The organism is Streptomyces sp. NPDC026515, assembly GCF_055567595.1.
This window is the reverse complement of record NZ_JBVHQD010000009.1, coordinates 279436-335799: the sequence shown is the minus strand read 5'-3', so window position 1 is coordinate 335799 and position 56364 is coordinate 279436. Positions and strand designations below refer to the sequence as shown.

Annotated in this window: 51 protein-coding genes and 3 tRNA genes (2 of these 54 cut by a window edge); 26 read left to right on the top strand and 28 right to left on the bottom strand. The window is 72.3% G+C overall.

What is annotated here, in order from left to right:
- Nucleotides 1-574 carry the 5' portion of an Lrp/AsnC family transcriptional regulator gene (locus tag ACZ4O3_RS21415; protein ID WP_467723599.1) on the bottom strand. The gene continues 476 nt to the left of window position 1, outside the view, so only the first 574 of its 1050 coding nucleotides appear in the window; the start codon lies at nt 572-574; the stop codon falls past the left edge of the window.
- Nucleotides 575-686: 112 nt separating this feature from the next.
- Between ACZ4O3_RS21415 and ACZ4O3_RS21410 the strand changes: the two genes are divergently transcribed.
- The 3 genes from ACZ4O3_RS21410 to ACZ4O3_RS21400 all read left to right on the top strand — a co-directional run bounded on the left by ACZ4O3_RS21410 (nt 687) and on the right by ACZ4O3_RS21400 (nt 3328).
- A complete protein-coding gene (locus tag ACZ4O3_RS21410; protein WP_362723843.1) occupies nt 687-1850 on the top strand; it encodes an alpha-hydroxy-acid oxidizing protein in 1164 nt (387 codons plus the stop codon).
- A gap of 254 nt (nt 1851-2104) precedes the next feature.
- A complete protein-coding gene (locus ACZ4O3_RS21405; protein WP_362723846.1) occupies nt 2105-2695 on the top strand; it encodes a TetR/AcrR family transcriptional regulator in 591 nt (196 codons plus the stop codon).
- Nucleotides 2696-2728: 33 nt separating this feature from the next.
- Entirely contained in the window at nt 2729-3328 is a 600-nt protein-coding gene (locus ACZ4O3_RS21400; RefSeq protein WP_467723597.1) for a YciI family protein, read from the top strand.
- A 24-nt stretch (nt 3329-3352) separates the two neighbouring features.
- Here ACZ4O3_RS21400 and ACZ4O3_RS21395 read toward each other — a convergent pair whose 3' ends face one another.
- Complete coding sequence (locus tag ACZ4O3_RS21395; protein WP_467723595.1) at nt 3353-4282, bottom strand: aminoglycoside phosphotransferase family protein; 930 nt, start codon at nt 4280-4282, stop codon at nt 3353-3355.
- Nucleotides 4283-4415: 133 nt separating this feature from the next.
- On the opposite strand from ACZ4O3_RS21395, the gene ACZ4O3_RS21390 reads away from it, so the two are divergent.
- Complete coding sequence (locus tag ACZ4O3_RS21390; protein ID WP_467723593.1) at nt 4416-5351, top strand: oxidoreductase; 936 nt, start codon at nt 4416-4418, stop codon at nt 5349-5351.
- An 80-nt stretch (nt 5352-5431) separates the two neighbouring features.
- On the opposite strand, the gene ACZ4O3_RS21385 is transcribed toward ACZ4O3_RS21390, so the two are convergent.
- The 7 genes from ACZ4O3_RS21385 to ACZ4O3_RS21355 form a co-directional block, all read right to left on the bottom strand.
- On the bottom strand, nt 5432-5707 hold the full coding sequence (locus ACZ4O3_RS21385) for a hypothetical protein (protein ID WP_467723591.1): 276 nt from the start codon (nt 5705-5707) through the stop codon (nt 5432-5434).
- A 33-nt stretch (nt 5708-5740) separates the two neighbouring features.
- Nucleotides 5741-6115, bottom strand: coding sequence for a nitrite reductase small subunit NirD (gene nirD / locus ACZ4O3_RS21380; RefSeq protein WP_467723589.1), 375 nt, complete (start codon nt 6113-6115; stop codon nt 5741-5743).
- Nucleotides 6112-8721 carry a nitrite reductase large subunit NirB gene (nirB, locus tag ACZ4O3_RS21375; protein ID WP_362728985.1) on the bottom strand — a complete coding sequence of 870 codons (2610 nt, stop codon included), beginning with the start codon at nt 8719-8721 and terminating at the stop codon, nt 6112-6114. The genes nirD and nirB overlap by 4 nt, the downstream gene beginning before the upstream one ends.
- Nucleotides 8722-8920: 199 nt before the next feature.
- Nucleotides 8921-9544 (bottom strand): class F sortase, encoded by a 624-nt coding sequence (locus ACZ4O3_RS21370; RefSeq protein WP_467723587.1) that lies wholly within the window; start codon nt 9542-9544, stop codon nt 8921-8923.
- Between the two features lie 154 nt (nt 9545-9698).
- Nucleotides 9699-10223, bottom strand: a complete 525-nt coding sequence (locus ACZ4O3_RS21365) for a hypothetical protein (RefSeq protein WP_467723585.1) — start codon at nt 10221-10223, stop codon at nt 9699-9701.
- A 424-nt stretch (nt 10224-10647) separates the two neighbouring features.
- Nucleotides 10648-11307: a YceI family protein gene (locus tag ACZ4O3_RS21360; RefSeq protein ID WP_467723583.1), complete on the bottom strand. Its 660-nt coding sequence runs from the start codon at nt 11305-11307 to the stop codon at nt 10648-10650.
- Between the two features lie 249 nt (nt 11308-11556).
- Nucleotides 11557-13200, bottom strand: coding sequence for a M4 family metallopeptidase (locus ACZ4O3_RS21355; protein ID WP_467723581.1), 1644 nt, complete (start codon nt 13198-13200; stop codon nt 11557-11559).
- Between the two features lie 138 nt (nt 13201-13338).
- Here ACZ4O3_RS21355 and ACZ4O3_RS21350 point away from each other — a divergent pair, with 138 nt between their 5' ends.
- Nucleotides 13339-13791, top strand: coding sequence for a gamma-glutamylcyclotransferase family protein (locus ACZ4O3_RS21350; RefSeq protein WP_362714915.1), 453 nt, complete (start codon nt 13339-13341; stop codon nt 13789-13791).
- Nucleotides 13792-14103: 312 nt separating this feature from the next.
- Here the strand turns inward: ACZ4O3_RS21350 and ACZ4O3_RS21345 are convergent, their stop codons facing one another.
- The gene (locus ACZ4O3_RS21345) at nt 14104-14793 is read right to left on the bottom strand and encodes a SanA/YdcF family protein (RefSeq protein ID WP_362714918.1); all 690 of its coding nucleotides are present in this window, start codon (nt 14791-14793) and stop codon (nt 14104-14106) included.
- Nucleotides 14794-14977: 184 nt separating this feature from the next.
- On the opposite strand from ACZ4O3_RS21345, the gene ACZ4O3_RS21340 reads away from it, so the two are divergent.
- From ACZ4O3_RS21340 to ACZ4O3_RS21320, 5 genes are all read left to right on the top strand, one after another.
- Nucleotides 14978-15712: a sirohydrochlorin chelatase gene (locus tag ACZ4O3_RS21340; RefSeq protein ID WP_467723579.1), complete on the top strand. Its 735-nt coding sequence runs from the start codon at nt 14978-14980 to the stop codon at nt 15710-15712.
- Between the two features lie 142 nt (nt 15713-15854).
- Nucleotides 15855-17135 (top strand): deoxyguanosinetriphosphate triphosphohydrolase, encoded by a 1281-nt coding sequence (locus tag ACZ4O3_RS21335; protein ID WP_362714924.1) that lies wholly within the window; start codon nt 15855-15857, stop codon nt 17133-17135.
- Nucleotides 17136-17293: 158 nt separating this feature from the next.
- On the top strand, nt 17294-18559 hold the full coding sequence (locus ACZ4O3_RS21330) for an NAD(P)/FAD-dependent oxidoreductase (RefSeq protein WP_467723578.1): 1266 nt from the start codon (nt 17294-17296) through the stop codon (nt 18557-18559).
- 129 nt (nt 18560-18688) lie between these two features.
- Nucleotides 18689-20596 carry a DNA primase gene (gene dnaG / locus ACZ4O3_RS21325; RefSeq protein WP_362714930.1) on the top strand — a complete coding sequence of 636 codons (1908 nt, stop codon included), beginning with the start codon at nt 18689-18691 and terminating at the stop codon, nt 20594-20596.
- A gap of 103 nt (nt 20597-20699) precedes the next feature.
- Nucleotides 20700-22001 (top strand): RNA polymerase sigma factor, encoded by a 1302-nt coding sequence (locus ACZ4O3_RS21320; RefSeq protein WP_362714933.1) that lies wholly within the window; start codon nt 20700-20702, stop codon nt 21999-22001.
- Nucleotides 22002-22186: 185 nt separating this feature from the next.
- Here ACZ4O3_RS21320 and ACZ4O3_RS21315 read toward each other — a convergent pair whose 3' ends face one another.
- The 4 genes from ACZ4O3_RS21315 to ACZ4O3_RS21300 form a co-directional block, all read right to left on the bottom strand.
- Nucleotides 22187-24115 (bottom strand): ABC transporter ATP-binding protein, encoded by a 1929-nt coding sequence (locus ACZ4O3_RS21315; protein WP_467723577.1) that lies wholly within the window; start codon nt 24113-24115, stop codon nt 22187-22189.
- Nucleotides 24115-25848, bottom strand: a complete 1734-nt coding sequence (locus tag ACZ4O3_RS21310; protein WP_467723576.1) for an ABC transporter ATP-binding protein — start codon at nt 25846-25848, stop codon at nt 24115-24117. The genes ACZ4O3_RS21315 and ACZ4O3_RS21310 overlap by 1 nt, the downstream gene beginning before the upstream one ends.
- A gap of 141 nt (nt 25849-25989) precedes the next feature.
- Nucleotides 25990-27444 (bottom strand): xylulokinase, encoded by a 1455-nt coding sequence (locus ACZ4O3_RS21305; protein ID WP_467723575.1) that lies wholly within the window; start codon nt 27442-27444, stop codon nt 25990-25992.
- 136 nt (nt 27445-27580) lie between these two features.
- Nucleotides 27581-27886 carry a YtxH domain-containing protein gene (locus tag ACZ4O3_RS21300; RefSeq protein WP_362716729.1) on the bottom strand — a complete coding sequence of 102 codons (306 nt, stop codon included), beginning with the start codon at nt 27884-27886 and terminating at the stop codon, nt 27581-27583.
- A 144-nt stretch (nt 27887-28030) separates the two neighbouring features.
- On the opposite strand from ACZ4O3_RS21300, the gene ACZ4O3_RS21295 reads away from it, so the two are divergent.
- The 6 genes from ACZ4O3_RS21295 to ACZ4O3_RS21270 all read left to right on the top strand — a co-directional run bounded on the left by ACZ4O3_RS21295 (nt 28031) and on the right by ACZ4O3_RS21270 (nt 32321).
- Nucleotides 28031-28103, top strand: a tRNA-Asn gene (locus tag ACZ4O3_RS21295).
- A 5-nt stretch (nt 28104-28108) separates the two neighbouring features.
- Nucleotides 28109-28181: transfer RNA gene (locus tag ACZ4O3_RS21290), tRNA-Asn, on the top strand.
- A gap of 188 nt (nt 28182-28369) precedes the next feature.
- Nucleotides 28370-28446: transfer RNA gene (locus ACZ4O3_RS21285), tRNA-Ile, on the top strand.
- Between the two features lie 1147 nt (nt 28447-29593).
- Complete coding sequence (locus ACZ4O3_RS21280; RefSeq protein WP_362716726.1) at nt 29594-30835, top strand: PP2C family protein-serine/threonine phosphatase; 1242 nt, start codon at nt 29594-29596, stop codon at nt 30833-30835.
- A 235-nt stretch (nt 30836-31070) separates the two neighbouring features.
- Entirely contained in the window at nt 31071-31319 is a 249-nt protein-coding gene (locus ACZ4O3_RS21275; RefSeq protein WP_362716723.1) for a hypothetical protein, read from the top strand.
- A 762-nt stretch (nt 31320-32081) separates the two neighbouring features.
- Nucleotides 32082-32321 carry a hypothetical protein gene (locus ACZ4O3_RS21270; protein ID WP_362716720.1) on the top strand — a complete coding sequence of 80 codons (240 nt, stop codon included), beginning with the start codon at nt 32082-32084 and terminating at the stop codon, nt 32319-32321.
- Here ACZ4O3_RS21270 and ACZ4O3_RS21265 read toward each other — a convergent pair.
- A complete protein-coding gene (locus tag ACZ4O3_RS21265; RefSeq protein ID WP_384987762.1) occupies nt 32293-32769 on the bottom strand; it encodes a DUF5994 family protein in 477 nt (158 codons plus the stop codon). The two genes, ACZ4O3_RS21270 and ACZ4O3_RS21265, sit on opposite strands and share 29 nt — an antisense overlap.
- A gap of 284 nt (nt 32770-33053) precedes the next feature.
- Here ACZ4O3_RS21265 and ACZ4O3_RS21260 point away from each other — a divergent pair, with 284 nt between their 5' ends.
- The 3 genes from ACZ4O3_RS21260 (at nt 33054) to ACZ4O3_RS21250 (ending at nt 35949) form a co-directional block, all read left to right on the top strand.
- Complete coding sequence (locus tag ACZ4O3_RS21260; protein WP_467723572.1) at nt 33054-33629, top strand: DUF5994 family protein; 576 nt, start codon at nt 33054-33056, stop codon at nt 33627-33629.
- 155 nt (nt 33630-33784) lie between these two features.
- Nucleotides 33785-34051: a hypothetical protein gene (locus tag ACZ4O3_RS21255; protein ID WP_362716713.1), complete on the top strand. Its 267-nt coding sequence runs from the start codon at nt 33785-33787 to the stop codon at nt 34049-34051.
- 794 nt (nt 34052-34845) lie between these two features.
- Complete coding sequence (locus ACZ4O3_RS21250; RefSeq protein ID WP_467723570.1) at nt 34846-35949, top strand: helix-turn-helix domain-containing protein; 1104 nt, start codon at nt 34846-34848, stop codon at nt 35947-35949.
- Nucleotides 35950-36010: 61 nt separating this feature from the next.
- Here ACZ4O3_RS21250 and ACZ4O3_RS21245 read toward each other — a convergent pair whose 3' ends face one another.
- From ACZ4O3_RS21245 to ACZ4O3_RS21230, 4 genes are read right to left on the bottom strand one after another with little or no spacing between them, the layout of a single operon-like run.
- Nucleotides 36011-36760 (bottom strand): D-Ala-D-Ala carboxypeptidase family metallohydrolase, encoded by a 750-nt coding sequence (locus ACZ4O3_RS21245; RefSeq protein ID WP_384987751.1) that lies wholly within the window; start codon nt 36758-36760, stop codon nt 36011-36013.
- A gap of 36 nt (nt 36761-36796) precedes the next feature.
- Nucleotides 36797-37213, bottom strand: a complete 417-nt coding sequence (locus tag ACZ4O3_RS21240) for a hypothetical protein (RefSeq protein ID WP_362716704.1) — start codon at nt 37211-37213, stop codon at nt 36797-36799.
- Between the two features lie 37 nt (nt 37214-37250).
- A complete protein-coding gene (locus ACZ4O3_RS21235; RefSeq protein WP_362716701.1) occupies nt 37251-37655 on the bottom strand; it encodes a hypothetical protein in 405 nt (134 codons plus the stop codon).
- A gap of 26 nt (nt 37656-37681) precedes the next feature.
- Nucleotides 37682-39040, bottom strand: coding sequence for a GH25 family lysozyme (locus ACZ4O3_RS21230; protein WP_467723568.1), 1359 nt, complete (start codon nt 39038-39040; stop codon nt 37682-37684).
- Between the two features lie 274 nt (nt 39041-39314).
- On the opposite strand from ACZ4O3_RS21230, the gene ACZ4O3_RS21225 reads away from it, so the two are divergent.
- The 4 genes from ACZ4O3_RS21225 to ACZ4O3_RS21210 all read left to right on the top strand — a co-directional run bounded on the left by ACZ4O3_RS21225 (nt 39315) and on the right by ACZ4O3_RS21210 (nt 42999).
- Nucleotides 39315-40106, top strand: coding sequence for a hypothetical protein (locus tag ACZ4O3_RS21225; RefSeq protein WP_362716695.1), 792 nt, complete (start codon nt 39315-39317; stop codon nt 40104-40106).
- A gap of 221 nt (nt 40107-40327) precedes the next feature.
- Nucleotides 40328-41644, top strand: coding sequence for an alpha/beta hydrolase (locus ACZ4O3_RS21220; protein ID WP_467723566.1), 1317 nt, complete (start codon nt 40328-40330; stop codon nt 41642-41644).
- A gap of 645 nt (nt 41645-42289) precedes the next feature.
- The gene (locus ACZ4O3_RS21215) at nt 42290-42562 is read left to right on the top strand and encodes a hypothetical protein (RefSeq protein ID WP_362731855.1); all 273 of its coding nucleotides are present in this window, start codon (nt 42290-42292) and stop codon (nt 42560-42562) included.
- A 14-nt stretch (nt 42563-42576) separates the two neighbouring features.
- The gene (locus ACZ4O3_RS21210; RefSeq protein WP_362731853.1) at nt 42577-42999 is read left to right on the top strand and encodes a Clp protease N-terminal domain-containing protein; all 423 of its coding nucleotides are present in this window, start codon (nt 42577-42579) and stop codon (nt 42997-42999) included.
- 21 nt (nt 43000-43020) lie between these two features.
- Here the strand turns inward: ACZ4O3_RS21210 and ACZ4O3_RS21205 are convergent, their stop codons facing one another.
- The 6 genes from ACZ4O3_RS21205 to ACZ4O3_RS21180 all read right to left on the bottom strand — a co-directional run bounded on the left by ACZ4O3_RS21205 (nt 43021) and on the right by ACZ4O3_RS21180 (nt 51112).
- Nucleotides 43021-45144, bottom strand: a complete 2124-nt coding sequence (locus ACZ4O3_RS21205; protein ID WP_467723564.1) for a S9 family peptidase — start codon at nt 45142-45144, stop codon at nt 43021-43023.
- Between the two features lie 69 nt (nt 45145-45213).
- The gene (locus ACZ4O3_RS21200) at nt 45214-46251 is read right to left on the bottom strand and encodes a rod shape-determining protein (RefSeq protein ID WP_362723509.1); all 1038 of its coding nucleotides are present in this window, start codon (nt 46249-46251) and stop codon (nt 45214-45216) included.
- Between the two features lie 217 nt (nt 46252-46468).
- The gene (locus ACZ4O3_RS21195) at nt 46469-47833 is read right to left on the bottom strand and encodes a carboxyl transferase domain-containing protein (RefSeq protein ID WP_467723562.1); all 1365 of its coding nucleotides are present in this window, start codon (nt 47831-47833) and stop codon (nt 46469-46471) included.
- Nucleotides 47826-49277, bottom strand: coding sequence for an acyl-CoA synthetase (locus ACZ4O3_RS21190; protein ID WP_467723560.1), 1452 nt, complete (start codon nt 49275-49277; stop codon nt 47826-47828). The genes ACZ4O3_RS21195 and ACZ4O3_RS21190 overlap by 8 nt, the downstream gene beginning before the upstream one ends.
- Nucleotides 49278-49375: 98 nt before the next feature.
- The gene (locus tag ACZ4O3_RS21185) at nt 49376-49987 is read right to left on the bottom strand and encodes an O-methyltransferase (RefSeq protein WP_467723558.1); all 612 of its coding nucleotides are present in this window, start codon (nt 49985-49987) and stop codon (nt 49376-49378) included.
- 39 nt (nt 49988-50026) lie between these two features.
- A complete protein-coding gene (locus ACZ4O3_RS21180) occupies nt 50027-51112 on the bottom strand; it encodes a MerR family transcriptional regulator (protein ID WP_362718136.1) in 1086 nt (361 codons plus the stop codon).
- Nucleotides 51113-51269: 157 nt separating this feature from the next.
- On the opposite strand from ACZ4O3_RS21180, the gene ACZ4O3_RS21175 reads away from it, so the two are divergent.
- A complete protein-coding gene (locus tag ACZ4O3_RS21175) occupies nt 51270-52142 on the top strand; it encodes an ATP-grasp domain-containing protein (RefSeq protein WP_362718139.1) in 873 nt (290 codons plus the stop codon).
- Here the strand turns inward: ACZ4O3_RS21175 and ACZ4O3_RS21170 are convergent.
- Nucleotides 52123-52677, bottom strand: a complete 555-nt coding sequence (locus ACZ4O3_RS21170) for a hypothetical protein (RefSeq protein WP_467723556.1) — start codon at nt 52675-52677, stop codon at nt 52123-52125. The genes ACZ4O3_RS21175 and ACZ4O3_RS21170 overlap by 20 nt on opposite strands.
- A 165-nt stretch (nt 52678-52842) precedes the next feature.
- On the opposite strand from ACZ4O3_RS21170, the gene ACZ4O3_RS21165 reads away from it, so the two are divergent.
- Entirely contained in the window at nt 52843-53616 is a 774-nt protein-coding gene (locus ACZ4O3_RS21165; protein ID WP_362718143.1) for an IclR family transcriptional regulator, read from the top strand.
- Nucleotides 53613-54473 carry an SMP-30/gluconolactonase/LRE family protein gene (locus ACZ4O3_RS21160; protein ID WP_362718146.1) on the top strand — a complete coding sequence of 287 codons (861 nt, stop codon included), beginning with the start codon at nt 53613-53615 and terminating at the stop codon, nt 54471-54473. The genes ACZ4O3_RS21165 and ACZ4O3_RS21160 overlap by 4 nt, the downstream gene beginning before the upstream one ends.
- 64 nt (nt 54474-54537) lie before the next feature.
- On the opposite strand, the gene ACZ4O3_RS21155 is transcribed toward ACZ4O3_RS21160, so the two are convergent.
- Nucleotides 54538-55932, bottom strand: coding sequence for an FAD-dependent oxidoreductase (locus ACZ4O3_RS21155; protein ID WP_467723554.1), 1395 nt, complete (start codon nt 55930-55932; stop codon nt 54538-54540).
- Nucleotides 55925-56364, bottom strand: partial view of an MAB_1171c family putative transporter gene (locus ACZ4O3_RS21150; RefSeq protein ID WP_362718152.1) — the 3' end only. 796 nt of this gene lie beyond the right edge of the window; the window shows 440 of its 1236 coding nt (coding positions 797-1236); the start codon falls outside the window, past its right edge — the gene reads right to left on this strand; the stop codon is at nt 55925-55927. Before ACZ4O3_RS21150 ends, ACZ4O3_RS21155 begins: the two co-directional genes overlap by 8 nt.

Here is a 56364-nt window from a genome sequence, read left to right as displayed (position 1 = left end):
GGTCACGGTCGACGGGAGTGGTCGCCGCCGCGGCGGCGGCGGTGGCGGTGGCGTGGGCCGGGGGCGGTGGCGGGGGTGCCAGCCGGGCCCGCTGGGCGGGGGCGAGCGCCGCGATACGCCAGTGGCCGCCCTCGGTGAACATGTGGGTGACGACCCGGGACCGTACGGCTGTGATCCCGGGCAGGTGCGGGAGCCGGTCGAGGGTGTAGCGGGACAGGGCCGACAGGTCCTGGGTGGCGACCGTGGTAAGGAGGTCGTGACCGGTGGCGGTGCGTTCGATGGTGACCATGTGGGGGTGGGCGCCGAGGGCCTCGGCGACCCGGGCCGTCGCTCCGGGCGCGCAGTCGATCACCACGTACGCCACACAGATCTGTTCGAGCAGACGCGGGCCGGGGGAGAAGCCGACCCAGGCGGTGCCCTGCTCGGCGAGGCGGTGGTAGCGGCGGGCCACGGTGACCGGGTCGACGTCCAGGACGCGCCCGAGTTCGGTCCAGGAGGCGCGCGGGCGCAGCTGCAGGGCGTTGATCAGCGCCAGCTCCTCCTCGCTCAGCAGGGCGGGGACAGCATCCTGCACCGACGGGCCCATGAGGCGAGAATCCTGCGTTTCGGGGCGTTGCCGCGTCACTCTCTCATTGTGGACCCGAGGGCCCGCAACCGGCGGGCGCGGGCGCAAGGAGGTCTGGATCATGGCTTTCGCCGACTACCAGAACGAGATCTACCTCGACGGTCTGCGCGGGGTGACGCCGCCGTTCCCGATGACGTTCGACGATCTGGAGCCGTTGGCGCAGGCCGCGCTGCCCGCCTCGGTGCGGTCCTACGTCGCGGGCGGTGCGGGCGACGAGCGCACCCAGCGGGCCAACGTCAGCGCGTTCGAGGGCTGGGGGCTGGTGCCGCGCATGCTGGTGGGCGCCCGTGAACGGGATCTGTCCGTCGACCTGTTCGGGATGCGGCTGGCCACGCCGTTGTTCATGGCGCCGGTCGGGGTGATCGGACTGTGCGCGCAGGACGGCCACGGTGATCTCGCGGCCGCGCGTGCCGCCGCGCGTACCGGCGTGCCGATGGTCGCCTCCACGCTGACCGTCGATCCGCTGGAGCAGGTCGCCGCCGAGTTCGGCGACACCCCGGGCTTCTTCCAGCTGTACACCCCCACCGACCGGGGCCTGGCCGAGAGCCTGGTGCACCGCGCCGAGCGGGCCGGTTTCAAGGGGATCGTGGTCACCCTGGACACCTGGGTCACCGGCTGGCGGCCCCGGGACCTGACCACCAGCAACTTCCCGCAGCTGCGCGGCAACTGCCTGGCCAACTACACCAGTGACCCGGTCTTCCGCTCCCTGCTGGGCGGCCGGAGTCCCGAGGAGGACCCGCAGGCCGTGGTCGCCCTGTGGGCGGGGATCTTCGGCAACCCGCTCACCTGGGACGACCTGCCCTGGCTGCGGTCGATCACCGATCTGCCGTTGATCCTCAAGGGGATCTGCCACCCCGAGGACGTCCGCCGGGCCAAGGACGCCGGTGTGGACGGCATCTACTGCTCCAACCACGGCGGCCGGCAGGCCAACGGCGGCCTGCCCGCCCTCGACGCGCTGCCCGGCGTGGTCGAGGCGGCCGACGGCCTGCCCGTCCTGTTCGACTCCGGGGTGCGCACGGGAGCCGACATCGTCAAGGCCGTGGCGCTGGGCGCGACCGCCGTGGGCGTCGGCCGCCCCTGTGCGTACGGTCTCGCCTACGGCGGTGAAGCCGGACTGGTCCATGTACTGCGCGCGCTGCTGGCCGAGGCCGACCTGATCATGGCAGTCGACGGCTATCCGACGCTCGCCGATCTCACGCCGGAGACCCTGCGACGCGTCGGGTGACCCGTCGGCCCGGGGGGTGCGCGGGCGGGCGCGCGGCACGGCTGTCTCCGGGCGCCGGAAGGGGGTGACGAGAACGCCGGGCGTGGCGCTCTCCAGGGGGAGGATGACGGCACGGCGCGCGATGACATGGCGTGACGGCGGACGGCGTCGTACGCTGCTATCCGGAACTGGTTCCGGTTGACGTCTCGAAGGTAAACGGAACTTGTTCCGTTTGCAAGTGGTGCAGGTGAAGGTGCGGGCGAAAGGGGCTGACGGTGGCCGGAACCGACGGAGGCGGGGCGACGCCCCGCCGGCCGTTGCGCGCGGATGCGCGGCGCAACGAGGACCGGCTGCTGGAGGCGGCGGCCGAGGCCTTCACCCGGGAGGGATCGGGCGCCTCGGTCAAGGACATCGCCCGGCAGGCCGGCGTCGGCGTCGGCACGCTCTATCGCCGGTTCCCCTCCAAGGAACTGCTGATCGAGGCGGTGTACCGGCACGAGGTGCAGCGACTGTGCGAGGCGGCGGAGGAGCTGGCGGCGACGCTGCCGGCAGTGGACGCGCTGCGGACCTGGATGGAGCGGTTCATCGACTTCATGGCGGCGAAGCAGGGGATGGCCGACGCGCTCCGGGTGATCCTGACCGACGACAGCGAGAAGCTGCACACCCGGACGCTGCTGGTCGACGCCATCGCCTGGCTGCTCGACTCCGCGGAGGGGGCGCCACCGGTGGCGCGGCCCGGGGTCGACGCCCGCGACGTGCTGATGGCGCTCGGGGGGATCAGCCTGATGGCGGCGAACGAGGAACAGCGTGAACTGGCCGGCCGGCTCATCGACCTGCTGCTGCGCGGGGTCGTGGAATCCAGTTGAGACGCCGTCCGGGGTGCGGGAGGGTCCTCGGCCATGGAGTTCTTCTGTTACCACCGTGACCGGGCCGGTTCGCTGGCGCTGCGTGAGGAGCTGGGGGAGGAGCACTGGTCCTACATGGACCGGTACGAGGCGGAGCTGATCGCCCGCGGGCCGGCCTTCGGCGCCGACGGCGAGACGGTCGCCGGCAGTGTGCACATCGTCGGTCTGCCGGATCCGGCGGCCGCCCGCGCGTTCGCCTTCGACGAGCCCAACCACCAGGCCGGCGTCTACCGGGACGTCCTGCTGCGCCGGTGGCGCAACCTGCTGGGCCGCACCATGTGGGAGTTCCCGGGCGGCCGGGCCGGCGGCCGGCGCTACCTGGTGCTCGGCCTGGGCCCGCACCCGACCGCCGCAGACGCCGCCACCACAACCACAACCGCAACCGCCACCGCTTCCGGTCCCCGTCTGCCCTCCGGCGTCGATCACGACGAGCTGATCGCCTTCGGTCCGCTGCTGTCCGACGACGCGACCGCCTGGCTGGGTACGGCGGCCCTGGTCCGCGCACCGGACCCGGAGACGGCCCGTGCCGTCCTGGCTCCGCACCGGTACGCGGAGACAGAGGTGTACGAGTGGGAGTTCGGCGGCCGCCGGTGACCGGCCACGGCGGGCCGTCGGCCGCTAGACGGCCAGCAACTCCGCCAGTGCGTCGGCGAATCGCGTGACGCGGTCCAGCCGGGGACCGCCGCGGGCGACACGGAAACCGTGTCGCCTGCCCCAGAAGGCGGCCTGCACGGCGTGGAACTGCGCCCAGCGCACGACGCGTTCGCGGTCGAGTTGTGCCGCCTCGGCGAAGGCGTCCACGAGGCGGTGGACCGTCTTGGTGAGGTCGTCGGCCCGCATGAGGGACTCGGCGCGGGACTTGAGCAGCGTGCCGCCGTCGTAGGCCGGGTCGCCCGCGCAGCCCTTCGGATCGACCGCCAACCACGGTTCCCGGTCCGCCCGCAGGATGTTCCCCGCGTGCAGGTCGCCGTGGACGAGGGTGTCGGGCTGGTCGGAGCCCAGGCAGCGGGCGGTGGCGACGGCCGCGTCCACCACACGGGGCGGCAGCGCGTGCCCGAGTTCCGCCGCGTCCCCGCGCAGCTCCGCCTCCCAGGCGCCGGCGCGGTCCCTCAGCCGGGGCAGGCCTGCCGGCGCCGGAACGGCCAGGCGGTGGTTCAGCCGGCCGGCGACGGTCACCACCGTCTCGTCGTCGGAGCGCAGGGCCGCCAGCGTGGACATCCGGGCCCGCTCCAGCAGGAGGGCGAACCGGGCGTCGTCGCGCCGGTGCAGGAAGACCGCTCCCCGGCCCTGCCACGCCTCGAAAGCGTCCGGCTCGTGCACGTTCCCGGGGTGCGGGAAGGACACCTTCAGGACGTACCGCCCGCCGGACCGCTCCCGTACCGGGACGATCAACCCCACACCCCCGTGGGTCACCTCGCCGTCGGGAACGCACGCCCAACGCTCCAGCAGGTCCTCCACGATCGCGGGGAGCCCGGCGATCCAGGCCGCCCCGCGCTCGCCCTCGCGGTCGATCGTGCCCCGCGCCAGCCCCTCCGGAATGCCGATCATCCCGGCACCCTACGCCGCGCCGGGCGGTTCGTCCGGCACGGGGCGACCGGCGTACGGCCGCGTCCGCGGGCTCCCCCCGGCCCCTGCTCGTAGGCTGGCCGCGACACGGACCCCACCGGTGGAGGAAGCTCTCATGCGCAGCGGCTGGAGCAGCGGTGACATCCCGGACCTCACCGGCCGTGTCGCCGTCGTCACCGGGGCCAACAGCGGGCTCGGGTACGTCACGGCGCGCGAGCTGGCCCGCAAGGGGGCCCGGGTCGTGCTCGCCTGCCGGAGCGAGGCGCGCGGGCAGGAGGCCGGGGACCGGATGGCCGCCGAAGTTCCGGACGCGCACCTCGAGTTCGGGCGGCTGGACCTCGGGGACCTGGCCTCGGTGCGGGACTTCGCCCACTCGTTCCCGTACGGCCGCCTGGATCTCCTGGTCAACAACGCCGGGGTGATGGCGCCGCCGTACGGGACCACCGCGGACGGGTTCGAGACGCAGTTCGGGGTCAACCACCTCGGGCACTTCGCCCTCACGGGGCTGCTCATGCCCGTACTGCTCCAGACCCCCGCCGCCCGGGTCGTCACGGTCTCCAGCATGATGCACGTCATCGCCAACATCGACCTCGACGACCTCGACAGCGCCCGCCGCTACCGACGGTGGGTCGCCTACGGCCGGTCCAAGTCCGCCAACCTGCTCTTCGTCCACGAGCTGGCCCGGCGCGTCGACGCCCACGGGGGCGACCTCGTCGCGGCCGCCGCCCATCCCGGATACGCGGCCACCAACCTGCAGACCGCCGGGCCGCGTGCCGAAGGGCGGCGCGGGGCGGAGCGGGCGATGACGGCCGCGAACGCCCTCTTCGCACAGTCCGCCGAGGCGGGCGCGCTGCCCACGCTGTACGCGGCCACCGCCCCCGGCGTCCGGCCCGACTCCTTCACCGGGCCCTCGATCGCGATGTGGCGCGGCGCCCCCGCCCCCTCCTGGCGGGCGCCCTGGACCCGTGACGACACCATGGCGCGACGCCTCTGGGAGGCGTCGGAGCGGCTTACCGGGGTCTCCTGCGAGGCGGTACTGAAAGAGATCTGAGAAGCCCGGCGGAGTGCTGAGAAGCCCGGAGGATTCCCGGGCGACACGGCGGCCGCCACCACCAGGCGGCGCGGTGGCCGTCATGGCGGCGCACCGGAGACGGCGCCGTCGGAGAGCAGTCTGTCGGGGCGTCCGCTCTCCCGGGTCGAGGCCCGTCGGCAGGCGCGGGCGCGCAAGCCGAGTCCGGCCGTCACCGCGAGCCGGGCCTCCGGGCACCGACGTCCCGGCGCGCGGACGGCCGGCAGGGCCGGACCCGGCCGGGACAGGTCCCGCAGGAGGGCCGGGTCGTGCTTGCCGCCGTGGGCCGCGCAGGGGCCGGCCCGCCCGGCGCCCGGGTGTCCGGCCGGGCCGGCCACGGACGTGGCCTCGTGGTCGTGCCGCCGAAACGGTCAGTCCCGTGCCGGCGGTTGCGGTACGGCGGCCCGTACCGCGTAGGCGGTCACCCGTACCGTCTCGTCGTCCAGGCACTGGCCGGTGGCCAGGTCGAAGCGCTGCTTCAGCAGGGGCGAGGCGACGAACGGGCGGCCCCGGTGGGTGCCGGTCAGGCCGCGGGAGAGGACCGCCGCGCCGCCGAAGGGGTCGCGGTTGTCGATCGCGAACAGACGGTCCGCGCGGTCCCGGAAGACGGCGGCCTGGCGGCCGTCCGGCAGCAGCGCGGCCACCCCCCGCCCCGGGGTCAGCCGGCTCAGGTCGCAGACCGTGAACCAGCCCTCGTCCAGCTGGAGTTGAACCATCAGGTCGGTGGTCTCGGGTGCCAGGGTCATCGCTGGGCGCTTCCTTCCAGAACATCCTCGGCGGGGCGCATGCCGATCGACAGCAGGGGCAGGTCGGGCTTCATCTGGTCGCGCTCGGGCACGAAACCGACGACCGGGTCGGGTGTGTCGGGGGCGTTGACGAAGGAGACGAAGCGGGCGAGCTTGTCGGGGTCGGCGACGGTCGACGCCCACTCGTCGGCGTAGTGGGCCACGTGCGCCGCCATCAGGGACTCCAGCTCCTCGCAGATGCCGAGGGAGTCCTCCACCACCACGTCGCGCACGTGGTCCAGGCCGCCCGGGATGCGCTCCAGCCAGGTGGACGTGCGCTCCAGGCGGTCCGCCGTACGGATGTAGAACATCAGGAAGCGGTCGATCAGCCGGACCAGTCCGGCGTCGGTCAGGTCCTGGGCGAGCAGATCCGCGTGGCGCGGAGTGGCACCGCCGTTGCCCCCGACGTACAGGTTCCAGCCGCCCGCCGTGGCGATGACACCGAAGTCCTTCGACTGGGCCTCGGCGCACTCGCGGGCGCAGCCGGAGACCGCCGACTTGAGCTTGTGCGGCGACCGCAGACCCCGGTAGCGCAGCTCCAGGTCGATCGCCATCCGGACCGAGTCCTGGACGCCGTAACGGCACCAGGTCCGTCCCACGCACGACTTCACCGTGCGCAGCGACTTGCCGTAGGCGTGGCCCGACTCGAAACCGGCGTCCACCAACCGTGTCCAGATCAGCGGGAGCTGTTCCACGCGGGCGCCGAACATGTCGATCCGCTGGCCGCCGGTGATCTTCGTGTAGAGGCCGAAGTCGCGGGCTATCTCACCGATCACGATCAGCCCCTCGGGGGTGATCTCACCGCCGGGGATGCGCGGGACGACCGAGTAGGAGCCGTTCTTCTGGAGGTTGGCGAGGAAGTGGTCGTTGCTGTCCTGGAGCGCCGCCTGCTCGCCGTCCAGGACGTAGCCGCTCACGCCGATGGCCGGGGCGAGGGAGGCGATGACCGACGCCACCGCCGGCTTGCAGACCTCGCAGCCGTCGCCGCCCCGGGCGCCGTCCCGGCCGTAACGGTCGAGCAGCTCCCGGTAGGTGCGGATGCGCAACGCGAGGACGATCTCGTACAGCTCCTCGCGGGTCTGCGCGAAGCAGCCGCACATGCCCTTGTCGACCTCGACGCCGGACGCCTCCAGCTCGGCCGTGACCAGCTGGCCGAGGACCTTGACGCAACTGCCGCAGCCGGTACCGGCCCGGGTGCACTTCTTCACCTCCGGCACGGTGGTGCAGGAGTGCTCGCCCACCGCGCCCCGGACCGTGCCCTTGGTGACGTTGTGGCAGGAGCAGACGACCGCCTCGTCGGGGAGCGCGGACGGCCCGAGCCGGGCGCCGCCGCCCGCGTCGGCCGGCAGCACCAGCGACTCGGGGGCGACCGGCGGCACCGAACCGGTGAAGGCCCGCAGCGTCCCGTAGGCGTCCGCGTCGCCGACCAGGATGCCGCCGAGCAGCGTGCCGTCCCGGCCGATGACCAGCTTCTTGTACAGGCCCGAGCGGGCATCGGAGTAGACGACGTCCAGGCAGCCCTCGGCCGTCCCGTGCGCGTCGCCGAAGGAGGCCACGTCGACGCCGAGCAGCTTGAGCTTGGTGGACAGGTCCGCGCCGGTGAAGGCGGATTCGGCTCGCGCGATGGCGGCCGCGGCCGTCGCCGCCTGCTCGTACCCCGGCGCCACCAGTCCGTACACCCGGCCGTCCGCCGCCAGCGCGCACTCGCCGATGGCGAACACGCGGGGGTCGTCCACCGTACGGCACTGCTCGTCGACGGCGACGCCGCCGCGCTCGCCGACGGACAGGCCGCAGTCCCGGGCGAGTTGGTCCCGCGGCCGGACCCCGGCGCTGAACACCACCATGTCGGTGGCGAGTTCGGAGCCGTCGGACAGCCGCATGCCGACGACGGCGCCCGCGTCGTCGGTCACGATCTCCTGGGTGCCCACGCCCGTGTGCACGCTCAGACCCATCTCCTCGACGGTGCGCAGCAGGGCCGCACCACCGCCCGCGTCCACCTGCACCGGCATCAGGCGGGGCGCGAACTCCACGATGTGCGCGGTGAGTCCGAGTCCCTTCAAGGCACCCGCGGCCTCCAGCCCGAGCAGGCCGCCGCCGACCACGGCACCCACCGCCGCCCCCGACTTCGCGTACGCCTCGATCGCCAGCAGGTCCTCGATCGTGCGGTAGACGAAACAGCCCTCGGCGTCCTTGCCCGGGACCGGTGGCACGAACGGGTAGGAGCCGGTGGCCAGGACGAGCGTGTCGTAGGCGAAGACCCGTCCGGACCTGGCCGTCACCTTCCGCGCCGCCCGGTCGACGGTCTGCGCCGGGTCGCCGACGTACAGCTCGATGCCGTGGGCGTCGATGAACCCCATGTCGGTCATGGAGAGGTCGTCGGCGGACGTGCCCGTGAAGTACGAGGTGAGGGCGACGCGGTCGTAGGCGGGGCGCGGCTCCTCGCACAGCACGACCACGCGGTGCGTCGCGGTCAGGCCGCGCTCGGCCAGCGCTTCGAGGAAGCGCTGGCCGACCATGCCGTGACCGACGAGCACGATGGTGGGGGCGGACCCCGGGGTGGCGGTCATCAGGAGCCTCCGTCGTCGGCGGACGCGCCCGGCACGGCGCCGCGGCCGGGGCGTGTTCCCACGCCGGCGCCGGTCGCCACCACACGCGTGTTCAAGGTCATGCCGAGGAGCGTGCGGCGCCGACGTTACCCGGCCGCATCCCCCCTGTTTCCCGCGCGGAACGCTGCCCTCATCGGGGGCGGGGCCGGGATGTGAGGGGTCAGCGGCTCGCCGTCAGATGGGCGAAGACGACGACGTTGCCCTGGTAGCCGGTGGTCCGGGAGTAGCCGCCGCCGCAGGTGATGACTCTGAGCTCCGGGCGGCGCGCGGCTCCGTAGACCTTCTCGTCGGGGAAGGCGCTGGCCCGGTACACCTCGACCGCGTCGACGGTGAAGACGGCGACGGTCCTGTCCTGCCGGTCCACCTCGATCGTCGCGCCGCGCTTGAGGGCGCCGAGGTCGTAGAAGACGGCGGGGCCCTCGGTGTTGTCCACGTGTCCGGCGACGATCGCGGTGCCCCTCTCGCCGGGTGCGGTGCCCGACTCGTACCAGCCGGCGAGGTTCTTGTCCGCGGCCGGCGGGACGTCGAGGCTGCCCGCGGAGGTGAGGGCGAGGCCCATGAGGGGGGCGTTCACCCGGATCGAGGGGATGCGGATGCGGGTGGACGGGGACGGGGGCAGCGCGGGGGCTTCGAGGCGTTCCTCGCCGGGGTCGGGGCGGCCCTCGGCGGCGGACGGCTGGGGTGGCGCGGTACGGGGGCCGAAGCCGGGGCCGAGCAGCCAGACGCCCGAGCCGAGCGCCACGACGGTCACGGCGGCTATCGCGGTGTCCCCGATCTTGCGCATGCGATCCCCTAGGTCGGCTGTCGGAGCTTCTGACGCGGGGGAAAGGGGCTCGCGGGAGCTGCCTGACCCCCTACCCCCTCCGGGCCGCGAGGGGCGTCGGACCCGGAGGGGGTGGGATGTGCGGTACCGGCGGACGGACAGCGGAGGGTGTCCGTCAGATCCCGTCGCCTCTCGCCCGGCGATGCAGGAGCCAGGTACCGCCCGCGGCGGCGACGGCCAGAGCCGTCACACCCGCCGCGGTCTGCACGGGGTCGGTGCCCAGGGCACCACCGACCCCCGTCTTCACGCTGCCGTGGGGCTGTACCTGCCCGCCGGCAGCCGGCATCAGTGCCACCACCAGGTCCCCGGTCACCTGCTGGTTCCCGTCGGCGCACTTCGCGACGATCTCGTACGTCCCCGGCTGCGCGCCGTCCGGCACCTGGAACCGGCCGATCGCCTCGCCCTCATGGGTGCTGGGCGCGAGCGTGAACGTCCCGGCGCCGACCGAAGTGGCGTCGCCGAGCGCCGAGGACTTCTCCCCGCAGACAGCCGTGTTCACGGAGACCTGGGCGCCGGGGGTCGTGGTCGAGGGGTAGACGGCCAGGCTGCCGGCACTGCCGCCGTACGCCGGGGCGGCGGCGAGACCGGCCGCGGCCACGGCGAGCGCGGCCCCGGTCAGTGGACGGACAGTGCGTCGCATGGTGCTCCCTCGTCGAACTCTTCCCACTTCCTTGCTCTTCCGAGGTAAAAGCAGGCGGGCCGGGCCCGCTCCCTGAGATTCCGTCAGGTGTGGGATGAATGGGTGTCACAGGACGGTGCCCGGGAAACGGCTGTGAGGGAGTTCCGGCAGGTCAAGGGCGCTGCAGAGGGTCCAGTATGAAAAGCACACGAACGGCGGCCCCCGCGGGGAGTGAACGGGTGACCGCCCGGGACCGTCCCCGGCACGTCACCCGCCCCGGCGGCGGTGCGGCGAGCGCGACCCCGGGCCGGCCCGGTCACCGCCGGAAAGGGGAGGACGTGGCCGGATTTCCGGCCTCGGAATACCGGGGAATCAGGCCAGGTGTTGATTCCGGTCCGGACTCCGCACGGCATCGTGTGCGGTGTTCGGGGGCGGCGGGCGGGATTCAGCCTCCTTCCGGTGTCATCCGGATCGCCGCTATGTCGAACTGCAGCCGTACCGTCTCGCTCACCATCGCGCCGCCCTCCGCCAGGCGGGAGTTGTAGGACAGGCCCCAGTCCATGCGGTTGATGGTGGTGGTGCCGTCGAAGCCGACGCGCTCGTAACCGAAGGGGTCCGTGACGTTGCCTATGTAGGTGAGTTCCAGGTCCACCGGGCGGGTGGTGCTCCTGATGGTCAGGTCGCCGGTCATGACGTACACGTCGGGGGACTTGAGGCGGACCGCCGTGCTCTGGAAGCGCATGCGCGGGTGGGTCGCGGCGTCCAGGAAGTCGCGACCGGTCAGGTGGGCGTCCCGCTGTTCCACGCCCGTGTCGACACTGGCCGTGGAGAGGGTGATCTCCGCCCGGGAGCGGGACGGGTCGCGGCCGTCGAAGTAGAGGCGGCTGCGGTACTCGGCGAAGGACCCGCGGACCGTCGTCACCATCGCGTGCCGGACCGAGAAACCGATTCTGCTGTGTGCCGGGTCGATGATCCACTCGCCGGTGAGGGCGGCGAGGGCGGGGTCGAGCAGGACGGGTGCCGAGGCGGGGGAGGCCGGCGCCGCCGGGCGTGGGGGGACCGTGGGGGTGCGGCGAGGCGTGTGGGGGCGGCTGAACAGGTTCATGGTCAATCTAGTTAGTGCACGCGGGGAATTGCCGCAAGTGGCCGTCGGGGCGGCGGCGTTCGGGAATTGCGCGGGGCGTCACCAAAACTGCACATCACTGCACGGCATCGCCATGGAATCCACTCGGGAAACGCCCGGAATTCCCCGGCCCCGTGTTTTTTGAATTGCGCCGTCCCCCCTTTTCCGGGGTGTGTGTGACGGCCGTCCCGGTGCACCGGGACGGCCGTCCTCGGTTCCGCGTGCCGCCGCTCAGTTCACGTTGACCGCGCTCCAGGCCGCCGCCACCGCGTTGTACTCCGCGCTGCCCGCGCCGTAGAGGTCCTTCGCCGCGTTGAGGGTCGCCGTGCGGGCGCCCGCGTAGTTGGTGGAGGACGTCATGTAGACCGTCAGCGCGCGGTACCAGATCGCGCCCAGCTTGTCGTGGCCGATGCCGGTGACCGTCGAGCCGTTGTACGTGGGGGAGTTGTAACTCACGCCGTTGACGGTCTTCGCGCCGCTGCCTTCCGCCAGCAGGTAGGCGAAGTGGTTGGCGACGCCCGACGAATAGTGCACGTCCAGATTCCCCACCGACGAACTCCAGTAGTCCGCCGAGTTCCCGTCCTTCGACGGCTGGTCCATGAAGCGCAGCGCCGCCTTGCCGAAGCCGGAGCGGACGATCTTCTCGCCGATCAGGTAGTCGGCCGGGTCGGAGGAGTTGTTCGCGTACCACTCCACCAGCGTGCCCAGGATGTCGGAGGTCGCCTCGTTCAGGCCGCCGGACTCGCCCGAGTACGTCAGCGCCGCGGTCTTGGAGGTGACGCCGTGGGTCATCTCGTGGCCCGCCACGTCCAGCGCCACCAGCGGACCGAAGGTGGTCCCGTCGCCGTCGCCGTACGTCATGCAGAAGCAGCTGTCGTCCCAGAAGGCGTTGTTGTAGCTGTTGCCGTAGTGGACGCGGTTGTACGAGCCCTTGCCGTCGCCCGCGATGCCGTTACGGTTGTGGACGTTCTTGTAGTAGTCCCAGGTCTCGTTGGTGCCGTACTGGGCGTCGACGGCCGCCGAGGCGCGGTCCGCGGTCGCCCCGGTGCCCCAGTGGTTGTCGGTGTCCGTGAACACGGTCGACGGCGCCCGGACGATGCAGATGCCGAAGACGCACAGGTCCGTCTTGTTGGCCGCGTCACCCGTGTACGTGTTGCCGCGGGTGGGATCCGTGAGGTTGTACGCCGATCCCGCCTGCGTCGTCTCCAGCGGGACCGTACCGCTGTACAGCGACCTGCCGTCGCCGGTCGCCGTCTCGATGCTGTCCCAGGCGTCGATCTGGGCGCCGGTGCGGGCGTCGGTCAGCACCGTGCGGGCGACCGGGTTGCCGAGCGAGTCCCTGCCGACCGCGTTGGTGCGCCAGGCCAGCTTGGGGGTGCCGTGCAGGGCGTCGACGACCAGCTCCGGCCTGGCCCGCACCTGCTTCAGCGCGTCGCCGAGGTTCGCCGCCCGCAGCGCGTTCACCGCGAGGCCGGCGGCCTTCGGGGCGGATATCTCCGGGACGGTCGAGGCGAGGGATATCGTCCCCCGGGTCGCCCGGTCGGCACCGCGGTAGGCGCCGTCCGCCTTGAGGTGGACGACGAAGTCACCGCCCAGCACGGGGAGCTGACGGTAGGTACGGTCGTAGCGGACGTGCTGGGTGCCGTTGCTGTCGACGATCACGTCCCGGACCCTGGTGCCCTCGGTGGAGGTGAGGCCGAGGGTGCCGGCGTACCGGACGAGCGCCTGTGCCGCGTTCTCGATCGCGGTGGCCCGGGTCGGTCTCGTGTCGGCGTGGGCGGCGGGAGAGAGCGCGGCGGCCAGCAGGGTCGCGGTGGTGGCGGCGACGCCGGCCGTGGCGAGACGGGAAACTCGGGTGTTCCGTGTCCGGCTCATCGGTCTCCTTGGAGATGCGCCTCAGAGGCGTGGGGGTGGCGCTGATGACGACTGCGATTTAAGAGGCCATGACAACTCATGTCCATAGCGCCTCCATGGAGATGTGTGTGGGGGTGAAGGGGGTGGAGAATCCTTTCTGTGACCACCCGGAACCGTCGCCGCCTCCCCTTCTTCGTCTACGGCACGCTCCGCCCCGGCCAGCCCAACCACGACCTGTTCCTGCGGGGACGGACCGTGTCCGAGGAACCCGGCCGGCTCCCCGACGCGGTGCTGTACGACGGGCCCGGCTACCCCTACGCGCTCGAGGAGCCGGGCGGTGAACTGAGCGGTGAACTGGTCACCGCCCGCCCTCAGACGTACGACCGGCTCCTCCTGGAACTCGACGCGTTGGAGGAGTACGTGCCGGGGGATCCGCGCAGTCTGTACGTGCGCGTGGAGCGGGACGCCGTACGACGGCGGGACGGGGCCGCCGTCCGGGCCTGGGTGTACCTCGCGGGGGACGTCGTCGCCGCCCGGCTGCGGACGGACGGCCGCCGTATCGAGGGCGGTGACTGGCGGGCCCGCGGGCTGCCCGGCCCGACCGTCCCGTGACGGCGGCTCCGGCGGTTCCTCACGGCCCGTGTGGCTTGTTCCGGGCCGGGGATGGCCGATCGGCGACCGTTGAGACCTCAAGGGGCCGCACCACAGTCGTGCACCTGTTCGCCAAGCACCACGCACGCCCCCCGACGGCCCGGTCCGGGCCCCCGCCGCACCCGGACCACGTCTCCCCCCACGTACACGCAGGCGGCCAGGAGGTCTCCGAGCCATGCCTCCGCGTCACCTCACCCCGCGCGGCCCGCGTCCGGCGGCCGGGACCCCGGCGGCGGCGAGGTACGCCGGCACCGCCCCGCGCTCCTGACCGGTCTACCCGGCCCGGCGGTCCGCCGCGGCCAGGGCCTTCGCGACCCCCGGTTCCCTCTTGCCGAGGAACCGGGGGTTCGGCTCGAACAGCACGTCCACGGCCGCCTTGCCCGCCGCGAGGACCTCCCGCGTCCCGCCGTAGTACCAGGTCGCGTCGTGCTTGGCGTCGACCCCGACGCCGTACGACTGCACCCCGGCCGCCTCGCACAGCGCCACCGCGCGCCGGATGTGGAAGCCCTGGCTGATCAGTACCGCCCGGTCCACGCCGAAGATCTTCTTCGCGCGGACGCAGGAGTCCCAGGTGTCGAAGCCCGCGTAGTCGCTGACGATGCGCTCGGCCGGGACTCCGTGCCCGGTGAGGTAGGTGCGCATGGCGTCGGGCTCGTCGTAGTCCTCGCGGCTGTTGTCGCCGGTGACGAGGACCACCTTGATACGCCCCTCCTTGTACAACCGGGCCGCCGCGTTCAGGCGGTTGGCGAGATACGGCGACGGCTCGCCGTCCCACAGGCCGGCGCCGAACACCATCGCGACGTCGGTGCGGGGGACATCCGCCACCGTGCGCAGCCGGCCGGCCGTCGACACGTACAGCCAGGTGGCCGGCAGCAGCGCCAGCACGCAGCCGGCCATCACACCCTGCACCAGCCGCCGTCTGCCGGTGCGGGTGCGCGGCAGACGCGGTCGGCGGATCTTCATACGGTTGTCCCCCTCGGCTTCCCTCGGCGTCCCCCAGGCCTCTTTCGGAGGCCCCGACCCTGGAGGACGCGGGACGAGCCGATCCGGTTCGCTCACAACGGCCGGGTTCGTGGCGTGAAGCGTACGAAAACTCCCGTGACGGTCAGGCAACGGGGGTGCAACCCCGCCCGGCGAGGATTCCTGCATGACCGTGTCCGACCTCCCCCCGCGCCCCGGCCCGCCCGCACTGGTCCTGGTGGCCCACGGCAGCCGTGACCCGCGTGCCCTCACCACCGTGCGCGCGCTCATGGACCGGGTACGCGCGCTGCGTCCCGAACTGTCCGTGCACCTCGGCCACATCGAGCTGAACGAACCGCTGCTCCCGGACACCCTCGCGGCCCTCGGCGGCACCCCCGCCGTCCTGGTCCCGCTGCTCCTCGCCCGCGGCCACCACGTCAAACGGGACATCCCCGAGGCGGCGGCCGCGGCGCAGGCGCCGACGCGGGTGGCGGGCCCGCTCGGCCCGCACCCGCTGCTCGCCGACACGCTGCACGCCCGCCTGCTGGAGGCCGGCTGGCGGCGCCGGCCCGCGAGCGCCGTCGTCCTTGCGGCGGCGGGTTCCCGCGATCTCGACGCCAGGGCCGACACCGGCCGCACGGCCCGGCTCCTGGCGGAACGCCTGGGCGTCCCGGTCGTCCCGGCCTACGCGTCGGCGGCGACGCCCACGGTCGCGGACGCGATCACCGCCCTGCGGGCGAAGGGCCGCCACCGCATCGCCGTCGCCTCCTGCTTCACGGCCCCGGGCCGCTTCGCCACGCAGTGCGCGCGCCACGCTCCTTGGCTGGCGTCGGCCCCGCTGGGAGCCCACGACGCGATGGCCGCCCTGATCCTGCACCGCTACGGACAGGCACGGGAGACGCCGGTCACAGCAGCGGCCTAGAGGGGCGCCGGTGGTACCCCCGGCCGAAGGCGGGGGAGGAACCGGGCGACCGACCACGACGCTCCCGCACCCGAAACCCGGCCCGGCAGGCCGGCAGCGCCTCAACCACCCGTTTGTCACTATCGCCCCGTACTGTCGAACCATGGCAGTCCCCGCACCCGCAGCCACCTCGGCCTACGACCCGGCGTCGGCCGACCGATGGGCCCCCGAACCCGACAAGCGCCCCGGCCGCACCGCCTTCCAGCGCGACCGCGCCCGCGTGCTGCACAGCGCCGCGCTGCGCAGACTCGCCGGCAAGACCCAGGTCGTCACCCCCGGCAACCCCAGCCAGATGTGGGACGCCAGCCCCCGCACCCGCCTCACCCACTCCCTCGAATGCGCCCAGGTCGGCCGGGAACTGGGCGCCGCACTCGGCTGCGACCCCGACCTCGTCGAGGCCGCCTGTCTCTCGCACGACCTCGGCCACCCGCCCTTCGGCCACAACGGCGAGCAGGCGCTGAACGAGTTCGCGGACGACTGCGGTGGTTTCGAGGGCAACGCCCAGTCGCTGCGCCTGCTCACCCGCATCGAGCCCAAGCGGTTCACCCCCGAGGGTTCCGTCGGCCTCAACCTCACCCGTGCCGCCCTGGACGCGGCCACCAAGTACCCCTGGCCGCGCGGCGCGCACCCCACCGACCCGGCGTCCCCGAAGTTCGGTGTGTACGAGGACGACCGCCCGGTCTTCGACTGGGTCCGCAAGGAGGCCCCCGGCACCCGCACCTGCTTCGAGGCGCAGGTCATGGACTGGTCCGACGACGTCGCCTACTCCGTGCACGACGTCGAGGACGGCCTGCACGCCGGCCACATCGACCCCAACTGCCTGCACGCCGAACCCGAACGGCGGGAGGTCTACGCGGTCGCCGTCGGCAGATACGTGCCGGCCGGCACCGACCCCGCCGAACTCGCCGCCGCCCTGGACCGGCTCCAGGACGAGGAGTGGTGGCCGCACGGCTACGACGGCACCGCGGCAGCCCAGGCCCGCCTCAAGGACGCCACCAGCCAGCTCATCGGCCGTTTCTGCCTGGCCGCGGAGGCCGCCACCCGCGCGACGTACGGCGCCGGCCGGCTCACCCGCTACGGCGCCGAACTCGTCGTACCGCGCGAGGCCCGGATGGAGTGCGCGGTGCTGAAGGCGATCGCGCACCGTTACGTCATGCAGCGGGCCGAACAGGAGCGGATCCGTGCCGAGCAGCGGGTCGTCGTCGCCGAACTCGCCGAGGCGCTGACCCGCCGCGCACCCGACGGCCTCGACCCGCAGTTCCGGGCGCTGTTCGACGCGGCCGGCGACGACCACGCCCGCAAGCGTGTGATCGTCGATCAGATCGCCTCGCTCACCGACGCCTCCGCGCGGTCGCTGCATGCGAGGCTGACGGGGCGTATGTGAATATTTCGTGACCCTCTGTGACTCTCCGTGGCCTGAACGGGTCATGATCGCGCCAGTGGGGGGCACTCCCTCTTCCCGCACCACGCTGTGTGCGGGAGGCTCACAGTGCGGCGCATGTGGGCGGCATATGTAGCGGCACCCTTACGAGGAGGCATCAAGTGGTCGACGCGGACCAGACATTCGTCATCGTCGGTGGCGGACTCGCCGGCGCGAAGGCGGCCGAGACGCTCCGAGCCGAGGGCTTCAGCGGCCGGGTGATACTGATCTGCGACGAACGCGACCACCCGTACGAGCGGCCGCCGCTCTCCAAGGGCTACCTGCTCGGCAAGGAGGAGCGCGACAGCGTCTTCGTGCACGAGCCCGCCTGGTACGCGCGGAACGACATCGAGCTGCACCTCGGCCAGACCGTGGACCGCATCGACCGCGCCGCCAAGACCGTCCGCTTCGGTGACGACGGCACGATCGTCCGCTACGACAAGCTGCTGCTCGTCACTGGCGCCGAGCCCCGCCGCCTCGACATTCCCGGTACCGACCTGGCCGGCGTCCACCACCTGCGCCGCCTCGCGCACGCGGAGCGCCTCAAGGGCGTCCTCGCCGCCCTCGGCCGGGACAACGGGCACCTCGTCATCGCGGGCGCCGGCTGGATCGGCCTGGAGATCGCGGCGGCGGCCCGGACGTACGGCGCCGAGGTCACCGTCATCGAGCACGGGCCGACCCCGCTGCACGGCGTACTCGGACCCGAGCTCGGCAATGTCTTCGCGCAGCTGCACCAGGAGCACGGGGTGCGGTTCCGGTTCGGCGTGCGGCTCACCGAGATCGTCGGGCAGGACGGCATGGTGCTCGCGGCCCGCACCGACGACGGCGAGGAGCACCCGGCGCACGACGTCCTCGCGGCGATCGGCGCGGCGCCCCGCACCGGCCTCGGCGAGGCGGCGGGGCTGGAGATCGCCGACCGCGCGCACGGCGGCGGCATCGTCGTCGACGAACGGCTGCGGACGTCCGACCCGGACATCTACGCGGCCGGTGACGTGGCGTCCTTCCCGCACGCCCTGTTCGGCACCCGGCTGCGGGTCGAGCACTGGGCCAACGCGCTGAACGGCGGTCCGGCGGCGGCGCGCTCGATGCTGGGCGGCGAGCCGGCCTACGACCGGGTGCCCTACTTCTTCTCCGACCAGTACGACCTCGGCATGGAGTACAGCGGATGGGCACCGGCCGGGTCGTACGACGAGGTCGTCATCCGGGGGGACGCGGGGAAGCGGGAGTTCATCGCGTTCTGGCTGAAGGAGGGACGGGTGCTGGCCGGGATGAACGTGAACGTGTGGGATGTCACAGAGCCGATCCAGAAGCTGATCACTTCGAGGGCCGTGGTGGACGCGGAGGCCTTGGCGGACCCCAGGGTGCCGCTGGAGAGCCTCGGCGCCTGAGGGGCTGCCGGGCCGTGGTGTCGCGGGTGCGGGGCCGGCGGGGTCGCTCGCGCGGTTCCTCCCCGAGCCTTCGGCCGGGGGTACCCCCAGCGCATCTTCGGGGCACGTCGGTGACCGTAGAATTCACCCGTGGCAGGACGGATCAATGACGAGGATGTGAAGGCGGTCCGGGACGCGGTCCCGATCGACGCCGTCGTGTCCGAGTACCTCCAGCTGCGCAACGCGGGCGGCGGGAACCTCAAGGGACTCTGCCCGTTCCACGACGAGAAGTCGCCGTCCTTCCAGGTCAGCCCGAGCAAGGGACTCTTCCACTGCTTCGGCTGCCAGGAGGGCGGCGACACCCTCACGTTCGTCATGAAGATCGACCACCTCTCCTTCTCGGAGGCGGTCGAGCGGCTGGCCGGGCTGGCCGGCATCACGCTGCGTTACGAGGAGGGCGGGTACAACCCCTCCCACCAGCGCGGTGAGCGGATCCGGCTGGTCGAGGCGCACAAGATCGCCGCCGGCTGGTACGCGGAACAGCTCGCCACCGGCCCCGAGGCCGAGACCGGCCGGGTCTTCCTGGCCGAGCGCGGCTTCGACCAGGCCGCGGCCGTCCACTTCGGCGTCGGCTACAGCCCCCAGGGCTGGGACCACCTCACCCGCTATCTGCGCGGCAAGGGCTTCACCGACAAGGAGCTGCTGCTGTCGGGGCTGTCGCAGGAGGGGCGGCGCGGGCCCATCGACCGGTTCCGGGGGCGGCTGATGTGGCCGATCCGGGACATCGGCGGCGAGGTGGTCGGCTTCGGCGCCCGCAAGCTGTACGAGGCGGACAACGGCCCCAAGTACCTCAACACGCCCGACACCGCGATCTACAAGAAGTCCCAGGTCCTGTACGGCATCGACCTCGCCAAGCAGAGCATCGCGAAGTCCAGCCGCGCGGTCGTGGTCGAGGGCTACACCGACGTCATGGCCTGTCACCTGGCCGGGGTGACGACCGCGATCGCCACCTGCGGTACGGCCTTCGGCGGCGAGCACATCAAGATCCTGCGCCGGCTGCTGATGGACAACGGCAGCGCCCGGGTGATCTTCACCTTCGACGGTGACGCGGCCGGCCAGAAGGCCGCCCTGCGCGCCTTCGAGGACGACCAGAAGTTCGCCGCCGAGACGTACATCGCCATCGCGCCCGACGGCATGGACCCCTGCGAGCTGCGCCTGGCCAAGGGCGACGAGGCGGTCGCCGACCTGGCCGAACCCCGCACCCCGCTCTTCGAGTTCGCGCTCCGCCAGATCGTGGCCCGCTACGACCTGGACACCCCGGCGGGCCGCGCGGCCGCCCTGGACGAGGCGGCGCCGATCGTCGCCCGGATCAAGAACAGCGGTGCCCAGCACGAGGTCGCCGTGGAACTGGCCGGCATGCTCGGCATCCTCGACACCCAGTTCGTGGTCAAGAGGGTGGCGCAGCTGGCCCGTTGGGCACGGGACAAGGGCGGGCGGGGTGCCGCCCCGGCCCGCGGCCCGCAACAGCCGTCGTACGACACCGGCGGCTCGCGCCCGGCCGTCTCGGGCCCCGCCCTCAATCTGCGCAACGCGGTCTACGCCACCGAGCGTGAGCTGCTGAAACTCGCCCTCCAGCGGCCCGAGTTGGTCTCCCCGGCATTCGACGCGTACGGCGTCGACGAGTTCACCGCCGCCCCGTACGCGGCCGTACGGCAGGCCGTCATGGACGCCGGCGGCGCCGAGTACGGCGCGCAGGACCCGCAGGAGTACCTGGTCCGGGTCCGTGAGGTGGCGCCCGACGACGTGGTCCGTGCCATGGTCACGGAGCTCGCCGTCGAGGCGATCATGCGCCGCACGGTCGACGAGAACTACGCGGGCGAGCAACTGGTGACCGTCCGCCGCCGGGCCGTGGACCGCCGTATCCACGAGATCCAGATCACCCTCACCCGCCTCGGCAGCGGCGGTGACCCGGCTCAACTCGCCGCCGTACAGAACGAGTTGTGGGTGCTCCAGCAGTACGGTCAGGCGTTGCGCGAGCGCGGCGTCGCCGCCCTGTGAGCCGAAGCCGGCCCGCAGGATAACCACGCGGTCACGGACCGGACGCAAAAAGTCACCGCACGCCCCTCGTGGCGGCGATGTGTCGTACCCCACACTGGGGGCGGTGCCTGAGTCCTCGGAGCGCGGCCGGCCCGTCCCGGACGGGTCCCACACCCCCGCCGTTCCACTCATCGCGTACGGGACGGACAGCGGCGAGGCCGTCGTCTCCGCCCCCGAAGTACCGCTGCCGTACCCCCTGGCAGCGATCATCCTGGAGGTCGCCCCCGTGCAGACCCAGACCCTGACCCAGACCGACAGCACGCTCACGGACGAGCCGGAAGCCGACGCCGACGCCTACGCCGGCGTGCCGCCGCAGAGCCGGCTCGCGCTCCATCCCGAGACGGAGGCGGAGCCCAAGGAGGCCGAGGGCCCGGCCGTGGAGGAACTCGCGGCCGACGCCCCGGAGACCGAGCCGGAGCCGGAGCCCGCCGCCGCGCCCCGCGTCGACGCCGGCAGTCCCTCCTCCGACCTGTTCCGGCAGTACCTGCGCGAGATCGGCCGTATCCCGCTGCTCACCGCCGCCGAGGAGGTCGAACTCGCCCGCCGCGTCGAGGCCGGCCTGTTCGCCGAGGAGAAGCTGGGCGGCGCCCCGGACCTCGACAGCGAACTGGCCCTCGACCTCGACCGGCTGGTCGTCATGGGCCGCATGGCCAAGCGCCGGCTCATCGAGGCCAACCTGCGGCTCGTCGTCTCGGTCGCCAAGCGGTACGTCGGCCGCGGCCTGACGATGCTGGACCTCGTCCAGGAGGGAAACCTGGGCCTGATCCGTGCCGTCGAGAAGTTCGACTACGCCCGTGGCTACAAGTTCTCGACGTACGCGACCTGGTGGATCCGCCAGGCCATGTCCCGTGCCCTGGCCGACCAGGCCCGGACCATCCGGGTCCCCGTCCACGTCGTGGAACTCATCAACCGGGTGGTGCGCGTCCAGCGCCGGATGCTCCAGGAGCGGGGCTACGAGCCGACGCCGGAGGAGGTCGCCGCCCACCTCGACCTCGCCCCGGAGCGGGTCGGCGAGGTGCTCCGGCTCGCCCAGGAACCGGTCTCCCTGCACGCCCCGGTCGGCGAGGAGGACGACGTGGCCCTCGGCGACCTCATCGAGGACGGCGACGCGGCGAGCCCGGTGGAGTCGGCGGCGTTCCTGCTGCTGCGCGAGCACCTGGAGGCGGTGCTGTCGACGCTCGGAGAGCGGGAGCGGAAGGTCGTACAGCTGAGGTACGGCCTGGCCGACGGCCGCCCCCGGACGCTGGAGGAGATCGGGCGCATCTTCGGCGTCACACGGGAACGGATCCGGCAGATCGAGTCGAAGACGCTCAACAAGCTCCGGGACCACGCCTTCGCGGACCAGCTGAGGGGCTACCTGGACTGAGAACCGCCCACCCCGCCACCCTCGGCGGCCGGCCCAGACCCCACCCGTGCGGGTGGGGTCTTCTCGTGCCGTGGCGCCCCACGACATCGCACTTGCGCAAAAAAGCAAATTCCTCAACGGCGGCAGCGGCCCCGCCCTGGGGGAGGGCGGGGCCGCCGTACCGTCCGCTCGGGTGCCGCCGCCGGTCAGTCCACCTCGGCCACCGCCTGCGCGAACTGCGCCTTGTACAGCCGCGCGTACGCCCCGTCGGCCGCCAGCAGCTCGGTGTGCGCGCCCTGTTCGACGATCGAGCCGTTCTCCATCACCAGGATGGTGTCGGCGTCGCGGATCGTCGACAGCCGGTGGGCGATGACGAACGAGGTGCGTCCGTGCGCCAGCTTGGCCATCGCCTTCTGGATCAGCACCTCGGTACGGGTGTCCACCGAGGACGTCGCCTCGTCCAGGACCAGGATCGTCGGGTCGGACAGGAACGCCCGCGCGATGGTGATGAGCTGCTTCTCACCCGCGCTGACGCCGGTGCCCTCGTCGTCGATCACCGTGTCGTAGCCCTCGGGGAGGGTCCGGACGAACCGGTCGGCGTGGGCCGCCCGCGCCGCCTCCTCGATCTCGCCCCGGGTGACCTCGCGCGAGGCACCGTAGGCGATGTTCTCCGCGATCGAGCCGCCGAACAGCCAGGTGTCCTGGAGCACCATGCCGATCCCGGCCCGGAGTTCGTCCCGGGACATGTGCGTGATGTCGACGCCGTCCAGGGTGATCCGGCCGCCGGAGACGTCGTAGAACCGCATCAGCAGGTTGACCAGGGTGGTCTTGCCGGCGCCGGTCGGGCCGACGATCGCCACCGTGTGGCCCGGTTCCACCGTCAGCGAGAGGTCCTCGATGAGCGGCTTCTCCGGGTCGTACCGGAACGACACGTGCTCCAGCGCCACCCGCCCGCGCAGCTCCGCCGGACGCTCGCCCGGCACCGGGTCGGCCTCCTGCTCCTCCGCGTCGAGGAGTTCGAAGATGCGCTCGGCCGACGCGACCCCCGACTGCACCAGGTTGGCCATCGAGGCGACCTGGGTCAGCGGCATCGAGAACTGCCGGGAGTACTGGATGAACGCCTGGACGTCACCGATGGACAGCGCGCCCGAGGCCACCCGCAGACCGCCGACGACCGCCACCAGCACGTAGTTCAGGTTGGACACGAACATCATCAGCGGCTGCATCACACCGCTGTTGAACTGCGCCTTGAACCCGGCCTCGTACAGTGCGTCGTTCTGCTCGGCGAACTGCTGCGCCGACTCCTGCTGCCGGCCGAAGACCTTCACCAGGGTGTGCCCGGTGTACATCTCCTCGACGTGGGCGTTGAGCTTGCCGGTGGTGCGCCACTGCTGCACGAAGTGCGGCTGCGAGCGCTTGCCGATACGGGTGGCGACGAGGAAGGACAGCGGCACGGTGGCCAGGGCCACCAGCGCCAGGATCCAGGACACCCAGAACATCACCGCGAGCACGCCGATGATGGTGAGCAGCGAGTTGATGAGCTGGCCCATCGACTGCTGCAGCGTCTGGCCGATGTTGTCGATGTCGTTGGTCGCCCGGGAGAGCACCTCGCCGCGCTGCCGCTTGTCGAAGTACGACAGCGGGAGCCGCGACAGCTTCCCCTGGACGTCCTCGCGCAGCCGGTACATCGTGCGGTTGACGGACCGGTTGACCAGCCGGGTCGCCACCGCCATCAGCAGGCCGGCGGCGACGTAGGTGCCGAGCGCGAACAGCAGGACGTCGCCGACCTGGCCGAAGTCGATGCCCTTGCCGGGCGTGAAGTCGGTGCTCCCCAGCATGTCGGCGACGGCCCCCTGGCCCCGCTCGTGCATCCCCTGGAGCACCTGTTCCTTGGTGGCGCCGGCCGGCATCTGCTCGCCGATGACACCGGCGAACACCAGGTCGGTGGCGCGGCCCAGGATCTTGGGGCCGATCACGCTGAGGGTGACGCTCGCGACCACACAGAACAGCAGCACGTAGATCGTGAGCTGTTCGGGCCTGAACCGGGCGAGAAGCCGTTTGCCCGAGTTCTTGAAGTCCATCGAGCGCTGGTCGGGGCCGCTCCCGGCCATCATGCGTCCCATGGGCCCGGCCATCAGGCGGCCTCCGCTTCCGTCAGCTGGGAGAGCACGATCTCCCGGTAGGTCTCGTTGCCGGCCATCAGTTCGTGGTGGCGGCCGGTGCCGACGACCCGTCCCTCGTCGAGGACGACGATCCGGTCGGCCTCCCTGATGGTCGCCACCCGCTGGGCGACGATGACGACGGTCGCCTCGGCCGTCTCCGCCGCGAGCGCGGCGCGCAGGGCCGCGTCGGTCGCGTAGTCGAGGGCGGAGAAGGAGTCGTCGAAGAGGTAGATCTCCGGGCGCTGCACGAGCGTGCGGGCGATGGCCAGACGCTGCCGCTGGCCGCCGGAGACGTTCGTACCGCCCTGGGCGATGGGCGCGTTCAGGCCGCCCTCCAGCTTCGCCACGAAGCCCTTGGCCTGCGCCACCTCCAGCGCGTGCCACAACTCCTCGTCGGTGGCGTCCGGGTTGCCGTACCGCAGGTTGGTCGCCACCGTCCCGGCGAACAGGTACGGCTTCTGCGGGACCATGCCGACGGTCTGCGCGAGCAGCTTCGGATCGAGGCCCGAGACGTCCTCGCCGTCCACGAGGACCCGGCCGTCCGTGGCGTCGAAGAGACGCGCGACCAGCCCGAGCAGGGTGGACTTGCCGCTTCCGGTGGAGCCGATCACGGCGGTCACCTCGCCGGGCCGGGCCACCAGGTCGACGGCCTTGAGCACCGGCTCCTCGGCACCCGGATAGCGGAAGCCCGCGCCCCGGATCTCGAGGTGCCCGTGCCGGCGCAGCTCGGTGACCGGCGCGAGCGGCGGGACGACGCTGGACTCGGTGTCCAGCACCTCCTCGATGCGCTCGGCGCAGACCTCGGCGCGCGGCACCATCATGAACATGAAGGTGGCCATCATCACGGACATCACGATCTGCATCAGGTAGGCGAGGAACGCCGTCAGGTCGCCGATCGCCATGTCACCGCTGGCTATGCGGTGGGCGCCGAACCAGACCACGGCGATCGACGACACGTTCACCGTCGTCATGACGATGGGGAACATCAGCGCCAGCATGTTGCCGGTGGCCAACTGCATCTGGGTGAGGTCCTTGTTGGACTTCCCGAACCGGCCCTGCTCGTACTCGTCGCGGACGAACGCGCGGATCACCCGGTTGCCGGTGATCTGCTCGCGCAGCACCCGGTTCACCGTGTCGAGGCGTACCTGCATGGCCCGGAACAGCGGACGCAGCCGGCGCACGATCAGGGTCACCGAGACACCGAGCACGGGGACGACGGCGACCAGTACCCCGGACAGCGGAACGTCCAGGCCGAGGGCGAGCACGATGCCCCCGACACACATGATGGGCGCCGACACCATCAGCGTGAACGTCATCAGGACCAGCATCTGGACCTGCTGTACGTCGTTGGTCGTACGGGTGATGAGAGAGGGCGCCCCGAAGTGACCCACCTCACGTGAGGAGAAGGACTGCACCCGGTCGAAGACGGCGGCGCGCACATCCCGGCCGAGCGCCGACGCGGTCCTGGCGCCGTAGTAGACGGCACCGATGTTGCACACCACCTGCGCGAGCGAGATGCCGATCATCAGGGCGCCGAACGACAGGATGTAGTCCGTGTCACCCTTCACGACCCCGTTGTCGATGATGTGTGCGTTGAGCGTGGGCAGGTAGAGAGTGGCGCAGGTCTGCAGCAGCTGCAGCAGCACCAGGATCGAGATGGGTTTCCTGTAGGGCCTGAGATAGGTCCGCAGAAGTCGTATGAGCACGCTACGTCTCTCGGAGTCGGCGGTGGGGGCGGGTTCGCTTGCCCGGATGGCGGGATCGCTTGCCCTAGGCCCCTATCGTCCGACACTCCACCCGCGTTACCTCAACCCATTAACCCGACAGCGGACAGGCGCTTCGCGGTGTTACGCCCGGAACGCCCCGGGGTGGGTCTGCTCCCGCACCGACACGAACTGCTGCCGCACCGCCTGCCCGACGGCCAGCTCGTCCCCGGGCTCCAGCACCTGGGCCGCGGCCCCCTGCCAGACGGGCGGGGTGCGCGGATCCAGGGTCCCCTGCGAGACCCCGAGCGCCCAGGCCGCCTGCCGGGCCGCCCCGATCGCCGCGTAGTCCGCCGGCTGCGGTACGACGACCTGCGCGCCGAACAGCATCGGCGCCGCCGCCTGTACGGCCGGCAGCTCGGCGGCCTGTCCCAGCAGGAAGATCCGCCGCACCTCCACACCCCGGCCGCGCAGTACGTCCAGCGCGTCGGCGAGCCCGCACAGCATGCCCTCGAAGGCGGCCCGCGCGAGGTGTTCGGCCTTCATCGACTCCCGGCGCAGCCCGGCCAGCGTCCCGGCGGTGTGCGGCAGGTTCGGGGTCCGCTCGCCCTCCAGGTACGGCAGCATGACCAGCCCGTGCGAGCCGGGCGTCGACTTCATCGCCAGGTCGGAGAGGCCCTCCAGATCGGACAGCCCGAGCAGTTCGGCGGTCCCGCGCAGGGTCCGTACGGCGTTCAGGGTGGTCACCACCGGCAGGTGCATCCCGGTGGCGTCGGCGAGCGAGGTGATCATCCCGGAGGTGTCGGCGAGCGCCTCCGGGTGCACGGCCATCACCGACCCGGACGCGCCCAGGGACACCACGGCGTCCCCGAAGCCCAGCCCCAGTCCGAAGGCGGCGGCCATGGTCTCGCCGGTCCCCGCGGAGATCAGCAGCCCCTCCGGAGTCGTACCGGCCGCGTCCGAGGGCCCGATCACCTCGGGCAGCATGGCCTGATGGCCGAGGGCCAGTTCGACGAGGTCGGGACGGTAGCCGCCGGCGGCGGCCGACCAGTACCCGGTCCCGGAGGCGCCGCCGCGATCGGTGGTCCTCCTGACCGGCCGCCCCAGCAGCTGCCACACCAGCCAGTCGTGGGCCTGCAGCAGTCCGGCGGTCCGCCGGGCGTTCTCCTGCTCGGCCTTCGCCAGCCAGCGCAGCTTGGTCACCGGCTGCGCGGCCTGCGGCACGCACCCCACCGCCTGCGCCCAGGCCTCCCGGCCGCCGAGCGCGTCGATGAGATCGGCCGCCGCGACCTGGGCGCGGCGGTCGCCGCCGACGATCGCCGGGCGGACGGTGTTGCCCTGGGCGTCCAGCGGGATCAGCGCGTTCTGCTGCGCGGAGACGCCGATGGCCTGCACGCCCTCCAGAAGCCCGCCGCCGGCGGCCTCGCCGAGCGAGAGCAGCCAGGCCTGCGGATCGACATCGCTGGGGCGTGCCGCGCCGTCCGGCGTGTCGAGCGGGTGCGGTGCGTATCCCTGGCGGAGCACCGCACCCGTGTCCGTGTCGCAGACCACGATGCGAGTGAAATCCGGTGAGCTGTCCAACCCGGCGACTATCCCCATGGCGGGAATTCTGCCCCACGCGCCGCCGTGGTTCGGCCGAGGGCGCCGCAGGCGTTCGCGGGGACCGGCGGGTGCGGACGTGCCGAGACCGGCCGGCCAGTGCCCGGCGCCCCTCGGGTCCGCCGCCCCGACGCCGTTACGTGTTGCTGGTGCCCCAGTCGTCCGCCGCTGCTCCGTTGGGGTTGCGTTCGCGCAGGGCGCGGACCCGGGCGGCCACCGAGTCGGGCACGTGGTCCCCGACCTTCGCGCCGACCGAGTGGAACGCCTTGCCCGCGTAGAGCCGGCCCTGCTGGGCGGCGGTCTCGGCGGTGTTGCGGACCGCCGGGTTCTGGGCGACCTGGCGGGCGGACTTCTTCAGCTGCTCGTATCGCTCGCGTCCGGCCCTGGTACCCAGCACGTAGCCAAGAGCGAGCCCGGCGACGAACGTGAGCTTGTAGCGCATGGCGGCCACCCTTCCCTCGGGGGGAGTCTCGTCGGGGAGTACCGATTGGCGGAGCACCCCCCTGCTTGCGCTAATGTATGTGTCGCAGCGAGCGGGCGCCCCCTGGCGAATACCCAGGTAGGTACGTTCGATGCAACGAGGCATTCCTCCGTAGCTCAATTGGCAGAGCAGCCGGCTGTTAACCGGCAGGTTACTGGTTCGAGTCCAGTCGGGGGAGCTCGGTCCTCCGTAGCTCAATTGGCAGAGCAGCCGGCTGTTAACCGGCAGGTTACTGGTTCGAGTCCAGTCGGGGGAGCATGCTGAACGAGGACCCCTGCGGGGGTCCTTTTTCATGTCCGTTGCGAGTCCGCGGGAACCGCTGGGCCTGCGCCGATGTCCTCAAGGTCGTGAGCATCGCGGAAGCCGACCATCCGAAGCAGGAGATCGTATGAGCGGCTATGCTGCGGCAGACGGCGCGCACACTTGTACGCGACACGCCGCTATGGGGCGGTAGCTCAGCCGGTTAGAGCAGCGGACTCATAATCCGTCGGCCGTGGGTTCGAGTCCCACCCGCCCCACCAGCGCAGGTCTCTGAGCTGCGGAAACGTTCATTTCCGGGTGTCGGAGCGTCAACTTTGCCTGAACGGACTGAATCCGCTGCTCGTGGGTTCGGTATCGTAGCCGGCCGATCTGGCCTGACCTGCAGAGATGCGCTGGCGTCGCGGTTCGGGAAGTCGCCGGGTGCGGCTGGCGCGGGCGGTTGGAAACCGAATTCGGGACGCTCGCAGGACGCAAGGAGGCGGAAGCCGCTGTTCCGTTGCGTGTCTTCAACGCCTGCGGGGCATCGGAACGGCGGGTGGCAGGACGTTGTGTCTGGGTTTCCTGATCACAGAGCCGCTGCTGAGGTCGGTCCGGAGCGGGGGTACAGCCCGTACCGGACACGGTCCGGAGACTTCTCGATGAGTCGTGCCACGGGGCTCGAGTCGTGGTGGCGAGGTACGTCGAGGTTGCGGTCCCTGCGCGGCGACCGCTGTCGTGGCGGCGCTCCGCGCCCTCGGCTTCGACACATCCAAGGGGCTCCTGTAGATGGGGGCCAGGGCCCGTCCTGTCAGCGGAGATGGCACCGGACAGGCCCTGGCGTGTTCGGGGGCCGCTGGTTGCGGAGGAGAGCGCCTGGGGACGATCCCGTTGCCGTACGTCGGTTCGGGCGCAGCAGGGCCGCGGTGTCCGGCTGAAGCGGTCCATCCGTGCTCAGTGGTTCTGCGGTGCTCCGCGTGTGCGGGACCGATCTGCTGATCGGGATCTATCCAGCCGGGTGCAACACCGGTACGACGCCCGCACAAGCTCGCCCGCGACGTCTGCGACGGCGAGAAGGGCACCACCCCGGCCGGGCGCGTGACGCCTTCGCGTACCCGCTTGCCGGCCCGGTAGGCGGACTGGCGGCACGCGGGCCGGCAGTGGAGGGAGTCACGGCGGCGACCATGCCTGTTTTCGACAGGGTGTTGGTGTCTCGGAGCCACTCGGCAGCGAGATCGGGAGCCGCTGTGTGGACACCGGATTCGAGAGAGGCCTCTCTTGACCGGGTGTGACATGCCGCCGTTGGCGTAATCGGCTCGTCGGGTCGGTCGGCCGCGTCAGGCTGTGCGGATTGGCGGTCGTATCGGGAGTCCGTGTGTACCGATCACGTGATTGGGCCTTCCAGCGGATCCGCCAAGGGCGGGGGCGGCTGTGACGGCAGGAGAGCCGCAGCCCGAGAAGGGCGCGGTGGACCGGTCGGAAGGATTCGGTGAGCGGCTGCTGGGGGCGTTGCTGGACCGGGCCCACGAGATGCCGCCGCATCTGATCGCCCCGCTGATCGTGGACCTGGTGGGCCGGATCGGGGGCCGTGACGTCTCGGTCCTCCTGCAGGACTACGAACAACTGATGCTGGTGCCGCTTCCGGGTAGGCGGCTGACCGTCGGCGAGCGCGCGCCCGTTGACGGCTCCCCCGCCGGCACGGCCTTCCGGAGCGGAACCCCCGTCGAGGTGCCGCAGGCAGACGGCGTACGGATCCACCTGCCGTTGCTGGACGGCAGCGACCAGGTGGGGGTGCTGGCGCTCACCCTGGACACCGTCGACGACGACGACCGGCGGCTGCTGCACCGACTGGCCTGCCTGGCCGCCCACATGCTGGTCACCAAGAACAGCTACACCGACCAGTTCTTCCAGACCCGACGGCGCGAGCCGATGAGCGTGGCCGCGGAGATCCAGTGGTCCCTGCTGCCCCCGCTGTCGATGTCCACCCCGCAGGTCGCGGTGGCCGGCATCCTCGAACCCGCCTACGAGGTCGCGGGCGACAGCTTCGACTACGCCCTCAACGACGACATCCTGCACGTCGCCACGGTCGATGCGATGGGCCACGGCCTGGAAGCCGCCACCATGGCGACCGTCGCCATCGGCGCCTACCGGCACGCCCGGCGTACCGCCGTCGGGCTGTCCGGGATCTACGCGTTCATGGACCGGGCCATCGCCGGGCAGTTCGGGCCCGAGCACTTCGTCACCGCACAGATGATGCGCCTGAACGTCGCGACAGGCCGGCTGCAATGGGTCAACGCCGGTCACCCCGCGCCGCTCCTGATTCGCGACCACCAGGTCGTACGGCAACTGCACAGCCCCACCACCTTGCCGGTCGGCTTCGGCGGTGACGAGCCCCAGCTCAGCGAGCAGACGCTCCAGGTCGGAGACAGGGTGCTGTGCTTCACCGACGGCCTGATCGAGGAGCACGACGCCCGCGGCGAGCAGTTCGGCGAGGAGCAACTCATCGCCTGGGTCAACCGCATCGAGCACGCCGAGGAAGGGGTTCGGGCGGTGGTGCGCTCCCTCTCCCGCACCCTGATCCGGGAGCGAGGCGGGATCACCAGCGACGACGCGACCCTCTTCCTGATCGAGTGGCGCGGGGGTACCGCCGACCACCTTGCCACCCTGTCATGAGGTGTCTTCGAACTTGATGGGGTGTCGGCCGCGGCGGTCCTCCCGTGAACCTTGGCGGACGGTCGAACGGCCCTGGCCGACCGGATCGCGGCGAGGCGGCCGGCGGCCGTGCGTCGGCGGCGCCCCCACCTGCTTCGCAGACCCGGAATGAGCCGATACCGCCCGACTGGTGGTGCGCCGTCGGCGATGGCTCCGGCATCTCACGCGAGAAAGCCGCGAGGTCTATCGTGAAGGTATGAGCGTGTTCATCAAACTGGTGGAGAACCGGCCCCCCAAGGAATACGCGGAGCCGGCGGCAGCAGATATCTCCTACGACGACATCACCGAAGGTGAGTCGCCCGCCACATACGAGTACGACCTGCTTCCGAGCGGCGCATTGCGGATCCTCAGGGTGACCAAAGGCGAAGCCGCTGTCGTCGAATCGATCTACGCCCCCGGACTCTGGTTCCGTGTCCGGGGGCAGTGGCGCATTAATGCGGAATAGCAAGCCCCTTGCCGACGGTTGCGCGCGTGCCGGCTTCTGGGCGCGGTCGTCGGTACGCGAGGTCCGAGCAGAATGTGCTCATGCTTCGCGGCATCCTAAGGAATCACGTCGGAAACTACCTTGCAGGGGTACTATGGATGGTGGGTTGCGCACTCTCACGTGTTGCGCCTGAAAGGACGGCCCCGGCGGTTTCACCGGGGCCGTTTGGGGGATCACGCCGAGCGTGCCGGTGCGGTCACGACTCGGCGCAGAACCACTCGGTCCCGGCCGACGCCGTGAGGCTGGTGAGGTACTTCGGCTGCGCCGCTGTGGTCGGCACGGGACCCCTGCCAGCCCGTAGGAGCCGGTCCTGCCCCGGGGCGGCACGATAGACCCGGCGGGGATGGCATGGGCGGCGAGCCAGTCCCGCCCGCGCCCGCAGTGGGCGACGTCGCCGATCCCGACACCGCCGCGGTGTCCCACCGGGCCCGGCCCCCCACAGAGGCCGTCACGCTCACGGTGCGCGGGGAACCGGAAAGAAAACCGGTGCTGCGGCCGGCCACCGGGCCCCCGGCCACAGGTGTCACGCACGGTCATTCTCATGAACGGTCATCTGCGAGAGTTCTGCGAGAGCCGGGAAGTGATCACATTTTCCGCGGGTCGCCGTTCGCGAAAGTCCCCTCGAAACCGACATGTTGTGCGAGGCGCCTCTGGGAGACTGCCGCCATGGATCTCACGCCGATCAGGGCGCATTGGCGGTAGAGCGTCACAACTGACCGAACCGTGTTCTTCGCCGTCCTCACCGTCGCCGGTCAGATCGAGCGCAACTACATTCGGGAGAAGAACCTCGAAGGCCGGGTCACCTCAGCGGCCAAAGGAAACCACGGCGGACACCCCAAGATCATCGACGACGACATGCTCATTGCGAAGAAGCTCACCCTCAAGACCGGGAAGAACGCGGGCAAGAACCCCTCGGTCGGTCGACGGCCTGGTCCTATTCAGGTTTGGGTGTGGTGGCGATGAGGATCTGAGCGGCCTCGGTGATGTTGTCGGCGCGGACGGCGCGGGCCATCGCCTCGCGGGCGGCGTCGGCGGTGGTGTCCGGGGGAACCACCAACAGGGCGAAGTGGTCGTTGTGGCCGCGGGTGATGAGGACGGTGTTGTCGCCGACCGGGTCGGAGTCGAGGTGCACGACCTGGTCGTCGATGACCAGGCGAGTCGGGAGGCCGTTCCAGGCGGCCGCGTCCACGCCCACGCGGGTGATCGGTCCAAGATGCCCGGTCAACACGCTGATCAGCGCGGGCAGCTCGGTCTCGATGTCGCGGGTACGGGGCCACCACGCGCCGTCCAGGAGTCCCTCCCGGGACCGCGTGGTCTCCAGCCGCAGCAGGGCCGTACCCGGTTCGACCGCCTGGTGGATCGCATCCGGCAGCAGCAGCCGGGGCGGGTGGGGAAGGTCGGTGTCAGCCATGTGAGTCTGCCCGTCTCTGGGGTGCGGCGGTGCGTCGTCGCAGTTCGCGGCCGACGCCGGTGCCTGCCCCCGACGTGCACGAGCCCGCCGTCGTTTCACGATACTCCCGCCGCCCGATCCGGCATCCGCCGGAAAATACCTGGTCACGGCGGTCAAGGTTCGCCGAACAGGCGTACAGTGAAAGCACCGGAGGTACTTCGCACACCGGCTTTCACGCGGGTGTCATCTCCGGCGAACACGAAAAACCGGGCTGCCGACGGGCAGCCCGGGGGCAGGTCCGCATCATGACCACGACCCTCGACCGGACCGCGCCCCGCGACCTCGCCGCAGAGCTTCCGGCACGCTTGTCCCTCACCCCGAAGACCACGCTCGCCGGCCAGCTGGACGGGGCCTGGTGGCCCTACTCCCGCGACCTCGAAGCCGAGCTTCCACGGCTCGCCGCCGCCCTGGAGATTCCCTGGGGCCGCATCACGCGCGTGACCGTGAACCCCACCCGCTGGCCCGTCGTGCCGCACACGGTTGCTGTCGGCGGGCGCATGCTGCACGTGGGGTGGTTCACAGAACAGGACCCCGACAAGCTCATCCTGCTCTCCTACACCGTCGGGCGCTGGGACCTCCTCGTCGTCCCGCCCGAGACTGCACCCGCGGCCGCGGCCCGGCTGATGTCCGCCGCAGCGATCCCGGGCGGCGTCCTCACCGCGGGCGTCCTGATGAGCAACGAAGCCGTCCTGGGGCGCGGCATCCGTGACGCCGTGCTCCGGGAGGCCACCTGGGAGGGCGAAGGCGGGGCCTGTACGTCTCCCTTCGGGATGCCAGTGCGGCGAAGGGCCCTCCCACTGTCCGGAAACGGCCGGAGGTGACAGTCATCGCGGTGATCGTCCTCGCGATCGGTATCGGGATGCGCCCGATCCACCTGCGCAATGCCCAGCACGGCGCACGGGTCGCGCCTACCGCTTCAGCGACCCCCTGCCGAGACCTCCCGGCTTCTCGCCCACCCCGAAGGGAACACGCCCACGTGAAGTACATCGAGACCCAGACACCGGCATCGCTCGGGCACGCCGAGGTACGGATCATCGCGCACACGCCCCAAGCCGCCCGAGCGGTCGCGGAGGCGCTTCGCCACTGCTTCGCCGGAGCGGAACAGCGCAGCTATCCCGGCCCGGACGGCGCCACCCGCCTCCACCTCACCGTGGACACGGCAACACCCGCCGGCCCCGCCCGCTCCTGGCTGGCCGCCAGCCGGAGCTCCGTCGGCACCGGCGCCCACGCCGACGAGACCTGACGTGTGAGTCACAACCGTTCGTGTGGGCCAGGGACTGGCCGATCGGCGGGGAGTGGAGCTCGGGCAGGCCCTGGCGGATTGAGGCGATGTTCCAGGACGGGGCGGGGGGCTCGGCCCGCGTGTCTCCGGATCGAAGCGGGTGTGAAGGCGCGTGCTGTTTGTGCCTGGGCTGTCTTCCGCCTACGGACCGTCGCCCGGAGTTGCCCGGTGACGATCAGAGGGGGCCGGACGGTTCTCATGTCGGGATCTGCGAGCGTCGCGAGGTGCCCGCCTGATGGTGGCTGTACGGTGATGGCGCTGTAGAAGGCTGCTTCGCCGCGCAGTCGGCTCAGGCCGAGAGGGATTCGATGTGACGGGCCTCTTCGTGGGCGCCGATGCGATCAAGAGCCCGGCTGACTTGAGTTCGAAGCGGTCCGGGGGCGTGGCCGGTCCGCCGGTCCGGCAGGAGCAGTCCCGTTACGGCGATTCTCACCTTGGCGAGAGCGGGATCGTGCTCCAGTTCCTGGTGGGCCTAGCTCGAGATCGCGGATAAGGGATTCCCGAATGTCCCCGCGCAGCGCGATGTCCGCCTGCTTGGTGCAGGTCACTCGGGTGCGGACGGTGTCGCTGAGGGCTCGCAGTGCGTCCTCGCGCCGGTCGGCGAAGAAGTGCAGACGGGCCTTGTTGACGTGCTGTCAAATATGAATGCAGGGACGGGAGTTGATGACCCGAGGGCGATATCGAAAGAACGTACGCGCCCCAATCCCGCGGTGTAGCTTCTACCCGTCAGTAGAGGCTTGAGCAAGGGGGGACGTATGGTTGCCTCTCCGCGGACCGACAAGTTCGCCGCCCACCTCCGGATGCTGAAGGACCGCAGCGGCCGGGGGTACGACCGTCTCGGGAAGGAGGCGGGCGTCAGCGGTTCCAGCCTGCATCGGTACTGCTCGGGGCTCAGCGTTCCGGCGGACTACCGGGTGGTGCACGCCTTCGCCAAGGTGTGCGGCGCGAGCGCGGAGGAGCTCCGCGAACTCCACCGGCTGTGGGCGCTGGCGGACACCGACCGGGACGTACCGGCCGCGACCGTCAAGGAGGACCCGGAGCCCGAGGCGGGGGCGGCGGCCGACGGGGCGGAGGCGCCGGCCGCGGAGGTGCCGGCGAGCCCGGCGCCGGGTGATGTGACCCCGGCGGAGACCGTCCCTGAAAGGACCGCGAAGCCGCGGCGGTACCGGTTCCCGGACAAGCTGTCCTCACGTTCCGCGATACTGGCCGCCGTTGCCGCGGTGGTGCTGGTGGCCGGGTTCGTGTGGATGCCGGTCGGAAGCATCGCCGGTGACGCGCCGGCGGCCGACGGCGAGCTGCTGTACTCCCCTGCCTGCAAGTCGGTGAGCATGGGGCAGCACGACGAGTGCGTGCGGGAGGTGCAGACCCTGTTGACGCGGGCCGAGGGGAGGCTCGCCATCGACGGGGACTTCGGGCCGGAGACCCTGCGCCGGCTGACCGCGTTCCAGGTGCTCGCGGGTCTGCCCGCCACCAACGTGGTCGACGACGCCACCAAGAAGGCGCTCTACGCGCGGAAGGTGAGCATGACCACGTGGTCGTCGGCGAGGGTGGCGAAACGGGTCCGTGAGGTGTTCGTCGAAGATCCCGGGACCGCCGTGGCCGTGGCCCGCTGCGCGTCCTTCCTCGACCCGCTGTACGTACTGCCCAACACCAACGGCAGCCGCAACTGGGGCGTGTTCCAGATCTCCGACGCGCGCCTGCGGGAACTCCACGGCACCCCGCTGCGGGCGTTCGACCCGGACTGGAACATCAGGGCGGCCCATCGCCTGTGGAGCGTACGGCACGACTTCCACGACTGGCCCTCCTGCGAGGCGGCGCTGAAGAGCACGTCCCACAGCACACCCGTACCGAAGAGATGAAGCCCGGAGCTCCGGGTACCGAAGCGGCGGTACCCGGAGCTCCGCTCCCCCGGGAGCGCGATCAGACCGTGCCGTTCTCCCACCACCAGGCGCGGCCGAGGTCGGCCCGGCTGTCGACGTGCTGGTGGTCGACGGTGTACGTCTCCAGCCCGGAGAACCCGCAGGTCTCCGCCTTCTGGTAGACGGTCTTGGTGGCCACGCCGGACACGTCCAGGTCGGCGGCCGTGCCGTACAGGTGCATGCTGTCGCTCGCGCCGCCGATGTCGGCGTTGTGCGCGATGCTGCGGAAGCCGGAGTTGACCGTGATCGGCTTGTCGCCGAGCTTCTTGCGCAGCGCCTCCAGCTTGTACATGCAGCGGCGGACGTTCTCCTTCACCTGCGACGCGCTCAGCTTGCCGCCGTTGAAGGTGCCGTCCGTCTGGTTGTAGAACTCGCTCCAGTTGAAGTGCAGCGTGGAACCGTCCGACTGCTCCAGCGAGTTGAGCTTGGCCTGGGTGTTGGGTCCGACCTCGGCGTCGACGCTGAGACCGTACGCCGCCTGGAACCGGCGCACGGCGGCCGCCGTACCGGGGCCGAACTCCCCGTCTATGCCCACCCGGCTCTGGCTCGCGCTGTCCGCGGCCCAGCCCGCGACCCGGATCTGCAGTTCCGTCACGTCGGCGCCCGTCGCGCCCTGGGTCAGTGTGCGCGACCACGAATAGGCCTGCGCGACACCCGGGAACAGCAGCTGGCCGAAGGCGACGCCGGCACCGGCGGCCAGCGTGCCGCGCAGCATGGTGCGGCGGTCGATGGGGCGGAAGGAGGAAGACATGGTCGTCCTTTCGGGAAGAGGCGCGAAGAGGATGGGTCAGTAGGCGATCTGGAAGGTCACGTTCTGCGCGTCGGTGTCGTAGGCGTGCACGCGCAGGACGAAGTGGGTGCCGTCCAGGACGTCGGTGGCGACGGTTCCCCACTCGGTACCGTGGGTGGTGTACGCGTCGCCGTTGTTGCACTTGGTGGTGTGGTCGGTGAACACCACGCAGGCGTCCAGGTACACGCCCGGCTCGTCCGTGACGAGCCGCAGGTTGATGTCGTTGCACCGCGAGGACGTGGTGTAGGTGCCGTACTCCTTGGCGGCCGCCTGGTAGTGGTACGTCAGGGTCTTCGCGCCGCCGTAGCAGCTGGTGGCGGCGGCCGAGGTCCCTGCGGAGGCGGGCGCGACGCCCACTCCCAGCAGGGCGGCCGCGGTGATCAGGGCCGCGGGCAGGATCCTGCTCCGGATCATGGTGGTCTCCGTTCCGTGCGAGGGCAGAGGACGAGGGTCAGAAGGCGATCTGTACGACGGCGTCGTCGCCCTCCAGGGGCACGCCGTTGGGCACCGTGAACTTGGTGCCGTCCAGGACGTCGGTGGCGATGGTCGTCCAGCCGCGGCCGACCTTGGTCCAGCGGTTGCAGACGCCGGTCTTCGCGAACTTCACGCAGGCGTTCACGTACTCCGCGGTTCCGCCGGTGACCCGCATGTTGATGTCGGTGCAGCGGCTGGTGGTCCAGTAGGGGCCGAAGTCGAGGACGTCCCCGTAGCGCACGGTGACGGCCCCGCCGTAGCAGCTCGTGGCCGCGGTTGCGGCCGAGGCGGTGTGTGCGGGAGCGGTGAAGCCCACGGTGACGAACAGCGCGACCAGGGACGCGCGTGCGAACCGGGTGGGCCGGGTGGTCCGGGTGGTCATCGGGATCCTCCTTGGTACGGCCGGGATCAGCGGTTGGCCAGCCGGTCGAGGTCGGCCTGGGTGCCGTTGAACACGTCCGCGGTCGCCGGTGCCTTGATGCCCGGGAACAGCGCCGCGTCGGTGTACTGCCACATCGCCCAGGTCGTCGAGCCGTTCGGGACCGGCGGCTGGGTGATCGACTGGCGGTAGTCCGCGAGTTGCAGCGGATACCGGGCGAAGGCGGTGGTCGAACCCAGGCAGTCGTCCAGGAAGGACTTCTGGGTGTAGATGATCGGCGTGCGGCCGAAGGCCGCCTCCACCTTGTCGAGCCAGGCCCTGGCGTCGGCCACCGTGCCGTAGGTGGGGCAGCGCCCGCTGCCGTCGTCCATGCGCTCCAGGTCGAACACCGGCGGCAGGTCGCCCGCCCGCTGCCCGGTGTAGCCGGTCGCCTGCACGGCGGCGATGAACCGGTCGGCCTGCGCGGCACCGGTGCCGGCCGCGGTGCCCGTGTAGAAGTGGTAGGGCGCGACGGCCAGCCCCGCCGCCCTGGCCGCCGGGAGGTCGGTGGCGAGGTATTCGTCGGTGACGTTCAGCCCGCGGGTGGCCTTGACCGTCGCGAACTCGGCCCCCGAGGCCCTGACGGCCTTCCAGTCGATCGGCGCGCCGCCGGGGTGCTGGTACTTGGCGGTGTCCAGTCCGTCGACCGGGTGGCCGGCCGGGCGCGGTGGCGTGCAGTACGCCTGACGACTGGACCAGTCGACCAGTTTCGCCCAGGTGTTGGGGCCCACGACGCCGTCGGCACCGAGGTTGGCGCAGTGCTGGAACTCGATGACCCGGCTCTCGGTGCCGCCCCCGAAGTCACCGTCGATCGTCAGAGGCGGGTAGTGGAAGGGCTCCATGGCCAGGTTCAGCCGGCACTGCGCCTCCTCGACCTCGGTGCCCTTCGCGCCCTTCCGCAGGCTCGGCCGGGTGTCGGTGTGGCCGCACACGGCCGCCTGCACCGTGCCCGGCGTGCCCTGGGTCGCGCAGGTGTGCGGTTGTGCGGCCCAGGTGTTCAGCGCCGCCCAGGTCTGCGGGCCGAGCACGCCGTCCGCGTCCAGGCCGGCGCACCGCTGGAACTCCTCGACCCGCGTCTCCGTCGCCGGTCCGAACGAGCCGTCCGCCGCGATCGGCGTGTACTGGCTCGGCTTGGTCGCCAGATTGAGTTCGCACTGAGCCTCGACGGCCGGGTCTCCGGTCGATCCCTGCCGCAGGGTGGGCTGTGCGCTGGTGTGCCCGCAGACCGCGACCGCGGCGGCCGCGGCGGACTCCGCCGCCTGTGCCGCCTGTACCGCCGTCGGCCCGTACAGGGGCAGGACCGCTGCCACGGCGAGGGTCAGACCCCGCAGAAGCGTCCTCTGTCCCATCTGGTGTTCCCCCTCAGGTTGGTGGCCGGGAGCTCCCGGCAGGGATCAGGCTGGCAGGGCTCGTCCCGAACGGGCCCGGCTTCTCTTCGGCCGGGACGCCGGGACAGTGGCACGCCTGTGATCTGCGGGGACGGATCACCGCTGGGATGCGCCTGGGACGGGGCGGCGCAGACCGGGGGCAACCGGGACCGGCCCTCGTGTGTCTAGTCGGCATGACCCGTCATCAGGCCTGCCGTGCGGAGCCGGTGAGGCCGTCGATCCCGAGGGGGAGTCCATGCGTGTGCGTGCGGCCGTCGTGCTGTTGTCCCTTGCCGCTTGTTCCTACACGTCCGTGGTTCCGGCAGCCGCCCGGGCGGACGCCGCGACCGCGTCGGGCGGTACGGCGTTCTCGGACGTCGTCGTCAACGGCGGCAGGCCCGTCGTACTCGGCCTGACCACCAGGAGGACCGTGACCATCAGCTGGACCGCCGCGGACCCGGACGGCGTCGCCGCGTCCTGGGCCTATCTGTGGCACGGTCCGAACACCGACGACGCCGACGGCATCCTGCCGCTCTACCCGCAGCCGGGAACGTGCACGGCGGCCTCCGCCGACCGCACCACCGTCACCTGCAAGGTGAGTTTCGCCGTGGACGCCGCACGGGACTTCCGCCACAACGCTCTCGCCGGCACCTGGAAGGTGCTCGCCGGGGCGCAGGACACCGGCGACGACTGGACGGAGACCGACGTCGCCGGTACGGCCCGGGTCCAGCGGCTGGCCAGGGTGACGGTGAACGCCGCGCCCGAGCCGGTGAAGAAGGGCAGGACCGTCACGGTCACCGGCAGGCTCACCCGCGCCGACTGGGAGAGCGGCGGCTACGCCGGCTACCGGGGACAGCCGGTACGGCTGCAGTTCCGCAAGAAGGGCAGTTCCACGTACACCACCCTGAAGACCGTCACCAGTGGCAGCCGCGGCGCGCTGCGGACCACCACCACGGCGCGGACGGACGGCTTCTTCCGCTTCCTCTTCCCCGGCACCGCCACCACCGGTCCGGCCACCGCCGCGGGCGACTTCGTCGACGTCAGGTGAGCGAGCGCCCCCGGCGGACGGGATCCGCCGGGGGCCTGGCGGAGCACTCCGGGACGTGCCCGCGGCCGCCCGGACCCGGGCCGAAGTCGATCACCCTGCGACATAAAGGAACAGGCAATGTCTTTTGCCTGAATCGCTCGTTACGGAACGGGAAAGGCTCTTCCGCCCTCCTCCTGTGCGTAGGGCATACGCACGGGCAGGGAAGTCAGGGACTGAACGACATGGGTTTGACCAGTCGAACGACCGTATACGCGACGGTGGCGCTGGCCGCCCTCTGTGTGGCGCTGCTGGTCTGGCTGTGGCCGCGCTTCGCCAGGCCGGGGCTGTGGCCGGTGCTGGGGCGGCTCGGGGGCGTCGCCGTCACCCAGGTGACGATCGTCGCGGCGTTCGCGTGCGCGGTGAACTCGTCGTACCAGTTCTTCGGTTCCTGGAACGAACTGTTCGGCGACGTCGACACCGCTCCCGTCGGCGTCACGCAGGCGGCCGGCGGAAGCGGCGACGGCTCGGTGAACGGCATAAGCAGCGTTCACGGCGCGCTCGTACAGCCCGCGGGCGACCAGCAGCTGAACCGGGTCAGCGGACTGCCGGACGGACCGGCCGCGGCCGTCGGCCGGGTGGAATCCGTCAAGATCGTCGGCAGGCGCACCGGCGTGGTCGACCCGGCCTTCGTCTATCTGCCGCCGCAGTACTTCCAGAAGGCCTACCACCGCATGCGGTTCCCGGTGATCGTCGCGCTGAGCGGCTACCCGGGCAGCATCTTCAACCTCGCGCAGCACCTGCGGGTCTCGCAGACCGCCGGGGAACTGCAGGGCAGGGGCCAGATGCAGCCGACGATCATGGTGATGATCCGGCCCACGATCGCCCCGCCGCGCGACACCGAGTGCGTGGACGTCCCCGGCGGACCGCAGACCGAGACGTTCCTGGCCAAGGACCTACCGGAGGCGATCAGGTCCGCCTACCGGGCCGGGCACGACGCGAGTTCCTGGGGCGTCATGGGGTACTCCTCGGGCGGCAGTTGCGCCCTCCAGCTCACGATGCGCGACCCCGGCGTCTACACCACGGCCGCCGCCCTGTCCCCGGACTACAAGGTCAAGGACGACCCCACCACCGGCAACCTCTTCGGCAGCGGTCCGGGCCGTCAGGCACGGGTCGACGGCCATGACCTGATGTGGCGGCTGAAGCACCTGCCCGTCCCGCAGGTCTCGGTCCTGGTCGCCAACAGCAAGCACGGCGAGAAGGGGTACCCCGAGACGCAGGCCTTCATCAAGGCCGTCCGGGCGCCCATGCGGGTCGTCTCGATCCTCCCGGAGGACGGCAGCCACAACTTCCCCACCTGGGTACGGGAGATGCCCGCCGCCCTGAAGTGGATGAACGGCCAGCTGACCTTCCCGCAGGACGTCGTACCCCGGCACCACGCGAGGAAGCAGGCGACCGAGGCCGACGCCACGCCCCGGCCCGCCCGCACCCCCGGCTCCGGCCGCGGTTCGCTCCGCGCGGAGGGCACGGAACCCAGCTCCACCGCCACGGCCCGCCGCTGACGTACGGCCGGGTCACCGGCGGAGAACCGTCCGGTGCCCGCGCCGGCGAACTCGCCGAGGCCGCCGCCCATGTCGGCCGGCTGCCGGCCGGCGGGCTGCCGCGCCCGCGCGCCGCCGAGGTGCTGCCGCCGGCCTCGGCGGCCGAGGCCCACGCCAGACCGGAGGCGGGGGAGGCCCGCGCGAGACGGGTGCTCCGGGTCCGGCCGCCCCGGCGCGGCTGACCGCCGCCAAGTCCCCGGTCGTTACGTGCGGATGACGTCGCGTTGCGGGAGTGTCACGCGACGGGTCCGGCGGCGGCCCGGTTCCCGGACGGAGGTGATGGGCAGGGGGAAGACGGTTTGCCAACTCGCGGCGCTCATGAGGCTTGGAGGTGCCGGTCGCGGGGCATGGCCCTCCTACCGGACGGCAGGCCCGGTCAGGGCTCGGCAATGAGGAGGGCGTCATGGACGGTCGGATCCGCGTACGCGTTGTTCGTCGGCCCGCTCCCCGGGGGCAGGAGATCGACCGCAGGACGCCTTCCGGGCGGATCCTCCCGTACTAGGCGGGGGGCTGTCCGCGGGCCGCACAACACCCGCCCCCAGGGCGGGCCTTGGTCCCGACCGACCGTCAAACACGGATTGACGGTCACAGGTCGTCAATTCAGGATTGACGCATGAGTCACTCGACATCAGCCTCGCCGACCTGATCGCCCGACTCGACGAGGAACTTCCCGAAGCCGACCCGCCCGCCCGGGTCAGCGAGGCCCGGCTGCGGTCCCAGACCCTGTCCGACCTCGGTGACCAGCTCATCGACCACTACGTCAGCAAGGCCAAGCAGACCGGCGCGTCCTGGACCGAGATCGGCGACGCCATCGGGGTGACCAAACAGGCCGCCCAGCAACGCCACACGGCCGACCCGTTCGAGCGTTCACCAACCTGAACCGGCACGGCATCGTGCTGGCCCAGGAGGCCGCCCGGACCCACCGGCACGACTCCATCGGCACCGAACACCTCCTGCTCGGCCTCCTCGGCGAACCCCGCGGCCTGGCGTACGAGGTGCTGGTCGCCAAGACCGAGTCGGAGCAGCGCATCCGCGACGCGACCGGGGAAGCGCTGCCGCCTGCCGGTCACAAGGCGCTGCCGGGTCACATCCCGTTCCGCCCGGAGAGCAAGGATGCCATCGAGCAGACACTCCGCGCCTCCGCCGACCTGGGCCACGACTGGGTCGGCACGGAGCACATGCTCCTGGGCCTGATCCGCACCGACGGGAGCCCGGCCGCACGGATCCTGCGCGACCTCGGCTTCACGCCGGACGAGCTGCGCGAGTCGGTCCAGGCCGGCATCGCCCGCCGGTCCACCACACCCGACCATCGCTGACCAAACCCCCGTCCGGCCCGGTCAGCCCCCCAGGTGCCGCCGGAGGAACTCCAGTTGGTGCCCGAGCAGCCGCGCGAACGTGTCGCCGGCCGGCGCGGAGTGTGTCATCCCGCTGAGCGGCAGCACCTCGTGCGGCCGCCCCGCGGCCAGCAGGGCACGGGACAGCAGCAACGTGTTGGCCACGAAGGCGTTGTCGTCCCCCAGCCCGTGCGTCAGCAGCAGCGGGCGGCTGAGCTGCGGAGCGTCGGCGAGCAGCGACGACAGCTCGTAGCGCTCCGGGTACCGGTCGGGCGGACCGAGGAAGCGCTCCTTCCAGCAGGCGTCGTAGAGACGCTGGTCGGTGAGCGGCGCGCCGGCCACCGCGGCGTGGAAGACGTCGGGCCGGCGCAGCACCGCGGCCGCGGCCAGCGTCCCGCCGAACGACCAGCCGCGGATCCCGACCCGGCCGAGGTCCAGCTCCGGGTGGCGCCCGGCCGTCAGCCGCAGTGCGGCGACCTGGTCGTCCAGGGCCGGGCCGATCAGGTCGCCGAAGATCTCCTTCTCCCAGCGAGGCCCGCGCCCGGGCGTCCCCGCCCCGTCCACCACCAGCACCGCGAAGCCCTGTTCGGCGAACCACTGCGAGACGAAGGCGTGACCGGCCTGTTCGGCCAGCACCTTCTGCATCGCGGGGCCGCCGTAGGGGTCGACCAGCACCGGCAGCGGGGCAGCACCGGTCCGGTGCCAGGACGGCAGGAAGAGGCGCGTGCGCAGGGCGCGCGGCCCGACGGCGGCGGACTCGAAGCGCAGCTCCAGCAGCGGCTGTTGGGTGTGCGAGATGATCTCGACGGGCGCGCGGCCGGCCGGTCCCGGCCGACCGTCGCCGGCCGGCCGGCACACGGTGGTGTACGAGCCCGGCCGGTCCGGTGATCGCGTGGTGAGGACCAGCGTGCCACCGCCGTGAGCGCCCGTGTGCACGCCCGGCTGCCCGGTCAGCCGACGGACGCCCTCACCCCGGCGGTAGGTCCACACATGGCGCTCGGTGGGTTCCGCGGAGGCCACGAAGAACACCGTCTCGCCGTCCACCGCGAGCACCTCGTGCAGTTGCAGGCCCTCCGGGGTCACCGGGGCGCCGCCGACGGCCAGGTGCCGGGTCTCGTCCCGGTCCAGGTGGTCGACGAGCAGACCGGAGGCGGTCCGCGCGGGCACCCCGGGCACCAGCAGCTCCACCCAGCGCTCGTCGTGCCGCTCGGCCAGCAGGCTCGTCGCGCCGTCCGCGGGGTCGACGGCCAGGACCCGGAGCGTGCGCTGGTCGCGGCTGAGTACGGCGGCGAACGGACCGTGCCCGTCCCAGCCGGCCACCGGCAGGTACTCGAAGCCGGCCCGGTCCCAGCGGACCTCGGTACGGCCGCCCGCCAGGTCGGTGATCCACAGGGTGACGTCGGCGTTGGCGGTGCCGACCCGCGGGTAGCGCATGGCGCGCGGCGGTTTGGCGGGGTCGCCCGGGTCGGTGACGTACCAGAGCGCGACCTCCCGGTTGTCCACCCGGGTGGTCAGCAGCCGCTCCCCGTCCGGCGCCCACCAGTACGCCCGGTGGCGGCCCATCGACTCGCTCGCCACATGCTCCGGCAGGCCGAAGAAGACGTCCGGACCCTCCGCCGGCCCGGGCTCGGCCACCGCACGGTCCTCGCCGCCGCCGGCTCCGATCACCCGGAGCGCGCCGTGCGAGACGTAGGCGACATGACGGCCGTCAGGGGACGGGCGCGGGTCGATCACCGGCCGGCGGGCGGGCAGCCGCCGGACCGCGCCGGAGCCGGTGTCCACCACCCACAGCTGCCCGGAGATCGCGAACGCGGCGAGCCGTACGGCCGCGTCGGTGGCGTAGTCGGTGATCCCGGAGGCCGCCTGGCGGGCGCGCTCGCGCCGGACGCGTTCCTCCTCCGGCACCTCGTCGGCCGCGCCGTCGAGCAGCCCGGCGGGGTCGGCCAGCAGGTGCTCCGCACCGGATGCGGGGTCGAGCGACCACAGACACCCGACGGGATCGTCTCCGGCCCGGCTCCGCAGGAACAGGACACGGGCTCCGTCCGGCGCCACGGTGAAACGGGCGGGAGCGCCGAGGGTGAAGCGACGGGTGCGGGCGAGCTGCCGCAGCAGCGGGGAGATCACCATGCCCGACACTGTGGCACCCGCCGACCGCGTGCCGCACGGCAGTTGTACGGTCCGGTCCGGCGTGGGGGGCTAGGCGGCCAGGGGGTTCAGCACCAGGGGTTCGATGCGGCCCTCCAGCATCGCGCCGATGCCGTGGACGACGCACACGTCCGGCCGTTCCGCGATGTGTACCGGCATGCCGGTGGCCTCGCGCAGCAACTGGTCGAAACCCGGCAGCAGCGCCGAGCCGCCGACCATCATGATCCCGCGGTCGGCGAGGTCGGCGACCAGATCGGGCGGGCAGTCCCGCAGCACCTTGCCGATCCCGTCCAGCACGCCGGTGAGCGGCGTGTGGATGGCGTCGCGTACCGCGGCGGTGTCGACCCGTACGCTGCGGGCGAGGCCGGTGGCCACGTCCCGCCCGTGGATCTCGGTGGAGGCCGGGCCGTCCGGGGTGAGGCCGTTCCCGCACAGGGCGAGCTGCAGGGGCCGTACCGACTGGCTCGGCAGCATCAGTTCGTGCTCGTGCCGCAGGTGCTGCACGATCGCGCGGTCCACGGCCTCGCCGCCCACCGGCAGCCGCTCGGCGCACACGATCGACCCGAGGGAGAGCACCGCGACCTGGGTCGCCGCGGCCCCGCAGACCAGGATCATGGTGGCCTCGGGCCGCTCGACCGGCATCCCGCACCCCACCGCGGCGGCGATCAGCGTGTCGACCAGCTCCACCCGCCGCGCCCCCAGCCCCGCCAGCGTCTCGATGGTCGCCCGCTGGGCCAGCGGATCCGCGTCGTGCGGGGTGCAGGCCGCCGCGCGCAGCCGGGGCTTTCGGCGCAGGGAGCGCCGGATCTTGTCGCCGAGCAGATGGCGCAGCATCCGCTGGGCGATCTCGATGTCGACGACGGTACCGCCCGAGATGGGGCGCACCACGCGGATGTAGTCGGGTGTCCGGCCCGTCATCTTCTCCGCGAACTCGCCCACGGCGATCAGGGCACCGGTCCGCGTGTTCACGGCGGCCACGGAAGGCTGGTCGACGACCAGGCCCATGCCCTTCACGTACACCCGGGTGCGGGCGGCCCCCAGATCGACGGCGAAATGGCAGCGGCGCAACTGCTCCAGACTGACGGTCACGGCAGATCCTCCCGAGTGTGCGCGGGCCGTACGCGGTGGCACCGCCGGTCGGCGGCCTGCTTCGCATCCTCCGGGGGATCCAGGCGGCGCGCCTTCGGGAGGGGGCCGGGTGGGGCAACGGCTGAACGGGGGGTTTCCCCGTCACCGGGCGCCGGGCTCGCCGGGGTGTCGTACGGCGACGGCACCGCCCGGGGGACCCCCGGTCGCCCGGGAGAGGTCACTCGGGGCCGGGGTGACCGGCGATGCCCCGGATCACGCCCAGCTCCACCAGGTCCTGCGGCCGGATCCGCAGCTGGCCGGCGGTGGCCTCGGCCTCCTCCGGAGTCCGCTTGAGGATCGCCGCCGCCAGCTCCGGAGCGATGACCGAGAAATAACTGTCCGGCGTGGCCCAGGTGTTGCCGGGCGCGGCCAGCGCCAGCGCCCCGCCCGAGCCGCCCTCGCCGATGACCAGGGTGGTGATCGGCGTCCGGGCCGCCGCCACCTCGCCGAACAGCTCCGCGATCGCCGCGCCCACGCCCTGCCGTTCCGCCTCGGCGTCGTTGGCGGCGCCCGGGGTGTCGACGAGGGTCAGCACGGGGATCCCGAGCCGGTCGGCGAGCCGTATCAGGCGGCTGGCGGTCCGGTATCCGGCGGGCCGGGTCGCCGTGCCCGTCTGCGCGGCGAAGGCGACGGTACGGCCGTCCCGCTCGCCGAACCCGCACAGCATCCCCTCCGGATCCGCGCCGCCGCACCGGTCGCCGACCAGGGCGACCCGGCGGTCGCCGAAGCAGGCGTCCAGGTAGGCCTGCGCACGCGGCCGGCGAGGATCCCGGGCCCGCAGGACGGCCTGCCATCCGGTGCCGGGCAGCCCGGTGCCGCCCAGGGCGTCCGGCGGGGCCGCGGGGACCGTGGCCGCATTGGTGAGCAGCCGCAGCCACAGCCCGAGCGCCGCCTTCAGCTCGTCCAGCGGTACCACGGCGTCCGCCGAACCCGCCGCGAGCTGCGCGTACGCGGTGTACGCGGCCGGGTCCGCGTCCGCCGGGCGGACCCGGGAGCCCGCGAAACCCACCTGCGCCCCGGGCAGCGCCAGGATCACGTCGGCACCGGCGCCCAGGGTGGCCCAGCCGCCGCCGGTCGTCGGATCGCGCAGGACCGCGATCTGCGGCAGCCCCGCCTCCCGGGTGAGCGCCGACTGCCGGGCCACCCGCTGGAGCTGGGACAGTGCGAGCATGCCCTCCTGCATCCGGCTGCCGCCGGTGGCCACCAGCGGCACCACCGGGAGCCGGTGCCCGCGGGCATGCCGGTACGCCGCCTCCAGCCGGTCCCCGGTCCGCTCGCCCAGCGAGCCGCCGAGGAACCCGAACTCGAACACGATCAGCACGGCCGCCGTGCCCTCGACGCGCGCGGTGCCGACGACGACGGACTCCTCCTCGCCGGTGCGTTCGGCTGCGCGGGCGCGGGAGGCGTCGTAGCCCTGCCAGCCGAGCGGGCCGTCGGGCCGGGACTCCCGTGCCGGGGGCGGGAGTTCGGCGAAGGTGCCGGGGTCGGCGACGAGGTCGAGGAACTGCCGGGCGGAGAGCCGGACCGCGCGGTTGTCAGGCACCGAGGGCCCGCTTCATGATCTTCCCCATGTCGTTGCGGGGGAGGGCGTCCAGGTAGCGGACGACACGCGGACGCTTGTGCGGGGCGAGCCGGCCGGCCACATGGTCCGCCAGCTCCCGCTCCCCGGGCGGGGACTGCGGATCCCCGGGGACGATCCAGGCGACGATCCGCTCGCCCAGGTCCGCGTCCGGCTCCCCGGTGACGGCGGCCTCCCGCACCCCCGGGAACTCCAGGAGCGCGTTCTCGATCTCCCCCGCCCCGATCTTGTAACCGCCGCTCTTGATCAGGTCGGTGGCCTTGCGGCCGACGATCCGCACATAGCCGTCCGGCTCGCGCACGGCCATGTCGCCGGTCCGGAACCAGCCGTCGGCGGTGAACGCGGCGGCGGTGGCGTCGGGGCGGTTGAGGTACTCGGTGAACAGGTTCGGGCCGCGCACCTGGATCTCCCCGACGGTCTCCCCGTCGTAGCGGGCGATCGCCGTCCCGTCCTCCTCCACCAGCCGCAGCTCCACCCCCGGCAGCGGCACGCCCACGGTCCCCGCCCGGGCCTCACCGTCCGCGCGGACACTGGTGTTCATCAGCGTCTCCGTCATGCCGTACCGCTCGACGACCCGCCGCCCGGTCGCGGCCGCGATCCGCTCGTGGTCGTGGACGGGCAGCGCGGCCGACCCGGAGACCAGCAGCCGGGCCCGGCCGAGGGCCTTGGCCAGCGCCGGGTCGGCGGGCAGCGCCTCGGCGATCCGGTGGTACATGGTGGGAACGCCGAACATCATGGTCGCGCCGTCGTTCAGCTCGCGGGTCACGCCGTCGGTGTCGAACCGCCCGAGGTGCCGGACGCTGCCGCCGCGCCGCAGCGGTCCGAGGACGCCCAGCACCAGCCCGTGCACATGGAACAACGGCAGCCCGTGCACCAGCACGTCGTCCCCGGTCCACTGCCAGGCGTCGGCGAGCGCGTCCAGGGTCGTGGCGAGCGCCCGGCGCGGCAGGACGGCGCCCTTGGGCGGTCCCGTGGTGCCGGAGGTGTAGACGACGAGGGCGGGGTCGGCCTCGGTGGTGCGGTCCTCGGGGACCGGGCCGGCGGCCCGCACGTCGACGTCGATACGCGGCAGGCCGGCCAGGGCCGCGGGGAGCGCGGCCTGCGGGGCGGCCAGCACCGCGGCCGGCGCGCTGTCGGAGAGGATGTGCGCGAGTTCCTTCTCGCCCGACCTGGGGTTGAGCGGAACGGCGGCCCGGCCGGCGAGCAGGGTGCCGACGACGGCGACGGCCGTCTCCAGTTCCGGGGTCGCCCACACGGCGACCCGGTCGGCGTCCGCGATACGGCCGGCGAGGGCGCCCGCGGCGGCGGCGAGCTGCCCGTACGTCAGCGACCGTGCGCCGAACCGCAGGGCGACCCGCCCACCGCCTTCGCCCGGACCGTCCACCAGGGCCGGAAAGAGAAAGGACACGCGACGACTCCTCACCGGTCGGAACCTCGACAGCCCCTTCCTACACCAGTCGCCGCCTGCGGGGCCGTCCCACCCGTACACCGGCCGACCGCCTCCGGTCACCGCCGGCGTGCGTCGAGAGTCGCCACGACGGCGCACAGATCGGGCGCGAGCCGCACCTCTACGGCCCGCAGCGCGGGGTGTTCCAGCCAGTGCAGGCGTGCCCGGTCCGGCATGCCCTCGTGCAGGGGCGGCCACTGCGGGGAAGGGGTGAAGTCGTCGACGACGACCGTGCCGCCGGGGGTCAGGAGGCGCTCCACGTCGGCGGGGTGGTCGCCGGGGCTCTTGCCCTGCCCACCGCCGTCCAGGACCAGCAGGTCGAACGGGCCGTGGGCCGCGATGTCCCGCCAGTCACCGTGGACCACCGTCACCTCGGGGTGCGCGGCGAAGACCCCGGCGGCCGCCCGGGCCCGCCCCGCGTCCCGTTCCACGCTGACGAGCCGGACGCCGGCCCGGGCCCCGGAGGCCAGCCAGGCCAGCCCGACCCCCAGCCCGGTCCCGGTCTCCCCGATCCGCCCGGGCGCACCACCGGCGAGCACCTGGAGCAGCCGCCCCTGCTCCGGGCGGCAGGAGTGGGCGAAGCCCCGGGCCCGGGCGGCGTCGACGGCACGCCGGACGAGGGGCGGGAGGCCGGGAAGGCCGGCATGGGCGTCGGTGCCGTGAACGGTCATGCCGGACTTCCTACCTGACGGGGGCTCCCCGCACGCCTCTCATCCGGCCGAGGCGGGTGGACGGGTGGCAAACACCACGTCAGCGACGACGACGCTCACGTTGTCAGCACCGCCCACCGCATTCGCCTCGTCCACCAACCCCCGTGCCACATCCGCCAACTCACCTCCGCCCCCCAGCAACTCCCGGATCCGCCGGTCGCAGACCTCCCTGCTCAACCCGTCCGAGCACAGCAGATACCGGTCCCCGCCCCGGGCCTCGTGCAGCTTCAGATCCGGCGTGCCGGACGACGCGCCGCCCGACAGCGCCTTGGCGAGCAGCATCCGCTGCGGATGGCTGCCGGCCTCCTCCGGTGCCAGCCGGCCCTCGTCGATCAGGGACTGCACCACACTGTGGTCGTGGGTGATGCGGAACAGCTCTCCGTCGCGCAGCAGATACGCCCGCGAGTCCCCGATGTGCACCAGCGCCAGCCGGGACCCGGTCCACAGCAGCGCGGTGAGTGTCGTACCGGCGTCCGTACTGCCCTCCGCCGCCTCCCGCACGGCCTCACGCGCCGAACGCACCGCGTCGTCCAGGAGGTTCAGCACGTTGCCCGCCGAAAGCTCGGCGTCCTCCAGGAACTTCAGCGCCCGCACGGCGGCCGCACTGGCCGACGCCCCGGCGGCCCCGCACCCGTCGGCGACGGCCAGCAGCCGGCGCCCCGCGTACACGGTGTCCTGGTTGGCCGGCCGGACGTGCCCCCGGTCCGAGTGGGCGGCGTAACGCAACTCCAGCATGGTGGTCGTGTCCCTTCTCGATTCACCCGACAGATGGTCGACGAGGAACGCGGCCAGGTCGCCCCGTACGGCGGTCTCCGCCTCGACCCGGGCCCAGTACGCCCGGATCTCCTGAGCGGCCCGGCCGGCGGGCAGCCCGCACACCTCGCGGATCCGCGCCAGCGGCATCCCCAGCCGGCGCAGCCAGGCCACCAGCCGGGCGGCTTCGAGCTGCTCGGCGGCGTAGTACCGGTAGCCGGTCTCCGGGTCGACCCGGGCGGGCCGCAGCAGGTCCAGCTCGTCGTACAGCCGCAGTGCCTTTGGCGACAGCCGGCAGGCCTTCGCGAAGGCGCCGATGGTCAGCCACTTCATGCCGTACCTCACGTTCCTCGACGTCCGCCACCGATGCTGGGGCTTCACCGAGGGTGAAGGTCAACAGGGCGGCCGCGGTTGCGGTACGGAAGGCCGGAGTGGTTAGCCTGCGACGGGCCGGAACACCGGCCGTCACCAGGACGAGGGAGCTCCCGCCGTGCCCCGGATAGTGCTCGCCACCTACGATCCCGGCGCGGAGCCGAGCAGGGACCAGGACCTGCCGGTGCTGCTGCGCGCGCTGACCGCGGCGGGGGCGGACGCGGTCGCCCGTCCCTGGGACGACCCGGACGTCGAGTGGGGCGCCTTCGACCTGGTCGTCGTCCGCTCCACCTGGGACTACAGCTGGCGCACGGCGGAGTTCCTGCCGTGGGTGGAGCGGGTGGGGAAGGCGACCCGGATCGCGAACCCGGCCGCCGTGGTCCGCTGGAACAGCGACAAACGGTATCTCGGTGAGCTGGCGGCGGCCGGTGTGCCCGTCGTGCCGACCCGGTATCTCGCGCCGGGCGACCCCGTCGAGCTGCCGTTCGACGGTGACTTCGTGGTCAAGCCCACCTTCGGCGCCGGCGCCCGGTTCGCCGCCCGCTACACGCCGGGCGAGCACGGGACGGCGGTACGGCAGCTGGCCCGGATGCACGACGAGGGGCTGACGGCGATGGTCCAGCCGTACGTCGCCGGGATCGACGTCAGCGGTGAGCGGGCGCTGCAGTTCTTCGGCGGCCGGCTGCTGCATGCCAGCCGCAAGCGGGCGGTCCTCACCCCGGGCACGGCGTACGACGCGGACAAGGCCGCCCACCCCGACCTGGCGCGGTGGGACCCGACCCCGGCCGAACTCACGGTCGCGCAGGGCGCGTTGGCCGCCGTACCGGAGGCGCCCGAGCTGCTGTACGCCCGGGTGGACCTGGTCGACGGGGCGGAGGGACAGCCTCAGGTGATGGAGCTGGAACTGGTCGAGCCGAACCTGTTCCTCTTCCTGCATCCCGGATCGGTGGCCGGGGTGGCGGAGGCGGTCCTCACCGCGGCGCGTCGATGACCGCCGTGCGCTGGAGCAGGCCCCAGGTGAACTCCGCGACCACCCGACGGCCGTCGGGGACCTGGAAGGTGAGGCCCCAGCGGGTCGGGGCCGTGCCCTCCAGAGGGCGGGCCGGGGCGAAGGCGCGGGCCGCCTCGTCGACCGTGCAGGACCAGGGGGCGAGGTCGTCGAGGGTCTCCAGCCTCGGGGCGGCGGCGCCGGGGGCGCGGACCAGCCATTCGTTCCACACCGCGCTCCCGGGGCCGACCATGACCTCGAAGCGGAGGGTGGGCCACAGGGGGAGCGGCCACTGCCAGGCCGTGCACTCCAGGTCGCCGACGGTGCGGCTGGTCTCGGAGCCGGGCGGGCCGAGGACCGAGCGGTAGCGGGCCGCCGCCGAGCGGGACCGGGGCGAACGGACCATCGCCTGCCACCGCCTGTTGGCCTCGCGCATGTCCGCGATCGACGCGCCCAGCGTGCGCCGGGCGTCCTCGACCAGGTCCGGGTTGTGGTCGGCCATACGGCGCAGCAGCACCAGCTGGAAGTCCAGTTGCATGCCACCCATGGTGCACATACGGATACCCGGCTGGTTCCCGGCCATTGCCCGGGCAATCCTCGATGGCTAGCCTGTGTTCGTCATGCCGATCGCCTGTTGATATCTCGAACGGCTCCCGCGGTTCCGACGATATCTGGCGCCTAGACCCAAGGGAGGGGGCCGGACGTGGGACGCCTCGTGCCTGCCGTGACCCGGGCTCTCGACATTCTTGAGCTCTTCCTCGACGGGGACGGGACTCTCTCCGCCCCCGACATAGTGCGCAGACTCCAGCTGCCGCGCACCACCGTGCACGAACTGGTCACCACGCTCTCCGCCCGGTCGTACATCGTGTCCGTACCCGGACAGCCCGGACGATACCGGCTCGGCGTCCGCCCGTACCAGCTCGGCAGCCGGTACGCCGAGCAGCTCGACCTCGCCGCCGAGGGCCAGCAGGTCGCCCGGTCCGTCGCCGAGACCTGCGACGAGACCGTGCACGTGGCGATCCTCGAAGGGACCGACGTCATCTACATCGCCAAGGTCGACTCCACGCACGCGGTCCGCATGGTCTCCGCCGCCGGCCGCCGGCTCCCCGCCCACTGCACCTCGGTCGGCAAGATGCTGCTGGCCTCGCTGCCGGAGCAGGAGCTGACCGCGCGCATCCCGGACGACGCCGACCTCGTCGCGATGACCCCGAACAGCATCACCGAGCCGGGGGTGCTGCGCGAGGCCCTCACCGGGATCCGCGCCCGGGGCATCGCCGTGGAGAGCCGGGAGTCCAACCCGGACGTCTCCTGTGTCGCCGCGCCCGTCCGCGACCGCACCGGCCAGGTGGTCGCGGCGCTGTCCATCTCGGTGCCGATGATCCGCTGGAGCGACGAGCGCCGGGTCGAGCTGGAACAGCTCGCGGCCAAGGGCGCCGCGGAACTCTCCGAGCGCCTCGGTCACCGGAGCGTGGCATGACGACGAACACGTACACGGCGTACGAGGTCGCGGTGGCCGCGGAGGCCACGCTGGGCGAGGGTCCGACGTGGGACGCGGCCACCGGCCGCCTCGTCTGGATCGACGTCCTGGGCGCGCGGATCCACACCTACGACCCGGTCACGGACCGTCGTACGGTCCGCACCGCCGAGCAGCACATCGGCGCGGTCAAGCCCCGCGCGAACGGCGGACTGGTCCTCAACCTCCGCGACGGGGTCGGTCTCCTCGACCCCGACGACACGTTCCGCTGGCTGCACCGCGAGCCGGTCGCCGGCCGCCGCGCCAACGACGCGGCGGTGGCGCCGGACGGCTCTCTGTGGGCGGGCACGATGCGCTACGACGAGAGGGTGGGCGGTGGCACGCTGTCCCGGGTGACCGGCGACGGCTCGGTGACCACGCTGCTGCCCGACGTCACGGTCAGCAACGGGACGGGCTGGAGCCCGGACGGCAGCCGCGTGTACTACGTCGACACGCCGACGTGCCGGGTGGACGTCTTCGACTACGACGGTGAACTCCCCTCCAACCGGCGTCCGTTGGTGACCATCGAGGAGGGGGCCGGTTATCCCGACGGGCTGACGGTCGACGCGGAGGGCTGTGTGTGGGTGGCGCTGTGGGGCGGGGGAGCGGTGCGCCGCTACACCCCTGACGGCGAGCTGGACCGGGTGATCAGCCTGCCGGCGACGCTGACGACGGCCTGTGCGTTCGGGGGCGCAGGCCTGACCGACCTGTACGTGACGACGGCTCGGGTGGGGCTGGACCGGCCGGATCCGACGTCGGGTTCCCTGCTGGTGATCCCGGGCGCGGGGAAGGGCGTGGCCCAGCCGGCGTTCCAGGGGTAGCGGCCGCCTCGACCGTCCGTTCGGCGCAGCCCCGCACCCCGTGCGGGGCGCGTCGCGCCCCCGGCTACTGGACCCCCGCCGCCTTCAGTTCGTCCGTGGTGAGCGGGGGCCGGGTCAGCTGGGGTCTTCGGGGGCCCAGCAGGGCGCCCAGCAGCACAGCCGGCGACAGGAGCACCTCCGCCCCTCGCTCCAGGGCCGTCACGTCCGTCACCCGGCGGGCGATCCGGCCGTTGCCGGTCGCCGTGTACAGGAGCCGGTCCACATAGGCGTGCGCCAGCCGGTCCCGCAGGTTCGGTCCGTTCTCCGTCGCGCCGGGGTAGAACACGTCGGCCCCCGTGGACAGTTCCCAGGCCGCCCGGGCCGGCCGGCTCACCGCCTTCTGGAGGGACCGGGCGAGCCCGGGGGAGCCCCAGCCCTTGCGTCCGAGCACGTTCCGTACGGCGAGAGCCCCCTGCGCGGCCACCGACATCCCGTGCCCGTACACCGGGTTGAGCGCGCACACCGCGTCGCCGAGGACCACCAGGTTCTCCGGCCAGGTCCGGGCCCGTTCGTAGAAGTGGCGCCGGTTGGCGGTCGTGCGGGTCATCGACACGTCGGTCAACGGCTCCGCGTTCGCGAGGAGTTCGGCGATGACGGGGTGGGCCAGTTCGTCCCGGGCGTAACGCAGGAAGTCGTCGGTGCCGGCGCCCGGTTCGCCGCCGCGGCTGCCGTAGAGGGTGACCAGCCAGCGGCCGTTCTCGATCGGCATCAGGACACCGCCGCGCCCGGGGCGGCGGCCCCGCGGGCTCGCCTGGACGGTGACGATCGGGAAGCCGGTGCGCACCGCCTCCGCCGGGGCCCGGAACATCCGGCTGGCGTAGGCGATACCGGAGTCGACCTCACGGATCTCGGTCGCCGGGCCGCCGAGCCGGGCCAGCCAGGCGGGCGCCCGGGAGCCGCGGCCGGTCGCGTCGACGACCAGGCCGGCGGTGCGCACGTGCTCCGCGCCGGAGTCGAGCGCCCGCAGCCGTACGCCCGTGACGGCGAGGTCCGAGCCGAGCAGGCCGACCGCCTCGGTCCCCGTCAGCAGTTCGATCCGGTCGTCGGCGAGGACCCGCTCGCGCACCACCCAGTCCAGCAGGTCCCGGCTGGCCGGCAGCACGAACGCCGACTCCGCCCAGCGCCGGTACCAGCCCCGTGGGGACAGCGCCACCATGTCGGTGGTCACCGGCACCCGCCGGACACCCGCCGTGAGCAGCTCTGCGATGGTGCCGGGCAGCAGTTCCTCCAGGGCGTGGGCGCCGCCGGACCACAGCTGGTGGACGTGCCGGGCCTGCGGGAGCCCCTTGCGCGGCTGTGGTCCGGTGGGCAGCGCGTCCCGTTCCACGACCACGACCCGGTCCGCGAAGGGGGCGAGCGCCCGGGCCGCGAGCAGGCCGGCGAGGGAGCCGCCGAGGACGACGGCGGTGCGGTCAGTCATGAAGGGCAACGCTCTCTGCTGGGGCGGCCGCACGTTCCCGTACCGCCTCGATCCGGTCGGGGTGACGCAGCGCCCGGGACACCGCCGCGATCTCCCGCAGGAGGTGGGTGGCGTCCGGGCCGCCGGCCGCGTCGGCGGGTTCGGGGGTACGGCCCCGGGTGGAGACGGCGTTCAGGATGCTGACCGCGGAGGCCAGGGCCCGGGCCCGCTCGGGCGGGTGGCCGAGGCCGAGCGCGGCGTCGTAGGAGCGCCGGTCGAGGTCGGCGTCGATGCGCCGGGTCAGGGGCAGCAGCACGTCGCGGATGAACGTCTCGCGCCGGGTCAGCCGCAGTTCGGGCGTGGCGCGCAGCACGAAGGGGACGCCGTCGCCGTGCACGGTCCGGGTCAGCTGGTACAGCGGCCGCAGCTCGTGGTGGGCGAGCCGGACCCGCC

Excerpts from the sequence above, each read along its gene's own strand:
- ACZ4O3_RS21260 (WP_467723572.1), top strand. The coding sequence starts at position 33,054 with ATGACCACGACCCTCGACCGGACCGCGCCCCGCGACCTCGCCGCAGAG.
- ACZ4O3_RS21365 (WP_467723585.1), bottom strand. The coding sequence starts at position 10,223 with ATGCGACGCACTGTCCGTCCACTGACCGGGGCCGCGCTCGCCGTGGCC.
- ACZ4O3_RS21370 (WP_467723587.1), bottom strand. The coding sequence starts at position 9,544 with ATGCGCAAGATCGGGGACACCGCGATAGCCGCCGTGACCGTCGTGGCG.
- ACZ4O3_RS21230 (WP_467723568.1), bottom strand. The coding sequence starts at position 39,040 with ATGGGACAGAGGACGCTTCTGCGGGGTCTGACCCTCGCCGTGGCAGCG.
- ACZ4O3_RS21205 (WP_467723564.1), bottom strand. The coding sequence starts at position 45,144 with ATGGTGATCTCCCCGCTGCTGCGGCAGCTCGCCCGCACCCGTCGCTTC.
- ACZ4O3_RS21160 (WP_362718146.1), top strand. The coding sequence starts at position 53,613 with ATGACGACGAACACGTACACGGCGTACGAGGTCGCGGTGGCCGCGGAG.
- ACZ4O3_RS21170 (WP_467723556.1), bottom strand. The coding sequence starts at position 52,677 with ATGCAACTGGACTTCCAGCTGGTGCTGCTGCGCCGTATGGCCGACCAC.
- ACZ4O3_RS21245 (WP_384987751.1), bottom strand. The coding sequence starts at position 36,760 with ATGTCTTCCTCCTTCCGCCCCATCGACCGCCGCACCATGCTGCGCGGC.
- ACZ4O3_RS21345 (WP_362714918.1), bottom strand. The coding sequence starts at position 14,793 with ATGAAGATCCGCCGACCGCGTCTGCCGCGCACCCGCACCGGCAGACGG.
- ACZ4O3_RS21275 (WP_362716723.1), top strand. The coding sequence starts at position 31,071 with ATGAGCGTGTTCATCAAACTGGTGGAGAACCGGCCCCCCAAGGAATAC.
- ACZ4O3_RS21355 (WP_467723581.1), bottom strand. The coding sequence starts at position 13,200 with ATGAGCCGGACACGGAACACCCGAGTTTCCCGTCTCGCCACGGCCGGC.
- ACZ4O3_RS21410 (WP_362723843.1), top strand. The coding sequence starts at position 687 with ATGGCTTTCGCCGACTACCAGAACGAGATCTACCTCGACGGTCTGCGC.
- ACZ4O3_RS21185 (WP_467723558.1), bottom strand. The coding sequence starts at position 49,987 with ATGACCGTTCACGGCACCGACGCCCATGCCGGCCTTCCCGGCCTCCCG.
- ACZ4O3_RS21360 (WP_467723583.1), bottom strand. The coding sequence starts at position 11,307 with ATGAACCTGTTCAGCCGCCCCCACACGCCTCGCCGCACCCCCACGGTC.
- ACZ4O3_RS21225 (WP_362716695.1), top strand. The coding sequence starts at position 39,315 with ATGCGTGTGCGTGCGGCCGTCGTGCTGTTGTCCCTTGCCGCTTGTTCC.
- ACZ4O3_RS21300 (WP_362716729.1), bottom strand. The coding sequence starts at position 27,886 with ATGCGCTACAAGCTCACGTTCGTCGCCGGGCTCGCTCTTGGCTACGTG.
- ACZ4O3_RS21335 (WP_362714924.1), top strand. The coding sequence starts at position 15,855 with ATGGCAGTCCCCGCACCCGCAGCCACCTCGGCCTACGACCCGGCGTCG.
- ACZ4O3_RS21250 (WP_467723570.1), top strand. The coding sequence starts at position 34,846 with ATGGTTGCCTCTCCGCGGACCGACAAGTTCGCCGCCCACCTCCGGATG.
- ACZ4O3_RS21265 (WP_384987762.1), bottom strand. The coding sequence starts at position 32,769 with ATGGCTGACACCGACCTTCCCCACCCGCCCCGGCTGCTGCTGCCGGAT.
- ACZ4O3_RS21235 (WP_362716701.1), bottom strand. The coding sequence starts at position 37,655 with ATGACCACCCGGACCACCCGGCCCACCCGGTTCGCACGCGCGTCCCTG.
- ACZ4O3_RS21395 (WP_467723595.1), bottom strand. The coding sequence starts at position 4,282 with ATGATCGGCATTCCGGAGGGGCTGGCGCGGGGCACGATCGACCGCGAG.
- ACZ4O3_RS21240 (WP_362716704.1), bottom strand. The coding sequence starts at position 37,213 with ATGATCCGGAGCAGGATCCTGCCCGCGGCCCTGATCACCGCGGCCGCC.
- nirD (WP_467723589.1), bottom strand. The coding sequence starts at position 6,115 with ATGACCCTGGCACCCGAGACCACCGACCTGATGGTTCAACTCCAGCTG.
- ACZ4O3_RS21220 (WP_467723566.1), top strand. The coding sequence starts at position 40,328 with ATGGGTTTGACCAGTCGAACGACCGTATACGCGACGGTGGCGCTGGCC.
- ACZ4O3_RS21315 (WP_467723577.1), bottom strand. The coding sequence starts at position 24,115 with ATGGCCGGGCCCATGGGACGCATGATGGCCGGGAGCGGCCCCGACCAG.
- ACZ4O3_RS21390 (WP_467723593.1), top strand. The coding sequence starts at position 4,416 with ATGCGCAGCGGCTGGAGCAGCGGTGACATCCCGGACCTCACCGGCCGT.
- ACZ4O3_RS21180 (WP_362718136.1), bottom strand. The coding sequence starts at position 51,112 with ATGAAGTGGCTGACCATCGGCGCCTTCGCGAAGGCCTGCCGGCTGTCG.
- ACZ4O3_RS21305 (WP_467723575.1), bottom strand. The coding sequence starts at position 27,444 with ATGGGGATAGTCGCCGGGTTGGACAGCTCACCGGATTTCACTCGCATC.
- ACZ4O3_RS21400 (WP_467723597.1), top strand. The coding sequence starts at position 2,729 with ATGGAGTTCTTCTGTTACCACCGTGACCGGGCCGGTTCGCTGGCGCTG.
- ACZ4O3_RS21340 (WP_467723579.1), top strand. The coding sequence starts at position 14,978 with ATGACCGTGTCCGACCTCCCCCCGCGCCCCGGCCCGCCCGCACTGGTC.
- ACZ4O3_RS21155 (WP_467723554.1), bottom strand. The coding sequence starts at position 55,932 with ATGACTGACCGCACCGCCGTCGTCCTCGGCGGCTCCCTCGCCGGCCTG.
- nirB (WP_362728985.1), bottom strand. The coding sequence starts at position 8,721 with ATGACCGCCACCCCGGGGTCCGCCCCCACCATCGTGCTCGTCGGTCAC.